The 57227-nt window shown below is 67.9% G+C and carries 52 protein-coding genes (1 of these 52 running past the window's edge); 29 read left to right on the forward strand and 23 right to left on the reverse strand.

All coding sequences use genetic code 11. The features are described 5' to 3' along the window. Positions 1-220: 220 nt before the first annotated feature. Entirely contained in the window at positions 221-1420 is a 1200-nt protein-coding gene (locus tag M9914_04165) for a citrate synthase family protein (GenBank protein ID MCO5173364.1), read from the reverse strand. A 146-nt stretch (positions 1421-1566) separates the two neighbouring features. Here M9914_04165 and M9914_04170 point away from each other — a divergent pair, with 146 nt between their 5' ends. Continuing rightward, on the forward strand, positions 1567-2490 hold the full coding sequence (locus M9914_04170) for a hypothetical protein (protein MCO5173365.1): 924 nt from the start codon (positions 1567-1569) through the stop codon (positions 2488-2490). Here M9914_04170 and M9914_04175 read toward each other — a convergent pair. Then, positions 2476-2616, reverse strand: a complete 141-nt coding sequence (locus M9914_04175; GenBank protein MCO5173366.1) for a hypothetical protein — start codon at positions 2614-2616, stop codon at positions 2476-2478. The genes M9914_04170 and M9914_04175 overlap by 15 nt on opposite strands. Here M9914_04175 and M9914_04180 point away from each other — a divergent pair. The 4 genes from M9914_04180 (at position 2615) to M9914_04195 (ending at position 7445) form a co-directional block, all read left to right on the forward strand. Then, the gene (locus M9914_04180) at positions 2615-3418 is read left to right on the forward strand and encodes an ABC transporter permease (protein ID MCO5173367.1); all 804 of its coding nucleotides are present in this window, start codon (positions 2615-2617) and stop codon (positions 3416-3418) included. The two genes, M9914_04175 and M9914_04180, sit on opposite strands and share 2 nt — an antisense overlap. Before the next feature lie 143 nt (positions 3419-3561). Continuing rightward, on the forward strand, positions 3562-5232 hold the full coding sequence (locus tag M9914_04185; protein MCO5173368.1) for an ABC transporter substrate-binding protein: 1671 nt from the start codon (positions 3562-3564) through the stop codon (positions 5230-5232). A gap of 88 nt (positions 5233-5320) precedes the next feature. After that, positions 5321-6265, forward strand: a complete 945-nt coding sequence (locus M9914_04190) for an ABC transporter permease (protein ID MCO5173369.1) — start codon at positions 5321-5323, stop codon at positions 6263-6265. 46 nt (positions 6266-6311) lie between these two features. Then, positions 6312-7445, forward strand: coding sequence for a M20 family metallopeptidase (locus M9914_04195; protein MCO5173370.1), 1134 nt, complete (start codon positions 6312-6314; stop codon positions 7443-7445). Between the two features lie 41 nt (positions 7446-7486). Here the strand turns inward: M9914_04195 and M9914_04200 are convergent, their stop codons facing one another. Continuing rightward, positions 7487-9913, reverse strand: a complete 2427-nt coding sequence (locus M9914_04200) for a prolyl oligopeptidase family serine peptidase (protein ID MCO5173371.1) — start codon at positions 9911-9913, stop codon at positions 7487-7489. A 303-nt stretch (positions 9914-10216) separates the two neighbouring features. On the opposite strand from M9914_04200, the gene M9914_04205 reads away from it, so the two are divergent. Next, positions 10217-11803 (forward strand): amidase, encoded by a 1587-nt coding sequence (locus M9914_04205; GenBank protein ID MCO5173372.1) that lies wholly within the window; start codon positions 10217-10219, stop codon positions 11801-11803. A gap of 52 nt (positions 11804-11855) precedes the next feature. Here the strand turns inward: M9914_04205 and M9914_04210 are convergent, their stop codons facing one another. Together M9914_04210 and M9914_04215 are read right to left on the reverse strand one after the other, a co-directional pair. Then, positions 11856-12905, reverse strand: a complete 1050-nt coding sequence (locus tag M9914_04210; protein ID MCO5173373.1) for a dipeptidase — start codon at positions 12903-12905, stop codon at positions 11856-11858. Positions 12906-12931: 26 nt separating this feature from the next. Continuing rightward, entirely contained in the window at positions 12932-13918 is a 987-nt protein-coding gene (locus tag M9914_04215) for a dipeptidase (GenBank protein ID MCO5173374.1), read from the reverse strand. Positions 13919-14069: 151 nt separating this feature from the next. Between M9914_04215 and M9914_04220 the strand changes: the two genes are divergently transcribed. The 5 genes from M9914_04220 to M9914_04240 all read left to right on the forward strand — a co-directional run bounded on the left by M9914_04220 (position 14070) and on the right by M9914_04240 (position 19818). Next, a complete protein-coding gene (locus M9914_04220; GenBank protein MCO5173375.1) occupies positions 14070-15083 on the forward strand; it encodes a GntR family transcriptional regulator in 1014 nt (337 codons plus the stop codon). Further along, positions 15083-16576 carry an ABC transporter substrate-binding protein gene (locus M9914_04225; protein ID MCO5173376.1) on the forward strand — a complete coding sequence of 498 codons (1494 nt, stop codon included), beginning with the start codon at positions 15083-15085 and terminating at the stop codon, positions 16574-16576. Before M9914_04220 ends, M9914_04225 begins: the two co-directional genes overlap by 1 nt. Positions 16577-16673: 97 nt before the next feature. Then, positions 16674-17591, forward strand: a complete 918-nt coding sequence (locus M9914_04230; protein MCO5173377.1) for an ABC transporter permease — start codon at positions 16674-16676, stop codon at positions 17589-17591. 88 nt (positions 17592-17679) lie between these two features. Continuing rightward, entirely contained in the window at positions 17680-18471 is a 792-nt protein-coding gene (locus M9914_04235; protein ID MCO5173378.1) for an ABC transporter permease, read from the forward strand. 120 nt (positions 18472-18591) lie between these two features. Next, positions 18592-19818 carry a hypothetical protein gene (locus M9914_04240; protein MCO5173379.1) on the forward strand — a complete coding sequence of 409 codons (1227 nt, stop codon included), beginning with the start codon at positions 18592-18594 and terminating at the stop codon, positions 19816-19818. 40 nt (positions 19819-19858) lie between these two features. On the opposite strand, the gene M9914_04245 is transcribed toward M9914_04240, so the two are convergent. The 3 genes from M9914_04245 to M9914_04255 form a co-directional block, all read right to left on the reverse strand. Next, positions 19859-20986 carry an ATP-binding protein gene (locus M9914_04245; GenBank protein MCO5173380.1) on the reverse strand — a complete coding sequence of 376 codons (1128 nt, stop codon included), beginning with the start codon at positions 20984-20986 and terminating at the stop codon, positions 19859-19861. Between the two features lie 128 nt (positions 20987-21114). Continuing rightward, entirely contained in the window at positions 21115-21795 is a 681-nt protein-coding gene (locus M9914_04250; GenBank protein MCO5173381.1) for a response regulator transcription factor, read from the reverse strand. Positions 21796-21911: 116 nt separating this feature from the next. After that, the gene (locus tag M9914_04255; protein ID MCO5173382.1) at positions 21912-22367 is read right to left on the reverse strand and encodes an SHOCT domain-containing protein; all 456 of its coding nucleotides are present in this window, start codon (positions 22365-22367) and stop codon (positions 21912-21914) included. A gap of 244 nt (positions 22368-22611) precedes the next feature. Between M9914_04255 and M9914_04260 the strand changes: the two genes are divergently transcribed. Together M9914_04260 and M9914_04265 are read left to right on the forward strand one after the other, a co-directional pair. Then, entirely contained in the window at positions 22612-22953 is a 342-nt protein-coding gene (locus M9914_04260) for a metalloregulator ArsR/SmtB family transcription factor (protein ID MCO5173383.1), read from the forward strand. Continuing rightward, the gene (locus M9914_04265) at positions 22950-23438 is read left to right on the forward strand and encodes an SRPBCC domain-containing protein (GenBank protein MCO5173384.1); all 489 of its coding nucleotides are present in this window, start codon (positions 22950-22952) and stop codon (positions 23436-23438) included. Before M9914_04260 ends, M9914_04265 begins: the two co-directional genes overlap by 4 nt. A gap of 138 nt (positions 23439-23576) precedes the next feature. On the opposite strand, the gene M9914_04270 is transcribed toward M9914_04265, so the two are convergent. Then, positions 23577-24572 (reverse strand): DPP IV N-terminal domain-containing protein, encoded by a 996-nt coding sequence (locus M9914_04270; protein MCO5173385.1) that lies wholly within the window; start codon positions 24570-24572, stop codon positions 23577-23579. Positions 24573-24772: 200 nt separating this feature from the next. Between M9914_04270 and M9914_04275 the strand changes: the two genes are divergently transcribed. Continuing rightward, positions 24773-25387: a hypothetical protein gene (locus M9914_04275; GenBank protein MCO5173386.1), complete on the forward strand. Its 615-nt coding sequence runs from the start codon at positions 24773-24775 to the stop codon at positions 25385-25387. A gap of 68 nt (positions 25388-25455) precedes the next feature. On the opposite strand, the gene M9914_04280 is transcribed toward M9914_04275, so the two are convergent. Continuing rightward, on the reverse strand, positions 25456-28605 hold the full coding sequence (locus M9914_04280) for an HAD-IA family hydrolase (protein MCO5173387.1): 3150 nt from the start codon (positions 28603-28605) through the stop codon (positions 25456-25458). A 98-nt stretch (positions 28606-28703) separates the two neighbouring features. Here M9914_04280 and M9914_04285 point away from each other — a divergent pair, with 98 nt between their 5' ends. After that, positions 28704-29720 carry a hypothetical protein gene (locus tag M9914_04285; GenBank protein ID MCO5173388.1) on the forward strand — a complete coding sequence of 339 codons (1017 nt, stop codon included), beginning with the start codon at positions 28704-28706 and terminating at the stop codon, positions 29718-29720. A gap of 59 nt (positions 29721-29779) precedes the next feature. Here the strand turns inward: M9914_04285 and M9914_04290 are convergent, their stop codons facing one another. From M9914_04290 to M9914_04320, 7 genes are all read right to left on the reverse strand, one after another. Further along, complete coding sequence (locus tag M9914_04290; GenBank protein ID MCO5173389.1) at positions 29780-31249, reverse strand: ATP-binding protein; 1470 nt, start codon at positions 31247-31249, stop codon at positions 29780-29782. Between the two features lie 80 nt (positions 31250-31329). After that, on the reverse strand, positions 31330-31731 hold the full coding sequence (locus M9914_04295; protein ID MCO5173390.1) for a group III truncated hemoglobin: 402 nt from the start codon (positions 31729-31731) through the stop codon (positions 31330-31332). A gap of 76 nt (positions 31732-31807) precedes the next feature. Next, on the reverse strand, positions 31808-32083 hold the full coding sequence (locus M9914_04300) for a metal-sensitive transcriptional regulator (protein MCO5173391.1): 276 nt from the start codon (positions 32081-32083) through the stop codon (positions 31808-31810). Continuing rightward, a complete protein-coding gene (gene trxA, locus M9914_04305) occupies positions 32080-32472 on the reverse strand; it encodes a thioredoxin (protein ID MCO5173392.1) in 393 nt (130 codons plus the stop codon). Before trxA ends, M9914_04300 begins: the two co-directional genes overlap by 4 nt. Before the next feature lie 110 nt (positions 32473-32582). Then, positions 32583-33296: a hypothetical protein gene (locus tag M9914_04310; GenBank protein MCO5173393.1), complete on the reverse strand. Its 714-nt coding sequence runs from the start codon at positions 33294-33296 to the stop codon at positions 32583-32585. Between the two features lie 116 nt (positions 33297-33412). After that, positions 33413-34738, reverse strand: a complete 1326-nt coding sequence (locus tag M9914_04315) for a DUF1501 domain-containing protein (GenBank protein ID MCO5173394.1) — start codon at positions 34736-34738, stop codon at positions 33413-33415. Between the two features lie 23 nt (positions 34739-34761). Continuing rightward, complete coding sequence (locus tag M9914_04320; protein ID MCO5173395.1) at positions 34762-36165, reverse strand: DUF1800 domain-containing protein; 1404 nt, start codon at positions 36163-36165, stop codon at positions 34762-34764. A gap of 76 nt (positions 36166-36241) precedes the next feature. On the opposite strand from M9914_04320, the gene M9914_04325 reads away from it, so the two are divergent. Then, a complete protein-coding gene (locus tag M9914_04325) occupies positions 36242-36436 on the forward strand; it encodes a hypothetical protein (protein MCO5173396.1) in 195 nt (64 codons plus the stop codon). A gap of 163 nt (positions 36437-36599) precedes the next feature. On the opposite strand, the gene M9914_04330 is transcribed toward M9914_04325, so the two are convergent. After that, positions 36600-38381: a putative DNA binding domain-containing protein gene (locus M9914_04330; GenBank protein ID MCO5173397.1), complete on the reverse strand. Its 1782-nt coding sequence runs from the start codon at positions 38379-38381 to the stop codon at positions 36600-36602. A 215-nt stretch (positions 38382-38596) separates the two neighbouring features. Between M9914_04330 and M9914_04335 the strand changes: the two genes are divergently transcribed. From M9914_04335 to M9914_04355, 5 genes are all read left to right on the forward strand, one after another. Next, positions 38597-39319: a response regulator transcription factor gene (locus tag M9914_04335; protein MCO5173398.1), complete on the forward strand. Its 723-nt coding sequence runs from the start codon at positions 38597-38599 to the stop codon at positions 39317-39319. Between the two features lie 166 nt (positions 39320-39485). After that, complete coding sequence (locus M9914_04340; protein ID MCO5173399.1) at positions 39486-40541, forward strand: sensor histidine kinase; 1056 nt, start codon at positions 39486-39488, stop codon at positions 40539-40541. A gap of 144 nt (positions 40542-40685) precedes the next feature. Continuing rightward, complete coding sequence (locus M9914_04345; protein MCO5173400.1) at positions 40686-41495, forward strand: ABC transporter ATP-binding protein; 810 nt, start codon at positions 40686-40688, stop codon at positions 41493-41495. Further along, entirely contained in the window at positions 41470-43422 is a 1953-nt protein-coding gene (locus M9914_04350; protein ID MCO5173401.1) for an FtsX-like permease family protein, read from the forward strand. Before M9914_04345 ends, M9914_04350 begins: the two co-directional genes overlap by 26 nt. Before the next feature lie 197 nt (positions 43423-43619). Further along, on the forward strand, positions 43620-44174 hold the full coding sequence (locus M9914_04355; GenBank protein ID MCO5173402.1) for a DNA-3-methyladenine glycosylase I: 555 nt from the start codon (positions 43620-43622) through the stop codon (positions 44172-44174). Between the two features lie 18 nt (positions 44175-44192). Here the strand turns inward: M9914_04355 and M9914_04360 are convergent, their stop codons facing one another. Beyond that, a complete protein-coding gene (locus M9914_04360) occupies positions 44193-45260 on the reverse strand; it encodes a GntR family transcriptional regulator (protein MCO5173403.1) in 1068 nt (355 codons plus the stop codon). A 328-nt stretch (positions 45261-45588) separates the two neighbouring features. On the opposite strand from M9914_04360, the gene M9914_04365 reads away from it, so the two are divergent. The 8 genes from M9914_04365 to M9914_04400 all read left to right on the forward strand — a co-directional run bounded on the left by M9914_04365 (position 45589) and on the right by M9914_04400 (position 53995). Then, complete coding sequence (locus M9914_04365; GenBank protein MCO5173404.1) at positions 45589-47193, forward strand: ABC transporter substrate-binding protein; 1605 nt, start codon at positions 45589-45591, stop codon at positions 47191-47193. A 100-nt stretch (positions 47194-47293) separates the two neighbouring features. Then, a complete protein-coding gene (locus M9914_04370) occupies positions 47294-48235 on the forward strand; it encodes an ABC transporter permease (GenBank protein ID MCO5173405.1) in 942 nt (313 codons plus the stop codon). Then, entirely contained in the window at positions 48232-49107 is an 876-nt protein-coding gene (locus M9914_04375) for an ABC transporter permease (protein ID MCO5173406.1), read from the forward strand. The genes M9914_04370 and M9914_04375 overlap by 4 nt, the downstream gene beginning before the upstream one ends. A gap of 68 nt (positions 49108-49175) precedes the next feature. Further along, the gene (locus tag M9914_04380) at positions 49176-50243 is read left to right on the forward strand and encodes a dipeptidase (protein ID MCO5173407.1); all 1068 of its coding nucleotides are present in this window, start codon (positions 49176-49178) and stop codon (positions 50241-50243) included. After that, a complete protein-coding gene (locus M9914_04385) occupies positions 50240-51211 on the forward strand; it encodes a D-2-hydroxyacid dehydrogenase (protein ID MCO5173408.1) in 972 nt (323 codons plus the stop codon). The genes M9914_04380 and M9914_04385 overlap by 4 nt, the downstream gene beginning before the upstream one ends. Positions 51212-51246: 35 nt before the next feature. Beyond that, positions 51247-52290, forward strand: a complete 1044-nt coding sequence (locus tag M9914_04390) for a succinylglutamate desuccinylase/aspartoacylase family protein (GenBank protein ID MCO5173409.1) — start codon at positions 51247-51249, stop codon at positions 52288-52290. A 42-nt stretch (positions 52291-52332) separates the two neighbouring features. Further along, positions 52333-52554, forward strand: coding sequence for a hypothetical protein (locus M9914_04395; protein MCO5173410.1), 222 nt, complete (start codon positions 52333-52335; stop codon positions 52552-52554). Beyond that, a complete protein-coding gene (locus M9914_04400; protein ID MCO5173411.1) occupies positions 52541-53995 on the forward strand; it encodes an amidase family protein in 1455 nt (484 codons plus the stop codon). Before M9914_04395 ends, M9914_04400 begins: the two co-directional genes overlap by 14 nt. Here M9914_04400 and M9914_04405 read toward each other — a convergent pair. The 4 genes in view from M9914_04405 to M9914_04420 are tightly spaced (at most 44 nt apart) and all read right to left on the reverse strand, a layout consistent with a single transcriptional unit that may run on beyond the window. Then, the gene (locus M9914_04405) at positions 53961-54797 is read right to left on the reverse strand and encodes an ABC transporter permease (GenBank protein MCO5173412.1); all 837 of its coding nucleotides are present in this window, start codon (positions 54795-54797) and stop codon (positions 53961-53963) included. The two genes, M9914_04400 and M9914_04405, sit on opposite strands and share 35 nt — an antisense overlap. 6 nt (positions 54798-54803) lie before the next feature. Then, on the reverse strand, positions 54804-55721 hold the full coding sequence (locus M9914_04410) for an ABC transporter permease (GenBank protein ID MCO5173413.1): 918 nt from the start codon (positions 55719-55721) through the stop codon (positions 54804-54806). A gap of 8 nt (positions 55722-55729) precedes the next feature. Beyond that, the gene (locus M9914_04415) at positions 55730-56506 is read right to left on the reverse strand and encodes a creatininase family protein (protein ID MCO5173414.1); all 777 of its coding nucleotides are present in this window, start codon (positions 56504-56506) and stop codon (positions 55730-55732) included. Between the two features lie 44 nt (positions 56507-56550). Next, on the reverse strand, positions 56551-57227 hold the 3' portion of the coding sequence (locus tag M9914_04420) for an ABC transporter substrate-binding protein (protein MCO5173415.1). It continues 838 nt past the right edge of the window; 677 of the gene's 1515 nt are visible here — the last part of the coding sequence; its start codon lies beyond the right edge, outside the window — the gene reads right to left on this strand; the stop codon is at positions 56551-56553.

Consider the following 57227-nt stretch of genomic DNA (forward strand, 5'->3'; position numbering starts at 1 on the left):
TCGTCGGCGTGCAGGCGCCTGTACTCGTCGACGGCTTCGTCGCGCAGGCCGATCACCATGCCTACGCGCTGGACCTTACGCTCACCGGGTTCGGGCATGCTGGTCCTCCTGTGGTCGGGCGTCGAGCCTGATCGAACCATGCCGAGCGCGACCCCGCCGCTCGCGCCGAGCTCCCCCTCTCTACCGGCGCCGCTCTTCGCGTTCCCGGGCGCAGGGTGGTCTACTCCGTCGCTCCGACGTACCTGGCCCTCGGCCGTATCACCCGGTCAGACGTGTACTGCTCCATCACATGCGCGATGATGCCGGCGGTTCGACCTATCGCGACCAACCCGTGGATCGCGTCTTGGGGTAGACCTAGTATCGGCTCCGACACCGCTAGCGCGAAGTCCACGCGCGGGTGCTCGTGCGAGGCTAGCTCTATCAGCCTGGACGTTTCCTGGAGAAGAGGGTAGTGCTTCGTCCCGGAGAGGTTGTCCATCAGCGTCAGCACCCGCGGATCTGGCCCGGCGTAAAGGCGGCGGTACGGGTTGTGTACGCCGGGGATGTTGCCGCTGCGGCGCAGGTAGCGCCGGATCACGGTCTCCGGGTCACCCGTGGCTATCACCTCGTTGAAGAAGGCCTTGGCCTCCGACACCTGGCCGAAGAGGTGGCGGTACCCCTGTAAGGAAGCCAGACCGGCCATCAACGATTGATAGAGGGTCGCGCCCGCGCTGGCGGCACAGCGCGCGGTGAACGTGGCGATGTTCAGTTCATGGTCGGCGACCACGATCAGCAGGGTCTCCAGTCGTTTCCGATCGGCTTCCCATGCGCTAGCGAGGGTCGAGCTGACGCTACCGTGGTACGTGCGCCCAGTGCTCAGATAGACGAGGTAGAGCATCAACTCGATGGCACTCGGTGTCAACAGTGCTGCCGTCGTACCGTAGGCCCGTAGGTTCCGGTGCTCGAGGACGGGGAGGATGGTCTGCATGCGCTCGATCGGTGTCATGCTCTCGTCCAACCGATCGACGAGCGTGAGGTCGATGTCTCCCAGCCACTGCTCCCGGGGTGGGGGCAGCTGGTCGCCTTGCCGGTCGCCTGTCCACAGGAACTGAGCGACCTGCTCGAAGCAGAAGTTGCGCGACAGCTCGCGTGAGCTGATCCCCCGGTACGAATGCTCCGTCTCGGTGATCTGGGATATCGCCGTGGTCAGGATCGGCGTGCCGAACTCGATGACCTCGGTCGCGGCCCGATCGGGGTCTTTGCGAAAGCTGGTCCTATGCTTGAACGCCAACAACTCCCCCTTGTGGTACACGCGCGCGCGGCTGCGTGGCGAGACCGCTCTGGAGTGCAGCATGCCGCGGCTGACGTACGAGTAGAGCGTGGCCTTGCTGACACCGAGGAGCTCGGCCGCCTCGTCTGCGCTCAGGCTGTCGTCGTTCATGGCACAGGGTACCAGAAAACGCATGGATCACTTGATCATCAATCAAGATTGACAGCACTTCTGGGCCGGTGCAATCCTCTCGCAACATGCAAGCCAACATGCACGCGACAAACTTGATGTTCGGTGCTCGTCGCCTGGCTAACGAGGTGGCAGGCGTAGAAGCGGGCGAGAGGGCGTTGGTGATCATCGATTCGGCGACGGACGAGAGCATCGCTGCGGCCCTTGAAGCAGCCCTTCAGGAGGTCGGTGCCGAGGTCACGGTGTTGGGCACCGAGCGCGCCAAGACCGACTCCGGCGAACCGCCCCCGGAGGTCGCACGGGCGATGGTTACGGCTGACGTCGTGTTCCTCGCCGTGCAAGTGTCCCTCACCCACACCGAGGCGGTGAAGGCGGTCTGCGCCTCGGGCGGGCGTGTGGCAGCCCTGACGCAGTGGGTGCCGGAGATGCTCGTAGGCGGTGGCATCGAGGCCGACTTCCGCGCCATCGAACCGACCGTCCTGCGCATGGCGGCGATCTGGGACGAGGGCTCCAGCGTGCGGGTGACGAGTGAGGCGGGCACCGACATCACGTTGAACATCGAGGGCCGGTTCGGTACCCCCCATGCCAAGACCGGCGTGGTCCGGCCGGGGACGTTCCACCCGATACCCGACATCGAGTCGCCCGTATCACCCGTCACGGGCGACGGCATCATCGTCTGTGACGCGAGCATCCCCTACCTTGGCATCGGGGTGTTGACGGAGCCCGTGACCTTGATCGTGCGAGGCGGCAAGGTGGTCGACATCTCCGGCGGCTGGGCGGCCGACCGCGTACGGGGTTCCTGGCAGGCGCTGGAAGATCCGAACGTCTACAACCTCGCCGAGATCGGCATCGGCATGAACCCGCACTGCCGTCTTACGGGTCGCATGCTGGAGGACGAGGGGGTCGCCACCACCTGCCACTTCGGCATAGGGACCAGCAACACCTTGGGTGGGACCATCAAGGCCAAGTGCCACTACGACTTCATCGTCCAGCACCCCACCATCTCCGTCGACGGCCGCGTGGTGATGGACGCCGGCTCACTTCACGTGTGAGTAGGTAGGAGGAGAGATGGCCATGCCCCCAGCCGAGTTGGGCGTTCCCCAAGCGAGGACGGCGCGCTCCCGTTCCGCCGTCAGCGCCTTGCTGAGGCAGTTCGCCAGGAGCAGAACGGCTGTCATGGGGCTGGTCATCTTCTCTGTGATCGTGCTTGTCTCGGTCTTCGCACCCTTCATCGCTACACATCCACCGCAGCAGATCGTGCCGGCCGAGAGGCTGCAGGCTCCCTCCAGAAGCCATCTGCTAGGCACCGACAACCTAGGCAGGGACGTCTTCAGCCGCGTCGTGTACGGGGGGCGCACGTCGTTGTCCATAGCCGCCGTCGTAGTGGTGATCACCGGTGTTATCGGCACGGCGCTGGGCCTCATCTCGGGTTTCTATCGGCGCATCGACGGCGTCCTGATGCGGTTCATGGATGGCCTGATGGCGATCCCAACGCTGCTCCTGGCGATCGCCCTCATCGGCGTGCTCGGCCCCAACTCGGTCAACCTCGTCATCGCGCTCAGCGTCGTGTACGTCCCACGGGTCGCCCGCATCGCCAGAGCCACGACCTTGCAGGTCCGAGGTCTCAGCTACGTCGAGGCGGCCCGTGCCTTGGGCGGCCTCGACCGCCGCCTCGTGTTTCGCCACATCGCCCCGAACGCACTGGGTTCGATCAACGTGCAGCTGACGTTCGTCTTCGCGTACGCGGTCTTATCCGAGGCCGCGTTGAGCTTCCTGGGAGTGGGCGCGCCACCGGAGGTCCCGACGTGGGGCAACATCCTCAGCGAGGGCCGGGCTTACATGATCCTGTCCCCATGGATCGCGTTCTACCCCGGCGTGGCGATCATGCTCACCGTGCTGGGCCTGAACCTGATGGGAGACGGCTTGCGTGACCTCCTCGACCCGCGACTGGTCCGCGGCACGGGAGGAGGTGGGGGCTGATGTGAGGCGTGAGACGGCGGTTCCGGGCGGCCGAGCCGATATGCGGGAACCAGAAGAAGCGCCGATGGCCTCAACCACGACGGATCGACACCACGCGGTAACGACCACCCCAGCTAGCGATTCGCGGGAACGAAGGGAAAGCGATGAAAGCAGCATCTAGCCCACCCACACTACGCACGACGGCCAGCGGGTTGCCGGGCCGGGCCGTCCTCTTCCGCCTCAGGCTCCTGATCGCGGTCTGCGCGCTGGCCTGTACTTGGGCTCTCGCGCAGCCGCCGCAGCGACTCATCGACTACGCCGCTGCCGTCGGCGTTCATCCGGAAGACCCACGCATCCCGAACGTCGGAACGCCGCGCTTCGGCGGGGTCTTCACCTACGCGCATAATGAGACCTTGGCGTCGCTCGACGCTCACAAGAGCGCGGCGGCTACCACCGTGACGCTGAACATCCATTTCGCCGAGGGCCTGTTCGCGCTCGACGCCACCGGGACCAGCCGACCCGATCTGGTGGACAGCTACACCGTCAGCGATGACGGCACCGTCTACACCTTCTCCTTGCGTCAGGGGGTTCCGTTCCACAACGGTGAGATCCTCGGTGCCGCCGACGTGGTCGCGTCGCTGCAGCGCTGGTTCGGCGGAACGTTGGGCAGCCAGGCCGCGCGCTACATCAGCGAGCTCAACGTCGTGGACCAGTACACCGTGGAGATGGTGCTCACCGAGCCATACCCCTTCATCATCTACCAGCTCACCGTGCCCCAGACCAGCGGGGCGTACATCTACCCTCGCTCACAGATCGAGGCGGTGGGCGACGGGACCATCGACACGCCGATCGCCACCGGACCCTACTACGTGGCCGACGTCCGAGAAGGCGACTACGTGCGCTTGGTGCGCTTCGACGACTACGTAGGACGCGTCGAGCCCCCCTCCGGTTTCGCGGGTGGCAGAGTCGCGTACCTAGACGAGATCATCATCCAGACGGTCCCCGACGCCATCGTTCGCATGGCCGGTGTCGAGACGGGGCAGTTCGACAAGGCGCACAACGCCACCAACGACATGTACTCGCTGTACGCCAACCGTCCTGACATCAGGCCCCGTATCGCGATGGGCAGCTTCGCCACCGCGCAGTTCAACAAACGCCAAGGTCCGATGACTGACCAGCGGCTACGCCTGGCGTTCAACTACGCGATCGACGTGCGCCAGATCGTGGCGGCTGCCGGACCGCCCGAGTTCACCGAGGCCAACTCCTCGTTGGCGCCGCGGGACGATCCTTGGTACACCCCCGTGGGCGAGGAGGTATACCTCGGCTACGACCCCGAGTACGCGAGGGCCCTGCTGGCCGAGGCCGGATACAACGGCGAGCCGATCAGATGGTTGGTCGACCCGTCCGTGGCGTCCTACTACACCTCGGCCCAGGTAGCCGTGCCGATGCTCGAAGCGGTCGGCTTCAACATCCAGTTGGTGCCGATGGATGCGGCCACGCTCCGCACCATGCGCAACGACGAGACGGCGTACGAGGTCTACGCCCAGGGGCTCGGGTGGCGTGCCGACCCTGCGGCGCTGACCAACCTCTCAGACAGCAATCCGGGCTGGTGGGTCACCGAAGAGAAGACCCGCATCCTGGAGGCGATGAGGCTCGAGCAGGACTTCGATAAGCGCTACGCCCTCTGGGAGGAGTTGCACGCGCACATGTATGACTACATGCCTGCAGTGAAGTTCGAGACCTTCGGATCGCTGAGCCTGGAGCGCGCTGCCTACAGTGGGGCCTTCCAGGCCTGGGCCTACGTCGACTTCATCAACACCTGGCTGAACGACTGACACGCCGAGCGTGCCCGCTCCCCCGCACGGGGAGCGGGCACGTCTTCCGCCGCTACCGGGGTTCCACGTGGAGAGCTGCTGAGATCAGATGAGCGTGTACTTGCTACGTCGCCTCGTGGCGCTGCTACCGGTCCTTGCCGTGGTCGGCCTCGTCGGGTTCAGCCTCGTGCATCTCGCGCCGGGCGACCCAGCTGCGACTCTTGTCGGCGACGACGCGTCCGAAGAGGTCCTGCAGCAGATGCGCGAGCGTCTCGGCCTCGACCGGCCGCTGGGAACCCAGTTCTTCACGTGGGTGGGTAACGCCATCACGGGCAACCTGGGAACCTCGCTATACACCGGACGTCAGGTCCTGCCGAGCATCGTCTCGCGGCTCGAGCCTACGCTGATGCTCACCGCCATGAGCCTCGTGGTCGCCCTCCTCAATGGTGTGGTCGCGGGCGCCGCCAGCGCCATCTATCGCAACACCGTGCTCGACCAGGCCGTTCTCGTGGTCTCGCTGTTCGCGGCCGCGATGCCTAGCTTCTGGCTCGGCATCAACCTGATCCTGCTCTTCTCGGTGACCCTGAGGCTCTTCCCTGTCGCGGGGTACGTCCCACTCTCACAAGGACTGCTCGGAACCGTCCACTCCCTGATGCTGCCGGCCCTCGCGCTCGGCTTGAGCCAGGCCGCGATCATCACTCGCATGACCCGCACGACCATGCTCGAGGTGCTCGGGCTCGACTTCGTGCGCACCGCCAAGGCCAAAGGGCTCAGACAGCGGTCGGTGATCTTCCGCCACGCTCTGCGCAACGCCCTGGTCTCGATCGTCACCGTCGTCGGCGTGGCGGTCACCGTACTGCTCAGCGGCTCCATCGTGGTCGAGAGCGTGTTCGGCCTTCCCGGCCTCGGACGCATGATGATCGAGGCCGTGCAGAGGCGCGACTACCCCGTCATCCAAGGGATGCTCGTCTTCGTGGCCGGGGTCAACGTGATCGTGAACCTGGTCGTCGACATCCTCTACGTGTTCATCGATCCACGTATCGAGTACGTGTAGGCCGTACGGACCTCCCGTTCGGCGTGCCCCGAAGGAGAGTCACCAGATGAGCAGGATCCTGAGCTACTTCCAGGAGCGCAAGGGCGCTCTCATCGACGGTCTGCGGCAGATGGTCGAGATCGAGTCGCCGACCCTCGAGCCGCAGCGCGTGAACGCCATGGGAGAGCATGTCAAGGAGAGGCTGCGCTCACTGGGGGCCAGCGTGGAGGTCGACACGCAGACCGAACGCGGTCACAACGTGATAGGCAGGTTCGGGGACCCGGCCATGGGCGATCCGGTCCTGATGATCGGGCATACGGACACGGTATGGAAGGTGGGGACCCTCGAGGAGCGCCCGTTCCGTGTGGACGGCAACCGCGCCTTCGGGCCCGGAGCCGCAGACATGAAGTCGGGCTTGATCATCATGCTCGCCGTCCTGGAGGCCATCAACGACCTCCAGCTTCCGCTGCCCAAGCCCCTGACCCTGATCTTCAACTCCGACGAGGAGATGCAGAGCCTCTACTCGCGCGAGCTGATCGAGAAGGAGGCCCGCAAGAGCTTCTGCTCGCTGGCCTTCGAAGGTACCCGCGACCTTAACGCCTTCACCACCAGCCGTAAGGCGTCGGGCCGCTTCACGGTGCGGGCGAAGGGTAAGTCTGCGCATGCGGCCAGCGGTCTGAGGGAGGGTGTCAACGCCATAGAGGAGCTGGCCCACCAGGTCACCAAGGTTCAGGGATTGACGGATTTCGGCACCGGAACCACCATCAACGTCGGCACTATCGCGGGGGGTGACAGGCCGAACATCATCCCGGACTGGGCCGAGATGGTGCTCAGTGTGCGTGCGGTCACCACCGGGGAGATGGGACGCATCGAGCAGGTTCTCAGGAGCCTCGAACCGCACTTGGCAGGTGCCGAGATCTCGGTCTCGGGCGGCTTCCATCGCCCACCTCTCGAGGAGACGGAGGCCAGTAAGCGGTTGCTCGGGCGGCTGCGCGAGGTGGCCTCCGAGTTTGGCATCGATGCTAGAGGTGAGCTAGGTGGAGGCGCCGGCGATGCGAACCTCACGTCTGCAGTCGGTTGCCCTTCGATCGACAGCATGGGCGCGGTCGGGTTCGGCGCGCACAGCGTGGACGAGCACATCCTCATCGACGAGCTACCGGCTCGAGCGGCGGTCGCAACGCGGTTCATCACGTCCTTGTGAGCTGACTGCGAGGTTCGTTCCGCCTGGCCGGCCGATCTCCGCTACTCCCGACCCTTCACGTACCGATCGAACCACTCGAGTTCCTCCGCAGCGACGTGCAGGACCGACTCGTATGCGTGGAGGTAGTGGTTCTCATACGGCAGCAGGATCAGCTTGGACGTCTTCCCAAGGCCGCGCAGCGCGTGGAACATGGCGAGCGATTGGGTCGGCTTGCTAGTCTGGCTGTCGTCCGATTGGCCGTGGACCATGAGCAGCGGAGCGGTGATCTTGTCGGCGTGGAAGAGCGGGGACACCCCAACGTACGTGTCGGGTGCCTCCCAGAGGCTGCGACGCTCACGCTGGAAACCCCATGGGCTCAAGGTCCTGTTGTATGCGCAACTATGCGCGATCCCGGCAGCGAACAGGTCGCAATGGGCCAGCAGGTTGGCGGTCGAGAACCCACCGTAGCTATGGCCGATCATCCCGACGCGCCCTGGATCTACGATCCCCCGTTCATCTAGGTGCCCGATCGCGGCCGCCGCGGAAGCGACGAGCTGCTCGAGGTACGTGTCGTTGCGCGTCCTACTGTTGCCCACGACCGGCATCTCGGCCATGTCGAGGACGGCGTAGCCCTGAGTCGCGAACAGCTGTGGCGCCGCCGCGCGGCGCGGCAGGCTCGGGAAGAAGTTGAAGCTGCGCGGGGCGATGCGCACCTGAGAGGCGATCTCTGCCTGCACGTAATCGGTCGGATAGGCCCAGATCACCAGGGGCAGTCGCGCGCCGGGCTGGAACCCCTCGGGCAGGTAGAGGATGCCAGAGAGCCGGACCCCGTCACCGCGGAGGTATCGGACCATCTGCCTGCTGATCGTCCGGAGCCGCGGTGCTGGAGCCGGTGACTGGGTCAACCGGCGGGGCAGCGGGCCTGCCCCGCCGACCACGTAATAGTCTGGCGGCTCGTCGGGGCTCTCGCGGCTGATGACGAGCTCGTGAGCGTGCGGTGACGGCATGCCGATGGGCTGGTCGTGATGGTCGGGGCTCGATTGGAACAGCCTCTCGCGCTCGAGCGTGTCCGGGTTGAAACGGTCCAGGAAGGGGCGGTCGCCTTCGTCAGAACCTCCGGGGCCGGTGAGGTAAAGCCAACCTTCGTCTTGACGAACGACGAGCTCACCCCTGCTGGTCAGGGTGGTGACCGGCGTTCCGGGATGACCGTAACGGTCGACCTGGCTGTAGCTGAAGACCTTGGACGGGGCCCCTCGGGGGAGGTCGACGAGTAGGACGTCTATCCACTCGTTCTCGCTGTCGAACTCGTACACGAGTGCGAAGCGAGGATCGGCGAGCCACCTGATCTCCTGGGCAGTCTGCCCCAGGCGCATCAGCACTGTGGGCGGCCCATCGAACGGTGCGGTCAGCGAGAGGACCCTGTCACGGTACTGCGTACCTTCAGCCGTCATGGCGGCGCCCTTCTCGGCAGCCTCGGCCCAGACCAAGGTCGCGTCTTCGTGAGCCTGCCACTGAACCAGGCGCGGCCGGGGCGCGTTCTTCAGGCTGTCGGGCGCTGTGTCCGTTGGCAGGCGATCGGCGACCACGTGCGCTAGCGAGCCGTCCCTGTGCCAGACCTCGATCGAAGTGCCGAACCCCCTGTAAGGCACCCAGTAGGAGTAGGGGCGTGTCACGCGGTGGACGAGGACGTAGCGGCCATCCGGGGAGACGGCGGGCGGTTCGCAGTAAAGGCCCGGTGGGCCCAGGGGGCGCCGCTCACCGGAGAGGACGTCTATCTCGACGAGCTGCGAACTACAGTAGTGCTCGAATAGCTGCTCGTCGTACGGCGAGGTGTTGAGGTCCTCCCACCGATGCTCCCTGGAGAAGCGGCCAACGGTGACCATCTCGATCGGACCGGTCGGGACGGTAGCCCGCTGGGGTGCTGGCCCCCGGCCCTCGGGGATGACGTGCACAAGCACCCCCTTCGAGTCAGGCGTCCAAGAGGCGTTCAGCACATGCTCCGTCTGGCGGTAGCCGGGGCTCAAGGTCGCGTTGACGACCGGGCCGGTCAGGTCGCGCACCTCCCCTGTGCCGGTGTCGGCCACCCAAAGCTCGACTCCGCTCGCGGCATAGCGCGGGAAGGCGACCTTGCTGCCGTCGTGCGCCCAGATCGGCAGCCCGAGCCGCGCGCGCTCGTCGAGGCGCAGCGTGACGGTCTTCCCGGTGAGCACGTCCACGACCTGAGGCCGGCGGTAAAAGCGGGTCTTCACCTGACTGTTGTCGTGAGCGAAGATCCGCATACCTGCTACCGAGACGGTCGGCTGAGCCAGGTACGCGAGGTCGAACAGGTCTTCGAGTTCGGCGGTGAGCACGAGCCTGCCGTCCGGGCTGGCGAACCCGGCCCGCGGCTGCGGCGCGGTGACGAGTTGGGCGACGGCGGCAGGAGGAAGGCGGTAGCTTCGGCCCTCTTCTGGAATCGCCGCGGCCGGGATGGCGTCATGCGAGGTCATACGAAGGCTCCCTGGGGAAGGCGGCAACACCCTCGGAGGCACGATACCTGACCGCCGCCCTGCACGTGACCGTCGCGACCGGCGCCACCGAGGACGTCGCACGGAGGGGCGGGGCGGCAAGCCCTGCCGGACCCGTGGCGGGATCGGTAGCGAAACGCAGGCGCCAGAACTGAGGATCGACACCGCGCTTCCCCGGGTTCTCAGCCTTACTACCAGGCACGGGAGTGCGGGCCGAACGGCCTGAACCACTGTCATGGTTAGCCAGCCTGTATTACGCAGGCTGCGAACGTAGACTAGGTCCTCATGGACAGCTCCTCGAACCGCAGTGGCGCATCAGGCAGCGAGGGCGCTGCCCCCGAGCTCGGCACCGAAGTCTTCGAGCGCTCGATCGCCGACCTCGGCGCAGCGCTGACCGCCGGCAGCCTCACCTCCGAGGCGGCGGTTCGAGCCTATGTAGAGCGCATCCGAGCCCTCGACCAGAGCGGCCCCCGCCTCGGCTCGGTCATCGAGATCAACCCGGACGCCGCGAGCATCGCTCGCGAGCTCGATGCCGAGCGGCGCGCCAAAGGGCCGCGCGGGCCGCTGCACGGCGTGCCCATCCTGCTCAAGGACAACATCGACACCGCCGATCGCACTCGCACGGCCGCCGGCTCCCTCGCCCTCGCGGACTCGACCCCACAGCAGGACAGCGGCGTGGCCGCGCGGCTGCGTGCGGCGGGCGCCGTGCTGCTCGGCAAGGCGAACATGTCGGAGTGGGCCAACTTCCGGTCCAGCCGCTCCACCTCCGGTTGGAGCGGCCGTGGTGGTCAGTGCCGCAACCCGTACGCCTTGGACCGCAACCCGAGCGGCTCATCGAGCGGTTCGGGCGCCGCCGCGGCCGCCAGCCTCTGCGCCGCCGCGGTCGGCACGGAGACGGACGGCTCCATCGTCAGCCCCGCCTCGGCGAACGGGGTGGTGGGCTTCAAGCCCACCGTCGGGCTGGTCTCCCGTGCGGGCATCATCCCCATCGCCCACAGCCAGGACACCGCCGGCCCCATGACGCGCACGGTCGCGGACGCCGTGCTGCTGCTGGCCGCCATGCAGGGGCCGGACCCGCGGGATCCCGCCACCGCCGAGATCCCGCCGGGCGCACTGATCGATCCGACCGAGGTGCTTGGGCGCGACGGTCTGCGGGGCGCGCGGCTGGGGGTGGTGAGGAACCTCGTCGTCGGCCACCCCGAGGTGGAGCGCCAGTTCGAGGCGTTGCTCGACGTGCTGCGGGAGCAGGGCGCCGAGGTCGTGGACGGCCTCGCCATGCCGCGGGCCGGGGAGTGGCGGACTGCCGAGAACGAGGTGCTCCTCTACGAGTTCAAGCACGACCTGAACGCCTACCTCGGCGGCTTGCCCGACCGCGGGCAGCCGCGCGACCTGGCCGAGCTCATCGAGTTCAACCTGGCCAACGCCGAACGTTCGATGCCCATCTTCGGCCAGGAGCTACTGCTGGCCGCAGAGGCCAAGGGGCCGCTCAGCGAGGCCGCCTACCTGGAGGCGCTCGCAAGTAGCCGGCGCATGTGCCGCGAGGAGGGCATAGACGCCCTGCTGGACGAGCACGGGCTCGACGCGCTCGTCTGCCCGACGACCGGCCCGGCGACGCTCATCGATCATGTGCACGGCGACGCCAGGTGGCCCGGCAGCTCTTCGGCCGGCCCGGCCGCCGTGGCCGGTTACCCGCACGCGACCGTGCCTGCCGGGATGGTGCACGGGCTGCCCTGGGGGCTGTCCATATTCAGCACGGCGTGGCGAGATGCGCGGGTGCTGCGCTACGCGTACGCGTTCGAGCAGGCGAGCAGGGCGCGCCGGGCGCCCAGGTTGTTGCCCTCCGCGGAGGTGTGGTCAGGGACGGCGGTCTGAACCACGGAAGGCTGCCGCCGGATGGCGGTCCGCAAGCGCGCCCGCGCCGAGCTCAGCCGCCCCAGACGGTACTGAAGACGCGCAGCCAGTTCCCGCCGAGGATCTTCCCGACCGCCTCGCCGTCGTAGCCGCGGCCGCCCAACGCGGCGACGAGCGCCGGCAGGTCGCCGTAGTCGTCGAACCCCTTGACCTGCCGCAGCTTCGAGCGGGGAGAGCTCTCGATCGCGTCGCCGTACTCGGTGCCGCCTAGCGCCTTCCCGCGCACGTGCTCGCCGTCGGGGTAAGTGCCGATGCTCATGTCCGTGCCGATGCCGACGTGATCGATCCCGATCAGGTCGACCAGGTAGTCGATGGCGTCCAGGTACCGCTCCACCGTCGGGCGAGTTCGTGAGCCCGGCTCGTAGTTGAGTGGCCCCCAGTTGGTCGGGGCGACGAGGCCGCCCGTCCTGGCGGCGCCCTTGATCTGCTCGTCCGTGATGTTGCGGGGGTTTTCTACGAGCGAGCGCGGGTTGGAATGGGAGAAGACCACGGGCTTCTCGCTCGCCTCGATGATGTCCAGCGAGCTCCGCTCCCCTACGTGCGTGAGGTCGATGACGATCCCTAGACGGTTGCACTCCCTGACCCAGTCGCGGCCGAACCTGGTCAGCCCGGAGTTGGCCGGCTCCAGGCAACCGTCCGCGATGGCGTTGCGGTTGTTGTAGGTCGGCAGCATCATCCGCAGCCCGAGCGTATGGAACAGGGGCAGGCGGTCGAGGTTGGCCGCCAGGAAGTCGCCCCCTTGGGCTGTGAGCACCAGGGTCGTCCGCCCGTCCGCCTTGGCGTCCACGATGTCCTGCGCCTGGAGCGCCAGGGCGATGGTGTTGTGCCGCCTCGCCGCGCTTTGCCACGTGGCCATGGCGTCGAACGCGCGGCCGGCGTCATCGCGCGGATCGAACGCCGTGACGCACCAGGCCGCCACCCCGTACTCGTGCAGCGAACCCAGGTCGGCGTCTTCCCAGATCTGTACGCAGGAGTCGATGAAGAGCTGGTCTAGCTGGACCTTGCGGTGTACGCCCTTGGCGAGCGGGTTGGGTGGGTAGCTGTCGTAGCGGGTTCCCTGCATCGTTGACCTCCTGATGACGGTGGGGTTTACTTCCAGGTTCGCGTATACAGGTCCAGCATGTTCCCGCCCAGGGCCCCGGCCACATCCGGCTCGCTCCAGCCTCGCCGGCGCAGCGCTTCCGCCAGCTTCGGGAAAGCGCTGATCGGCATGGGATAGCGGTGCTTGATGTTCGGCCCGAACTTGTCGACGAAGGCGCCCGTCACGCTGCCGTAGGCGGCGTTGATCTCCTGGAAGTGGGCGAGGATGTTGGCCATGTTGTGGCTGATCGGCCCGTCGGTGGCGATTCCGACGTGCTTGGGTCCGACGAGGTCGGCGATGTAGCTCACGTGATCCGCGACGGTCTCGATGGACGGCGGCTCGTCGGAGCCGGTCCAACTGATGGGCCCCCAGCCGCAGGCGCCTATCACGCCCCCGAGCGCGGCGCAGGCCTCGATCTGTTCGTCGCTGATGTTGCGAGGGTTGTCGGCCAGCGCCCGCGCGTTGGAATGGGAGAACGTGACGGGGGCACGACTCGCTTCCATAGCCTCCATGCTCGTCCTAGCGCCGACGTGCGTGAGGTCTACGAGGATGCCCGTGCGGTTCAGCTCCGCGATCAGCTCCCGGCCGAAGGCCGTCAGACCCGTGTCGTCGGCGACCAGGCACCCGCAGCCGACGTCGTTCACCTCGTTGTACGTGATCTGGACCACCCGCACGCCGAGCTCGTGGAAGCGGCCGACGAGCGATAGATCTCGCCCGATGGGTAGCGCGTTCTGGAAGTGGAAGACGATCCCTACCCGCCCTTCCTCGTGGGCGGTGCGGATCTCATCGACTGTGCCGACGACGCAGAGCTTCTTCGGATCGGCGGCCACGATCTCCTTCGCCGCCTGGATCTGCCGGCTGGCGGCGGCCGCGTCCTCGGTGGCCGAGGCGACGGTGAGCTGCAGGACCGTCAGGCCGGACGCTTCGAGCTTGTCGTTGTAGCCATCGAACTCCCAAGCGCAGTTGTCGATGGCGATGAAGGGTAGCTGAGACATGGGAACCTCCGACTGCTTCCGAGGGTCGGCCCTCGACAAAGTTGACACCGTCTCACCTGCTTAGTACACTCTAGCGCATCGGTAGGCATTGGAGCAATGAGGTGCGTTGAACGAGTTCTGGACGCAGTTATTCGTGGATCGCGAGAGCCAGGTGCCGCCCGTCCGTCAGATATCCGATGCCATTCGGCACGCTATCGCGACGAACCGTCTACAGGGGGGTGAGGCGCTTCTATCGGTTCGGCAGTTGGCGGCGCTCCTCGAGGTGACCCCCGCCACGGTCGGTCGAGCCTTCTCGCTGCTCCGCGCCGAGGGGTTGCTGCGCTCTAAGACCGGATCGGCCACGGTCGTCGCCGACATCACGAACGTGGACGGCGCGGCCCAAGAGAGAGCCAAGGCCGTGGCGCGCGGCATCGTCGACAGGGCCATCGACACCGTCGTCGGCATGGGTCTGAGCATCCGTCAGATCCGGGCCATAGCCGACAGGAAGCTCACGCAGTTGGAGGCGTCGCGTAACGTGATCTTCGTCGCCGGTGCTCGACCGGTCGTAGACAAGTACCACGGCATCGTCGAGGCCGCCGTCGGACCGGCCGGCTACAGCGTTCACTCCTACACCGTCGCGGAGCTGTCCCACCCGGCCCCCGAGCAGTTGGCGATCCTGAACTCGGCGGTGCGGCTCATCTGCCTTCTGAGCTTCAAGCAGACCGTCGAGGCGACCCTGCGCTCCGCTGGGTTCAGCGTGCCGGTCTCCGTCCTGCTCACGGAGATCACGATCGGGACTTCCGCGAAGCTCGCGAGCCTCTCGTCGGACGAGACGGTCCTAGTGGTCGCCGAACCGGAGTACCGCAACTCTGCCGTGGGGTTGGTGCGTTACTACGTGCCCGACGAGCGGATCGTAATCGCGACAGAGCTCGACAGGGAGTCCTTGTTGGCGTGCTTCGAGCGCGTCGACATCGTCGTCCACACCCTCGGCTGCAGCATGCTCATCGGGCCGGCGGGTGAGGTTGGCAAGAAGGTCGTCCAACTGGAGTACTACCCGCGCGCCGACGCCATCGAGCGCATCGTCGCGACCCTCGGTGAGCCCGATCTTCGTCAAGGCCTGACCGACCTTGCTCCCGGCAGTGCGGCCAAGGAAACGTCATCGATTCGGAATGTGGAGGTAAGTTGATGTTGAACCGAATGAAGCTCGTCATCCTCGCGCTTGCCGCGGCCGTGGTGCTCATCGGCACCGCGGGTGCTCAGCGGCTCGTCATAGCCCAGGGCCAGGACATCGTCTGGCTCAACCCCATGAAGACGACGGCGCAAGTCAACCTCAACGCTTCCACGCAGATCGTCGAGACCCTCATGGACTACAGCTACGAGGCCGGGGCCGTCGTCCCGCTCCTGGCCACGAGCTGGGAGCGACTCGACGATCTGACCATGCGGGTCAGTCTCCGCCAAGGCGTCACCTTCACGAACGGCGAGCCTTTCAACGCCGAGGCTGCGGCGTTCAGCCTCACCCTCGCCGCCTCCGAGCCTGCGATGTCCGGCTCCCTGTCGTTGGTGGAGAGGGTCGATGTTGTCGACGAGTACACCATCGACGTAGTCACTTCGAAGCCCGACCCGCTCCTCGACATCTCCCTTTCCAGGGCGTCGTACATGGTGCCGCCCGCCTACTTCCAGGAAGTAGGGGCGGAGCAGTTCAACGTAGCGCCCATCGGCACCGGCCCGTACGTGCTTCAAGAGCGCGTCCCGGGCGAGCGCGTCGTCCTCGGCAGCAACGCGGACTACTGGGGAGGGGCTCCGGAGATCGCGGAGGTCGAGTTCCGGCCGATCCAGGAGGACGGCGCTCGGCTCGCCGCCCTGCAGGCCGGTGAGGTGCAGATCGCCACGAACATGCCTCACGGGCTTTACGACCGGCTCGCCGCCTCGAACGGCGTGGCCGCCGTCACCGTTCACGGCGCCAGGACGATGTACCTGATCCTCGATTCGCGAGAAGGCAGCGTGCTCAAGGACGTCCGTTTGCGGCAGGCCATCAACTACGCGATCGACAAGGAAGCCTTGCTCGACGTCCTGTTCGCGGGGCGGGGCACGGTGCTGCAGGGGCAGATGGTTACCCCCGACTACAACGGCTTCAACGACGCCCTGTCCGCCTACCCGTACGACCCGGAGCGCGCGCGTGAACTCCTGGCCGCCGCGGGCTACCCGAACGGCCTCACGCTCGACTTCAAGTACCCGTTCGGGCGTTACGCCGGCGACCGGGAGACGTCCGAGGCCGTGGCGGGGATGCTCGAGGAAGTCGGTATCAAGACCAACCAGATCGTCCTGGAGGGCGGCGAGTTCCTGAGCCAGCTCACGACACTGCAGCTGACGCCGATGGCCTTCGTCGGGTACGCCACCGCTCCGGACGCGATCTACCAGTACAACATCAACATCACTGGCGAGCGCTACGCCTACTACAGCAACCCGGACTACGATGCCCTCGTGAACGCAGCGGCCACCGAGATGGATCCCGCCAAGCGTCTTGACCTCCTCAAGCAGATCGGTCAGCTCGGCTACGACGACCCGCCGTACGCCTACCTGTTCGCGCCCGACGACCTCTACGGGGTGTCCGACCGCGTCGGCGGTTGGGTCCCGAGACCCGACCAGGGCATCGACCTAGCCGGCGTGACCCTCGACTGAACGAACGCCGTTCGCCGGGGGCCTGACCGCAGGTCGGTCAGGCCCCCGGCGTTCAATTAGTTGACCAGTTCCCGAAGCGTCATCAGAAAATGATCGAGTGAGCGTCTACCTCATCCGCAGGGCAGTGAACACCTTGGTGGTGCTGGTCGGCGTGGCGACCTTGGCGTTCTTCCTGGTGCGCCTCACGGGTGACCCGGTGACCCTGCTGCTGCCCCTCAACGCAACGCCCGAGGCCATCGCCAAGCTGCGTTCGACGCTCGGCCTCGACCAGCCACTATGGGTACAGTACCTGCGTTACTTGGAGTCGATCGTCAAGGGCGACTTCGGGAACTCGATGCGCTTCAGCCTCCCGGCATTCGACCTGTTCAAGGCCCGCTTCCCGGCGACCCTGGAGCTCGTCGGCATCGCGACCGCGGTCGCGGTCCTGCTCGGCATCCCGTTCGGCGTGGTCGCCGCGGCGTCGAGGGGGAGCGTGCTCGACGCGCTCCTGATGGGCCTGGCTGCGCTCGCCCAAGCCGTCCCAGGGTTCTACCTCGGCCTCATGCTCATGCTCCTGTTCTCGGTCGAGCTGGGATGGCTGCCGACGGGCGGGCGGGGGAGCTGGCAGCAGCTCGTCATGCCGGTGGCCGTGCTGAGCAGCTTCCTGATAGCGCTGCTGGCGCGCATGACCCGGTCGGCCTGCTTGGAGGTGGCGGGCCAGGACTTCATACGGACCGGCCGTGCGAAGGGGATCGGCGAAGCACGGCTGCTCCTCAAGCACGTGCTCAAGAACGCGTTGATCCCGATCATCACGCTGATCGGCCTGCAGGTGGGGACCCTCTTCAGCGGGGCCGTGGTCACGGAGACCATCTTCAGCTGGCCCGGGATCGCTCGCCTGGCTCTCGACGGCATCTACAGCCGCGACTACCCCATCGTGCAGGTCGTGGTGGTGATGAGCGCCTCCATCTTCGTGTTCATCAACTTGCTAGTTGACATCATCTACATCGCGGTCGACCCGAGGATCAAGTATGGGTAGCCCGCCTTCGAGCCCCTCGCTAACGAGGCGACGCAGAAGCAAGCTCGCGAAGCTCCTGCGCAATCCCAAAGGGGTGATATCGGCCGGCGTGGTCGTGCTGTTCCTCGTCATGGCGTGCCTGCCGAACTTCATGCTCCCCGGCGACCCCTACAAACAGACGCTCAGGAACAGGTTCCAACCACCCGCTTGGGTGGAGGGCGGGAGCTGGGCGAACCCGATCGGCGCGGACAACCTGGGTCGGGACCTGCTCTCGCGCACGCTTCGTGGCGCTCGGATCTCGCTGTTGACGACGGCGGCCAGCGTGGCTCTCGGCGCCCTCCTCGGTGTGACGCTCGGCCTGCTCGCAGGCTTCTACGGGGGTTGGTTCGACGAGGTCATCTCGCGACTGATGGACATCCAGCTGGCCTTCCCCCTGATGCTCTTGATGATCGCGATCGTAGGCGTGCTTGGCGCCAGCCTGCCGGTCCTGGTGTCCGCGCTCGCGGTATCGGCCTGGCCGAGGTACGCGAGGCTGATACGAGGTTCTGCCCTGGCGCTTCGTGGCAGGGAGTTCGTCGAGGCGTCGTACGCGCTGGGTTCCAGGAGCCTCGCCACGCTCTTCAAACATGTGGGTCCGAACGCCATCTCTCCCATCATCGTCTTCACGACGTTCGAGCTCTCGAGGATCATACTCATCGAGTCCTCGCTCTCGTTCCTGGGCCTTGGTGTGCCGCCGCCGACACCTTCCTGGGGTTCCATCGTCGCCGACGGGCGCACCTACTTGCTCGATGCCTGGTGGATTTCGGCGTTCCCGGGGCTGATGATCGTCGTCCTCGTGTTGGCCTTCAACTCGCTCGGTGACGTCCTGCGGGACCTGCTCGATCCGCAGGTCCGGGGCTGAGGTAGCCGCCGGGCAACAGTCGATCCGCTGGCTGGTGTACCGGTTCGCCTGCTGGTCCGTGAGGTGGTGGTGCCGCGCCAGAGGCCTTACGCACGCCCCTACCGCGCGGTACCGTCCGCCATGTCACCGAGCCCGCTGGGCGACCGACCCGTCACGAACGCCACCCTCATGCAGCCCATCAGGCCGGACCTGTGGCTACTCGATCCGGAAGTGGCCCACCTCAACCACGGCTCGTACGGCGCCGTGCCAAGACCCGTGCTGGAGGCCCAACGCCGCGCTGCCGAGGCCATAGAGCGCAGCCCGGAGCGGTTCTACCGAGCCGAGCTGGCGCCGGCCATCGACGGGGTGCGACGGCGCGTGGCCGAGTTCCTCGCCACCGACCCGGACGGCCTCGTGCTCCTGCAGAACGCTACGGAGGCGGTGCAGGTCGTGCTGAGCAGCTTGCCGCTCGAGCCGCTCGCCGAGATCGTCTACACGGACCACACCTACCCGTGGGTGAAGGCCGCCATCGAGCGCGCGCGCGCCGAGCGTGGCGTGGTGCCCCGCTGCGTCGCGCTGCCGAACCGTAGCTGGCTGGCGGACGTGTTGGGGCCAGGCCTTTCGGACGGCCTGAGCGAGGCCGAGTTCGCCGCCGCGCTCGTCACCACGCTCAAGGGTGCGCTGAACGAGCGCACGGCGCTAGTGGTCCTGGACCAGATCACTTCGGCCTCCGCCCTGAGGTTGCCGGTGGAGGCGGTATGTGCCGAGCTGGGTGACCAGGTTCCCGTCCTCATCGACGGCGCGCACGCCCCCGGCCTGATCGACGCGCCGGTGCCTAAGGGCGCCGCCTTCTGGCTCGGCAACCTGCACAAATGGGCGTTCGCCGCGCGCACCGCTGCCGCGCTCGTCGTGGCGCCGGCCTGGCGCGAGCGCGTGCGGCCGCTCGTGGCCAGCGCCGGAGCGGCGCGCGGTTTCCCGGGCTCGTTCAGCTACTTGGGGACGCAGGACCCAACGGCCTACCTGGCGCTCCCCGCGGCGCTCGCCTTCCCCGCCGACCACCTCGGCATGACGTTCAGGCAGCTCCGGGAGCGCAACACGGCAGTGCTAGAGCTCGGCCTGGCGCGGCTGCACGACGCCCTCGGATGGCGGCTGCCGCCCGGCAACGGCCTGCCCATGCGAGCGGTGCCGCTCGGCCGGGCCGGGGGAGACGCGGAGGCGGGGGAGCTGGGCGGCCGTCTGCGCGAGAAGGGGGTCGAGGTGGCGATGACCTCGCCCGACGGACAGTTGCACTTGCGCCTATCCGTGCAGGCTTACGTCGGGGTGGAGGAGTTCGCTAGGCTGGCCACGGCGTTGGCAGAGGTCGTGTAGCTGGGTCGTCGGTCGTATGACCAAGGTCGGTCGGGCCCCGCTATGCCGCCCCTGCCCCCGCGCCCAGCGGCAGGACGACGGTGAACACGGCCCCGCCTTGAGGGTGGTTGGCGGCCTCGAGGCGGCCGCCGTGGCTCTCGGCGATGGCTTTGGCGATGGCGAGGCCGAGCCCGGAACCCGCTTCGTGGCGGGTACGCGAGGGGTCGCCGCGGTAGAAGCGCTCCAGTACGCGCTCCTCGTCGCCGGGAGGCAGTCCTGGACCGTGGTCGCGCACGGCGATGCGCAAGCGGTCGCCTTCCCGCTCGGCGCTCACGGTGACGGTCCCGGGCGTCGCGTAGCGGAGCGCGTTCTCGAGCAGGTTGCCCAGCACGCGAGCGATGCGGTCCGGGTCGAAGGTGGCGCTCAGGCCCTCCGGTATGGGGTCCAAGTCTAGGGTGGCGCCGGCTTCGGCGGCGCGACCGGCGAGGCTGTCCAGCAGCGTGCGCAGGTAGTCCGCCACCTTTACCGTTCGCGGCGTCAGCTCCAGGTGGCCGCTCTCCGCGGTCGAGAGGGTCCGGAGGTCGTCGACGAGGCGGGAGAGCAGCATGACCTCACGGTGTAGGCGCGCGAGCCCCGCGTCGTCGAGGGGGCGCACGCGATCCTGCATGGCCTCGAGCTCGCTGCGGAGCACGGCGAGCGGGGTGCGAAGGTCGTGGGCTATGTCCGCGACCATGCCGCGCCGCCACTCCTCCTGCCGCTCCAGCCCGCCGACGAGGGCGTTGAACGCTCCGGTGAGGCTGCGGAGCTCGTCTCGGTCGGGAGGGAGGTCGAGCCTCAGCCCGCGCTCGCCGGCGGCGAGGCGCCGCGCGCCCCGTTCGAGCGCTACCAACGGTCGGGTGAGGCGGCGCGTGACGAGCCCCGCCACGGTCGTGGCCAGCAGGAAGGCCAGGAAGCCGGCCAGCATGGCGGTGCGGGTCACCGTGCGGAAAGCGTTGCGGGCCGTACCAGGAGAGCCGCCACCGACGGTGTGGTCGGTGGCGGACCAGTCTTGGAGAGCCGGCTCGCTTGCCGGTGTCTGCGCGAACAGGTCGCGTTGCGCGTTGAGCACGGCCCCGAGGGTGAGCCAGGCGGTGAGCGCCACCGCGGCGAGCGCCACGAACGCGAACGTCACGGTGAGGCGGCGGCGCAAGCCCCAGTGACGTCGGTGCGCTCGCCAGCCTGGGTGGTGCCTCGGCCACCGCTGCCCGGGGTGGCGTCGGCCCCAGCCGGTTCCGGCGTGCCACTCGTCCCACGGGGGGCCGGGTGGGCGATGACGTCTCACCGCCGATCTCGCAGGCGGTAGCCGACGCCCCTGACGGTCTCGACCATCTCGCCGCACGCTCCGAGCTTGCGACGGAGGTTCTTCACGTGCGCGTCGACGGCGCGCTCGTCGGCGAAGCTCTCCCCGGCTCCCATGCTCGCGAGCAGCTCCGTCCTGCGCTTCACGCGGCCCGGCTCGCGCGCGAGCTCGGCCAGCAGGCGGAGCTCGCTGGTCGTGAGGTCGATCCGCTCGCCGTCGCACTCGACCGCGTAGGCACCGAGGTCGACACTCAGCTCGCCTACCGTGAACCGGTCAGGGGCGGCCATGGTGCCGGCCGCTCGACGCAGCACGGCCTTGACGCGCGCCACGACCTCGCGCGGGCTGTACGGCTTGACCACGTAGTCGTCCGCGCCGATGCCGAGGCCGACGAGCTTGTCGACCTCCGCGTCGCGAGCGGTCAGCATGATGATGGGCACGGACGACTCGCCGCGGATGCGCCGGGCGACCTCGAGCCCGTCCACGCCGGGGAGCATCAGGTCGAGGAGGACCAGGTCGGGGCGCGCGGCTCGCCACAGCTCGAGCCCGCGCGCGCCGTCGAACGCGCTCTCGACCCGGTAGCCCTCGCCCTTGAGGTAATCGGTGAGGATGCCCACCAGGTTGCGCTCGTCTTCGATGATGAGCACCGTGCCCGTTGCCATCGTCTCCACTCTAGCCGCACCCGACGGGGCTCCCAAGGGTGTGTCGGGCCGCGCGGCGCGGCGGGTCGAGCATCCCAGCTGCCAACGCCGAGATGCTCGACCCGGTCCCGTGCCGGCTAGGCCTGTGCCAGTGCCCGCTTGATCGCCTCGAGGTCTTCGAGGCCGATCTCGCCCTTCGCGAAGCGCATGCGCGCCACGTTCAGCGCCTTGTCGAACCGGGGCTGGCCCTCGCCGTAGTGCGCGAGGCCGCGCTTCAGGGTCTCGAACTCCTGCGGGGTCACCTCGCCGTTGGCCAGGCGCTCGCGAGCCGTCTGCCAAGCCTGGTCATGCCCGGGTCCGTGCGCGTCGGACGCTCGGAACCGTGCGTCCGACGGTCCCCACCTGAACCCAGAGGCCTCGTCTTCGGCGCGTTCCCAGCGCCTGCCGGGCCACCCACCGCGCCAGCCACCGCGCACCACTGCCTTGATGAGGAACACGATGAAGAGGAAGAACAGCAGGGTGCCGACGAGGTTCAAGAACCCCAGCCCGAACCCCAAGCCGGCTCCGTGGCCGAATCCGAATGCGTACGCCATCGACGATCAACTCCTTCCGCCAGTCGGGCCGCTCGGCCCCTGGTCTGGAGCGAGGTTAGGGCGGGGGCCATGAAGGCCGGGGGTTCGCCGTGTGAACGTCGTGTGAAGGACGAGCCGGTCTGGGAGAAGTGGTATCGGTCGACGCAGTGACGTCAGTGCGGAGCGCTCCCCCACGGTTCTGGGCTAAGGCCGGGCCGGCCGCGACCCCTTGACAAGCCCTGCCACCCTCCGGATACTGAACCAGATGGTTCAGTATCAACCCCAAGCCCCCATCCACGAGACGTTCGCCGCCCTGGCGGACCCGACCCGTATCGCGTTCCTCGAGAGGCTGGGTCGTGCCGACGCGACCATCACCCAACTCGCCGACCGGGCCGGCATCTCGCTCCCGGGAGCGAGGAAGCACGTCAGGGTGCTGGAAGACGTCGGGCTCGTCAGCACCCGCAAGCAGGGCAGGGCGCGCGTCTGCACTCTCGGACCGCGCCGGCTGGAGCGCGAGGCTGCGTGGCTCGAGGGCTACCGGCGAACGCTCGAGGAGCGCTTCGACCATCTCGCCAAGTTGCTGGACCGCCTGAAGGAGGAGTCATGACCGCGCAAGGAACGAACTACAAGCACACGGCCACGACCATCGACGAGCGCACCATCCGCGTGGAGCGCGTCTTCGATGCCCCACGCGACCTCGTGTGGCGCGCCTACTCCGAGCCCGAGCTGGTGGCGCAGTGGTGGGGCCGCGGCAATCAGGTAGACATCGAGAAGTTCGAGTTCAGGAAGGGTGGCCACTGGCGCTTCGTCGAGCATCACGAGGGCGGCTCGGACGGCTTCGAGGGCCGCTTCCGCGAGATCGAGCCGAAGACGCTCATCTCGCAGACGTTCGAGTGGGACGGGATGCCTGGTCACCCCAGCATCGACACCGTGGAGCTCAGCGACGAGAACGGCGGGCGCGCCACGAAGATCTTGGCCACCTCCTACTTCTTCAACCAGGAGGAGCGCGACGGCATGGCCGCGGCCGGAGCCGAGGCGGGGATGGCCCAGAGCTACGCGGCGTTGGATGCGTTGCTCGAGACCCTCAAGTAGGGGCCTCGAGAGGACGGGGCCCCGGCCTCCACCGGTTGGAAGTCGGGGCACCGCTGATAGGGTCGGGTCGGACCCCTGTTGGGCATCGTCGCGGCGGCTCGCGCTACGGCGCCGCGTCCACCTATCGCGGCCCAACGCTCAAGGCAGCCAGGCCATCACGGCATCCACGAGGTTGGCCCTGTCCAACACGTACGCCTGGGTCATGGAGTGGTCGTTGATGTTCACGACGTACGGACCGGTCCCGTCGTTGGGCAAGACCATGGTGTCGCTCAAGCCGTAGCGCCGCACGCCGGCGAACGCGATGAGGGAGCCGTCAGGCGAGAAGGCCGGGCCCGCGTTGCCCGTCGGGCCGGTGGTCAGCTGGACCGCTGGGGCGGTGGTGGTGAGGTCCTTGACCCAGATATCGCCGTTGCGGACGTACGCCAACTGGGTCTCATCGGCGGAGAGCGCTAGGTCGTACGTGCCGGTCAGCCCCCACTCCGCCTGGTTGAAGGCCTCGACCACCTTGATCTGGAGCGTGTCCCCGCTCGCCTGAAACTCCGCGACGGGCACTGCGACCACGCCCGCGTACACGTCCTCAGTGGCCTGGTCTCCGAACTCCATGGTGAAGAGCAGCTCCGACTCCTCGGTCCAGAGCAGGTTGCTGGAGACGGCGTCTGCGAGCCCCGAGAACACGAACTCCTCCGTCTGCGTATCGAGGACCTCGAGGAACGTGCCACCGAAGCCCTCCAGCACGCTGGCCAAGTACCTGCCGCCTGGAGCGACCGCGAGCCCATGGACGCGCAGGAGGTCCTCGGTCAGCGGCCAAGTGAAGCTGTGCTTGGTTTCGAACGTGGCCAGGTCGTAGACGGTCACGAACATGGGGTCAGCCATGTTCAGGTCTGCCACGTACAGCTCGTTCCCGGCCAGGTGCAGGGCGGGAACGTCGTAACCGGTCGCGAGCGTGATCTGTTGCTTCCACTCGCCGTTGGTGCTCAGGTTCATGGTGTGCATGTAGCCGGTGCCTCGCGCGATCAGGCGCCCCGCGAACGGGTTACCGCTCGGAGGAGGCCCGTCGGGTCCGCCGCCGCTGCCGCAAGCACTCAGGAACAGTAGGGCGCTCAGGACGAGCGCGATCGACTTGTAGGGCTTCATGCGAGGCTCCGATCCGCGACCGGCGCTGGGCCGGTCGGCTACCGTGGACGATGATCGGCGGACGAAGGGGGTGCCGACGGTCGCGGTTCTACCGAAGTGGAGCGCCCCAACGCGGGCGTGTTACCCACCGGCAACGGTCGGCATGCTAACAGGCCGACGCCAAAAATCGCACCCATGAGATTGAATGGTAAGGTCGGGGCGTGGCCCTCGTGCTGCGCATCGTAGACCCCCAGGTGGCTGCCTTCATCGGTGATCGTAAGCGGGGCAGGCACCTCGACCCTTTCCTAGCCAACGACTCGAGCGTCGCCGAGGCGGCCACGGCCCTTGGGATCGGCCCGCAACGCATGCACTACTGGGTCAGGCGGATGGAAGGGCTCGGGCTGGTCGAGAAGGTCGGCACCGAGCTCAGGGGACGTAACCACACGGCCGTCTACCGGTCGAGCGCCGACGCGTACAGCCTGCCGCTCGAGCTCCTGCCAACAGGGGACATGGAGACCCTCGAGCTTCACTTCCAGCCGGTCTGGCGCCGGTTCCTGCGGTCGCTCGTGGCGGCGGGGCGGAAGTACGCGGACGGTTGGGTCATCAGTTACCGCCGGACGAGCGGACTGCCGGCTTTCCATATCGAACCCGCCACGGCACCCGTCACCGACGCCCCCATCGCCAACGCGTGGGTTCGCCTGGAGCTGACACACGGCGCCGCCATGGAGTTGAAGCGCGAGCTGGAGAGCCTGGTCGGCCGGTACCGCGCCCAGCCCACGGATCCGAACGCCAAGCCGTTCCTGGCGCACGTCGGGTTGGTGGAGGCCGTGGAGTAGGCCGCCGCACCACTTACCCTAGACGTCGAGGGGAGGCCGCTCGGACCCAAGAGCGAACCGACCCGATGTCAGTCGAGCACCGGTCCCTGGTCCGCGAGCGTCACCTTCACCTCGCCGTCCACGACGAACGCCTCGCCACGCACCCGCACGGGCACGGGCGCGCCATCCAGGAGCCGGAACCCTATGGAGGCACGCGAGAGCTTCACGCGTAGCGCCGAGCCGCGCCAACCCAGCCTGAACTCGAGCGCGCTCCACCCCGCCGGCAGGCGCGGGTCGAAGCGCAGCTCGCCCGCGTCGTCGCGCAGGCCGCCGAAGCCGCACACGAGCGCCAGCCAGGTCCCGCCCATCGCGGCCACGTGGACGCCGTCCGCCGTGTTCGCGTGCAAGTTCGCCAGGTCCGTCCACAGCATCCGCCTGAAGTGGCGGTAGGCGCGCCGCTGGTAGCCGACCTCGGCGGCCATGATGGACTGCACGGCGGCCGATAGGGTCGAGTCGCCCGTCGTCAACGGGTCGTAGTACTCGAAGTCCCGGCGCTTCTGCTCTGCCGAGAAGCGGCTGCCCAGCAGGAACTCGGCGAGCACGAGGTCCGTCTGCTTGAGCACCTGGTGCCGGTAGATGACCAACGGGTGGTAGTGGAGCAGGAGCGGGCGCTTCTCGCGCGGCGTGGCCGCGAGGTCCCAGCGCTGCCGGCTCAAGAACTCGGCGTCCTGGGCGTTGACGCCGAGCCGCTCGTCGAACGGCAGGGCCATCGCGGCGGCGGCGCGGCGCCACTCCGCGACCTCGGCCGGCGTCGTGTCGAGCAGGCCGGGCCTTCGCTCGGCCACGTCCGCAGCACGCTCCAGGTTGAGCCGCGCCATGGCGTTCGTGTAGAAGTTGTCGTTCACTACGGCGCTGTACTCGTCCGGGCCGGTCACGGAGTGGAGGTGGAAGCGTCCGTCGCGTTCGGAGAAGAAGCCGAGCGAGCGCCACATGCGGGCCGTCTCGACGAGGATCTCCGCGCCGGGCCCAAGCAGGAACTCCTCGTCGCCGGTGACGCCGGCGTAACGGAGCACGGCGTAAGCGACGTCCGCGTCGATGTGGTACTGCGCCGTCCCGGCCGGGTAGTAGGCGGAAGCTTCCTCGCCGGCGATGGTGCGCCAGGCGAAGAGGGCGCCGGCCAGGCTCATGACCGCGGCGCGCCGGCGGGCGGCGGGGAGCAGCGCGTGGCGCAGTTCCAGCGTCGAGCGCGCGGCCGCGGGCATGGCGTACGCCAGGAACGGGAGGACGAAGACCTCCGTGTCCCAGAAGTAGTGCCCCGAGTAGCCGCTGCCGCTCACGCCCTTCGCGCTCACGCCCCGCCCGTCCGCGCGCGCCGCGGCCTGGGCGAGCTGGAAGACGTTCCAACGGATGGCCTGCTGAAGTGCCCGCTGCATGGCGGAGACCGGCATCGGCCTGGGGGCCGGTTCGGTCGCGGTAGCCGGTGTAGCTGCCGTGTCATCCGCGGCCCCCGCCCCGTAGCCGTCGTCGCCTCGCTCGCCCTGAGGCCCTGCATGCACCCGGACGTCGGCGCGCTCCCAGAACCCGGCGCACCAGGCACGCTGTTCCTCGATGACGACCGCCACGCCGGGCACCCCGTCCATGAGCTCGCCGGCGGCCGCGAGCAGCTCGTCACCGCCGAGCCCCACGCCGTCCAGGTAGACGGCCTTCTTCACGACGGTCACGCTCTCGCCCGCCGGTAGGTCGAAAGCGAACCGGGTCACGCTCCGGTCGGGGTGAACGGTCGTCTCGCCCGCCGGCGTGTGCTCGACCAACGCCGCTACCCCCAACCGCGACCGGCGCGTCTCGAACGCGAGGCCGACGCGGTCCTCTCCTAGCGTCTGGGCCGTCGGCACGAGCACGCGGCCCGCGAGCTCGTCGCTCCTACGGGGGTCGAGGCCCGCGGCCCGGCGGCGCGCGGCGAACTCCCCCTCGCCGTCCTGCCGGTTCACGAGGAGCGACTCGAGCTCCACGTGCGCGGGCGCGTCAAGCGCCGTGACCCGGTACGTGATGAGCGCCAGGTTGCGGCGCTCGAACGACGCGAGCCTGGTGGAGGCGACCTCCAGGCGCTTGCCGGCGGCGGTCCGCCAGACGAGGCGCCGGAGCAGCGTCCCGGAACGTAGGTCGAGGCTGCGCTCGTACTCCTCCAGGTCGGCGGTAGCGAGATCTAGGCGCTCGCCGTCGGCGCTCAGGCGGATCGTCTTGGCGTCCGGCACGTTGACGATCGTCTGACCGGCCGTCGCGAAGCCGTACGCCGCCTCCGGATACTCGATCTCCCAGGCTTCGAAGAAGCCGTTGATGAAGGTGCCGTGCTCGTGCGCCGGTCCGCCCTCCTCCGAGTTCCCGCGCAGGCCGAGGTAGCCGTTGCCGAGGGCGAACAGCGTCTCGCCGACGCCGTCGACTCCGGTGGGCGGCCGCTTCTCGACGAGGCGCCACTCGTGCGCCGGCCAGCGTTCACGGTCGACGCCCCCACCGGTCACGCGCTCGGCGAGGGGAGCGAGGTCTGCCACCACGATGTCGGCGCCGGCCTCGCGGAGCGCGGGAGCGGAAGCGTCGGTGCCCACGCCGACGATGAGGCCGAAGCCGCCGGCCCTGCCCGCCGCCACGCCGGCGATCGCGTCCTCGATCACGACGGCGTGTGCCGGCTCTACTCCGAGGACGGCGGCGGCGTGCAGGAAAGCGTCGGGCGCCGGCTTCGAGGCGAGCGAGAGCTCCGCCGCCTCGATCCCGCCCACCACGAGCGGGAAGCGTGCGGTGAGCCCGGCCGCCGCGAGCACCGTGCGCGCGTTACGCGATCCGGACACCACCGCCACCGTCACGCCGGCGGCGATCAGGGCATCGACGAGCGCGACCGCCCCGGCGAAAGGCGCCACGCCTTCCTCGTCGAGCACCTGCTGGAACACCGCGTTCTTGCGGTTCCCGAGGCCGCACACGGTCTCGGCCTCGGGCGGGTCGTCCGGCGCCCCCCTCGGCAAGCTCAACCCCCTGGAGGCGAGGAGCGCCGCGACGCCGTCGTAGCGCTGGCGGCCGTCAAGGTGCTCGAAGTAGTCGCTCTCCTGGTAGGGTGCCGCGCCGCGGCTCGCGAGGTAGGGAGCGAACAGCTCGCGCCACGCCGCCCGATGCACCTCGGCCGTCGGCGTGAGCACGCCGTCGAGGTCGAACAGGACCGCGTCGTGAAGACCCAGGTCCGGGATGTCGTTCACGGCTCGCAGGATACCCGCGGCGCGGGGCTCAGGGCCAGCAGGCGCAAGCCGCATCCCGCGCACACCAGGCCGGGCCGGAAGGGCAGTAGTCTCAAGCGATGCGGCGCTTCCTCAGGAGACTGCTCGGCGCGGTGCTGGTGGCCGCCGCCGCCGCGCTCGTGGTCGGCAAGCTCTGGCTCGTCAGCGGAGGCCCGTACCTCGAGGCCCTCCCCCTGTACCCGTACTGCGCCGAGGCCGGCGCCGCGCTCCAAGACGGGCGCCCCCAGGACGCGCTGGAGCTTGCGGAGGCCGGCGGTTGCGACGAGGAGACGGCGGCGGCGCGGGCGGAGTGGAACCGGTTCGGCGCCGTGGTCGGGCGGTGCGCGCAAGGCATCTGGACGGGGCGCGGCGAGGACGGCTACGGCATCGGTTGCGCCATGGCCAGCGACCTCGTCGTCCTGGGCGACGTTCGCGACCTGGTCAGGCAGGGCGTCACGTGGATCCAGGGCGGGCAGACCGACCCGGTGCTCGTGGCGTTGTCGGCTGCCGGCGTGGCGCTCACCTTCACGCCGCAGATCGGGGCGGGTGCCTCGCTGTTCAAGTCGGCGAGGCGAGCCGGCTCGATCGGCGAGCCCCTCGCCAGGAGCGTAGTGAAGTTGGCGGGCGAGCGGGCATGGAAGCCGCTCGCCGGCATGCTCGGCGACGCCGGCCGCATCGGGCGGAAGCTGCCCATCGGCCGGGCCACCAAGGCCCTGGCTTACGCGGACGATGCCGACGACCTCGCCGCGATCGCCCGCTTCGTCGAGGTCGCCCCGAACCCGCTCCTCGGGCTCAAGTGGGGCGGCAAGGGCGTTACGCGCTTATCGGACGAGGGGCTCTACGCCCAGGCGGCGCTGAGGGGCCCGGCCGGCATCCAACTCGCGCTGGAACGCGGCGGCAAGGCGCTTCTGGTCAGGCAGCCGCTCATGGTGTTCGCGGCCAAGACGCTCTACGTCAACGGCGACCGCCTACTGCCGCTCGTCCTCGGCGTGCTCGCGTGGCCCTGGGCGTGGGGCATCGCCGCCGCCCTAGCGCTCGTGGGGTCGGTGCTCGTGGCTTCCGGTCGCAGGCGGGGGCGCAGGGAGGCGGTTGCCTAGGTGCATACTCGCTTGGCGATCGCTGCGGTAACGGAGGGTCGACAGCTACGCTCCCCGGGTCAAGCGGGTGCGTAGAGGTCTTCGAGGGTCCAGAGGATGACGCGCTTGCCACTGCCCTTGGCATACTTGGCGAAGCTTGGATCGAACCCGCCTGCCGCCGCGTACAGCAGCGGGGAGCCTTCCTCCAGCGCTGAGTGGGCCCACGCCTGACCGGCGTGCGCCGCTCGCGTAAGCATGTCCAGATGGGCGTAATGGACGTCGGCGCCGATCGGCGTCTCGTTCCACTTGATGCTGCCGGTCAGCGTTCCAGAGCTTAGGAGGGGGGCGACGACATCGATCTCGAGCCCGCGACCAGCGCGGTCCATCCCTTGCCAAGTCCCCCACTCCTTCACGATGGGCAACTCGTGCACCAGGCCGAGGCGACCGTACGCCTGCCTGACGATGGACTCGAACTCGAAGCCCATGTAGCTCGGGAGCGAGTTACGGATGGCTTCCGCCCAGACGAGCGCCGGATCCTCGCGTTCGAGCGCGGAACCGTTAGGTTGCACGAAGCGTTGATAGAAGCGCAGGGCAGGGTCGTTGACGCCGTATCGGACAGGGCTATTGACCTTGGCTCCGATGTTCCTGCTGGACCTCAAGTAGCCGAGCCCCACCAGCCTGTCGAGCTTGTCGCGTAGCCCCGTGTCGTTCGTCAACCCGGCTTGCTGCGCGATCTCGTTGCGCAAGGTGGCGCCGCGGGCTACGGCGCGCAGGATGGCGTTGTAAGTAGATACGTCCCTCAGGCCCTCTTCCTGATCCAACGCCGTTTCGACCAACAGCCGGACCTCACCTCGCGGTGATAGCAGCTGCCTGATGATGTTGCTCTCCAACGGCTCGGAGGTCGCTAGGGTGGAGAGGTAGCGCGGCGTGCCGCCGAACACGCCGTACACGGTCGCTCGGTCGCGAAGGGATTCATATGGGGCTAGCTCGCCTGCATACCAGTAATCGAGTGGGGCTAGTTGGTGCTGCCAGTTGAAGCGCCCATAGAGCGGTGCGCCTCCCGCCGCTAGGCCACGCATCGTCCCGACGGCCGATCCTGCAAGGACCATCAGGAACGGTTTCGGCGGTCGCGGTCGCTCCCAGGCGGCGTTCAGCTCGGAGGCCACCCTAGCGAGCCCGGCGTCATCTTCGGCGAGGTACTGGAACTCGTCCAGCACGACCGCGAGCGGCTCGCTCGTCTTCAGGTCCAGCAGCAGATTGAACACGGTCCGCCAAGTGGGGAAGTCCTCGGCGGGGAGGTCCTGACCCGTGAAGCGCTCCAGGTCCGCGAGCAACTGCCGGCGGTTGAGCTCGGGGGAAGTTCGTGACGCGGTGAACAAGAAGTACTGGTTCGGTGGCCAGATGTGGGTCAGTAACCAGGTCTTCCCAACGCGCCTGCGCCCCGTGAGCAGAGCCAACTTCGGCGCGCCGGCGCTTAGCAACGCTCGCAGTTCCGCGGTTTCCAGCTCGCGGTCTACCAGCGCTTCCGGGTCTAGGTAGCGTCCGACCATGCCTGCAACCATACTTGCATACAAGTATGGTTGCAGGCAAGTACGATCGCGGGGAGCTGGAGATGGTTTGACTCCACGCGCTACCGCTCCTGCCCGAAGAGCGCCCCGGTGAACCGTTGCGCGAACTGCTGCGCCATGGCGTAGATGGCGTCGGCGTACGGCGGCTCGTAGAGTCCGTCGAGCGTCTGCCTGAAGAGCACGAGCCAATCATCGAAACGCTCGGGCGCCATGCCGGGAACGCCGATGTGCGCGCCTAGCGGGTAACCGCTGTAGCGCCCGCTCCTGAGCAACACGCTCGACCAGAAGTCCTTCATCTGGGACATGTGCCGGTCCCAGCGCCCTTCCAGACGCGGGTTGAAGACGGGTCCGAGTGTCGGGTGCTCCTGCACCGCGGCGTAGAAGCGCTCGACGAGGATGGCGATGTTCTCGTCGGTGACGTTGCTATGCAGTTCGTTGGCCGTGACGACGGCGGCATCGCTCATGGTGGGAGCGTAGCACCGGGCCGTCGCCGGCCAGGGGCCACGGTGGACCGGAAGCGGGCGACCCGCCGCCGCTACGTCAAGCCAACATCAAGAACAGCTTCTCGAACTCGTCGAGCGTGAGCTTGCCGCCCCGATCCGGAGCGTCCGGCTCGGCCAGGCACTCCTGCATGGTGTTGCTGATCAGCACGACCCCGGCGCGGTCGAGGGCCTTGGACACGGCGGCGAGCTGGGTGATGACGTCGCGGCACGGCTTGCCTTCGTCTACCGCCGCTATGACGGCGGCCAACTGCCCCTGCGCGCGCCGGAGCCGGTGGACGATCCTGAGCCGCGCTTCGGGGTCCCTCGTGCTCACGCGGTCGCCCCTTCGGCCGCCTCCGACTTCTCGGCCTGGGCGGCCACTTCCGCGTGGACCTCCGCCATGTTCAGGTCGCGCACGGCCGTGATGACCTGCTCGAGCTGCGCGCCGTTCAGCGCTCCCGGCTGGGCGAACACGAGCACGTTCTCCCTGAAGGCCATCAAGGTCGGGATGGACATGATGCGGAAGGCGGCGGCGAGCTCCTGCTGTGCCTCGGTGTCGACCTTGCCGAACACCACGTCCTGATGGGTCTCGGAAGCCTTCTCGAACACGGGCGCGAACGCGCGGCACGGGCCGCACCACGACGCCCAGAAGTCGAGGAAGACGATGTCGTTGCCGGCGATGGTCTCGTTGAAGTTTGTTGCGGTGATCTCTCTGGAAGCCATGGGCGCAGCATACCCCTAGGGGTTTGATGGTCGCGTGTCCTATGTGGCGCGGCGGCGTCCACGGCCTGTCACCTGCCGACGCCGCGACTCCGCGAGCCGACAGCGCGGGGCTACCTGAGCGCCACGGACGCCAGCGCCAGATCGACTTCGGCTTCGGCCAGGGTCTGCCCTTCCCAACGGAAGCGCACGAGCCAGACGGACTCCCCGATCTGCTCCGCCTCGGAGACCCAGCCGTCGAGCCCGCGCACGGCCGCCGCCACGCGCGCGTCCGTGAAGGCGAGGGCCGCGGCGGCCGAGCCCCGCATGGACCGCCATTCGTCCACCGAGACGAGCGCCGGGACCTCGATCTCGACGACGCGCAGGTCCTCGAGCGAGCGTGCCCACTCGTTGGCCGAGCGCAGGGTGACGACGAGTGACTCAGGGCCCCGCTCCACGTACACGGTCCACGTGTCACGCGAGTCGTCGTAGCCGACCCAGGTCCAGTCGTTGTCGTCCACATCGCCCGCGAAAGCGAGGAACTCGCTGTCGTAGCGCAAGAAGCCGAGTAGCGCTTCCTGGATCGCCTCGTAGGACTCGTCGGCTATGCCGAAACTCGAGTCCCAGGCGAACACTCGCTCGTCGCTTAGCCGAACCTGTGCCCAGCCGAGGGCAGCGCCGTCCGCGGCGAAGAAGTCGACACGCCAGAGCCCGTAGCGGTCCTGGGAGCCGTACGCGCTCGCCGTCCAGCCGGCGTGCTCGGCCAGGCCGGTGGCGAACATCGGCTGGCCGGCCGCGATGGCGATGGCGCGCTGCGCGTCTGCGCTGCCGTCCTGTGCGACCGTCACGGCACCGAGCCATAGCGCGACCAGCGCATAGAGGGTCGTGGCGAGCCGCGCGACGGTCGCACGCGAAAGGGCGCCCGTTCGTCCGGCACCGGGTCCGTCACGCCGAGCCTTGCCCATCACGCCCCCGGCCGCACGATGCCGCGGTAGTTCGCCCGGTAGCCGGGGAAGACGCTCTTTACCGAAGGGTTCTGCAGGCGCTGCACGAGGATCTCCGAGAGCACGTCGCGGAAGTCGGTCGTGATGGCCAGGTCGCCGTCGTCGAGGGCCCCGGGCGCCAACGACGGCCATACCGTGTGGACCCCGCCGCGCACGCCCCCGCCCATGACGAGCATGGAGCCGCCCCGCCCGTGATCGGTCCCGCCGCTGGCGTTCTCCTCCAGCTTGCGACCGAACTCGCTCATGGTCACGACCGTCAGGCGGTTGGAGCGATCCGCCACGTCCTCGTAGAAGGCTGCGAGCCCGGCGCCCAGCTCCGCGAGCAGGTCGGCGAACTGGCCCTCTACGCCGCCCTGCTCCTCGTGGGTGTCCCAGCCGCCGAGGTCGACGCATGCGACCTCGAGGCCGACGTCGGCGCGGATGAGCTGGGCCACTTGCCTGAGCGCCTCCCCGAAGCTCGTCTCCGGGTACCCGAGCGAGCCCGAGTTGCCCCGCTCCAAGCCGCCGTCCGCCGCGACGCGCCTGAGGTCACGCATAGTGCTGAACACGCTCTCGGCCTCGCGCTCGAACGCCGAGCCCGCTCCGACGCTCCGGTAGAGCTCGCGTAGCCCGACCTCGAGCTCGGGCCTGAGGTGATCGGGGACGTTCAGCTCGAAGCCGTCGAGCGACTCGAGCGCGAGCGCCGCCTCAGGCCCCTGCAGCGAGGAGGGGAGCAGGGTGCCCATCGCCACCGCCCGGAAGGGCGAGTCGTTCGTCCACGGGACGGACTGCAGGTGGCGCGTGAGCCACCCCGTCTCCGTGACGCGCACCCCCGGCGTGCCGCGCTCCATGTACTCCATGGCGTCGAAGTGCGAGCGCGACGGGTCGGGCGAACCGGCGGCGTGGACGACGGCCAGGTGACCGGCGCGGTAGACGTCCTGCAGACGCCCCAAGGCAGGGTGGAAGCCGAAGAAACCGTCGAGGTCCAGCACCCGCCCCTCGGGCACGGCGGTCTGCGACCGCCGGTCGTAGAAGGCGGCGCCCTCGCCGACGGGGACGATGGCGGCCAGGCTGTCCATGCCGCCCCGCAGGAAGACGACGACCAGCGTGTCGACCTCGCGCGGCGTCTGGGCGAACGCCACGAACGGCAGGTTCGGGAAGAGCGGTCTGGAGAGGAGCAGCGCGCCGGCCCCGACCATGCCTCTCAGGAAGGTGCGGCGGCTGGCGCCGCGCTGGTCGAGGGTGCGGTACTCGTTGCAGCCCGAGGCGGTGGTGGCTGGCGGCGGCGTGATGATGCGGCGGGACATGGGATCTCCTCGAGCTCGAAGGCTCAGGTGAGTTGGAACGCAGGCGAGGCCAGGACCAGGCCGACGAGAGAGGGCAGGCGCTCCTCGCGGAACTCTTGCGTCACGCGCTGGGTGGGGCGCGGGTCGCCCAACGCGGCCAGGAGCGTCGAGCGCGTGCCGCGGTCGAGCTCCTGACCGACCAACCGGCGCCAGGTCGTCTCCACGAGCTCGCCGATCGTCGGGGCGGCGGGGATGACGGCGCTCAAGTCCAGGGTGATGGCCCCGTCCGTCCACCCTTGACTGGCGTACGCCAGCACCATCGCGGCGTTCCAGCGCTGGAGGAGGCCGTTGACGTTGAACCACGGGTCCGCGCTGTCGGGGTAGCCGTTCGGCGGGAACCAGTTGTACGGGAGGTGGCCCATCTGCTCCAGCGTCCAGGTGGCGGCCCACTGGTCGTGCACTTCTACACCGGGGCTCAGCGCCCGCAGCATCGCGACGACGGCCTCCATGGGGCGGCGGAACTTGGTGCCGCGGGCAGCACGGAAGCCCTCCGACATGAAGAGCGTGCGCAGCACGGCCCGGATGTCGCCATCGGTCGCCAGGAAGGTGGCCGTTACGGCGGCGACGAGCTCCTCGGGGGGATCGTCCGAGACGAAACGTCGGCATAGCTTCCTACTCACGAACCGCGCCGTCGACGGATGGGTGGCGAGGATGTCGATGACCTGCAGCCCGTCCTCGATGCCGCGCCCGGCGGCGATCCTATGGCCGAGGACGACTTTCTCGCCGTCGTCGTGGCGGTTGCGGTCGAACACGAAGGCGCCGCGCCACTCCTGGTCCAACGTCCAACCGGTGAAGCAGCGCGCCACCTCGACCACGTCCTGCTGCGTGTAGCCGCCGTCGACGCCGAGGGTATGCAGCTCCATCACCTCGCGCGAGTAGTTCTCGTTCGGGTGATCGCGGTTGCTGAACGTGTTGTCGAGGTAGATGAGCATGCCGGGGCTGCGCGCGGAGGCCATGAGCAGGTCGCGGAAGCGCCCGAGCGCGTGCGCACGCGCCACCTCCCGGTCGTCGATCACCTTCTCGGGGATCATGTCCGGCAGCGGCACGTTGAAGTGGTCGGTCCAGAACTCGACCATCTTCTCGTAGAGCTGACGCTCGCTGTAAGCGGCCCGGAACAGGCGCCCCCAGACGACCTGCTGGTAGACGGCCCCGTAGTCCTCGTCCAGGGCCCGGCGCAGCCCGCGCACGTCCTCGAGGAGCACGGGATGCTCGGTCAGGAAACGGTCGACTACGGGGTCGTCTATGGCCTCGTGGTCGAGCTGCCACTCCAAGTAGCCGGCCTCGCCGAGCTCGCGCACGCGCTCCAGGTCGTGAGGCCTTGCCCCCCAAGTGAGGCGGTTGACGAGGTGCAGGTCGGCGTCGACCGAGAGCGACGGTTCAAGATGCATGGGCAATCATTAGCTCTACGTGGGAGAGGTATGTGAGAGGTTGTAAGGTATGGGCCCGAGCGAAGGCGGCAGCGCCATGCACCGTATCTACCTTGTCGAGGACGAACCCAAGCTGGCCACCATGCTGGCCGCGCACCTGGAGCGCTACGGCTATGAGGTCGTCATCGCGCGGCGCTTCGACGACCTCAAGTTGCCGCGATGCCAAGGTCGTGCAGGCGCGTTGAGAGTGCGAAGGCGACGTTCCGGTTCCCCCTATCGATGTGGTGAATGAGCGCGTCGGCGGAGAGTCCGGTTGCTTTGCTGGACGCAGTGGTGAGGATGCGCTTACTACTCCGTGCTCAACGAAGGCGGTGCAGACCATGCCGCTGCTAGTTCCTGTTCGGCGCACATGTGCCCGGCGCCACCCATAAGTAAGACGCTCATTCGTAACAGGATTACTCCACGGGTCCTTCTTCGACGTTTGTGGAATCGAACAGGGGAGCCACTGCCGACGTAGTAGCGAGGGCCGATTTCCGGGGCGTTGAGGGGAACCGTGCGCCAGGGCCGTACTTCACAGCGATGCCGCGACGCTGCTCCGATGTCCTGACGAGAATCTTCCGATTCACTAGTTTCCTAAGGACATCTCGAGCCGCATACACATCGACGTCCAACATCCGTTGTACGGCCGCACTGTTAATAGTGCCGTACTCGCGTACGTGGTCTCTTACCTTGCGGTCGATGTCAGCCTGGGGTCTCGATTGATAGGCCAACGCCGGCCCAAGCGCCGCCACGGCTTCGCTCCTCAGGCGGTAGTCCGGATGCTTGCGCCCATGGGTTCTCGGCGTTGGTTCGAGGAGTTGTGCCGATCCTTGCGCGAGTCGCATCAGCACGGCTTGGGCCGCTTCAGGACCGCGTTGAATCGTGCCGGCAAGCTGTTTCGCGTTGACGGTCCGCCGGCTGGCAAGGGTAGCAACCACGAGCAGAGTATCGGTGTCATCTTGCTCGTTTACCGGCAGAGTTGAAATGAACTTCGTGATGCGTGAGTTTGGAGGCCCGCCCAGGAAGCGGACCGTTGTCTCGGGCTGATCTCCCGCGGCGACTTCAACTATTGGTACGCTTCGGCCACTTCGAATCATCTCCTTGTACATTCGGTCTATGCCCTGACCCCAGCGTTCCGCGAGCCCGCACGCACGCATGGCTTCTGCGAGCTTCGGGAACCTCGGCTTGGGCGGGTGCGTGAGGATGTTCGCAGGGGATATCCCTGAAACAAGTGGCCCCGGCGACCTCACGTCCAGGAGTTGGGGGGAGTGTTCCACGTACACCGGTTGTCGGTCCCTATGGTCACCATGAGTCAGCGCGTTAGCTATTGCCTCCCTCACCGCAGCCACTGGGTAGTCTTGAATCTGCAACTGCTGACCATTTGGAAGACTAACCGGGGTCGTGCCGATCCTTGCTTCGATGGTCGAGAGGGTTTCGGTGAACGCAACGAGTAGTGGAGTTTGCCAGCGACGCCCCGCCTTGACCTCGCCGCCGGCCGTTTCCCTGTACTGATACACCAAGAGCTCGGTTTGGTCGCCGGTCTTGGGTCGACACAAGAGAAGCTCTCCAGCGCGCGTCAGAGTGCCCGACGAGGTTGAAAGCGCTAGCAACGTTAGCAGGTCGGACAGGGCTGTACCGCTAACGTCTCTAGGGTTTGAGGGGGAGGTACGGAGCATCGATCTGAGGAGCAACTCTGCGGCGTCGTCGACATCCTCAATGGGCCTTCCGCTTTCGCCATCACTCCAGTCCGTTCCTCTGCGCTCTTCGTGCAGGCGAGCTAGCTCGCCTGTTGACATGGGAACACATGTGTCTTCGAGTCGGCGCTTTGGGGCCTGGCCGTCGGCCAAGTACACGTCTAGGCCCTCCTGAACAGTGATCTCCAGAAGACGCGTGCCTCTGTATATGAACTCTTTGACGATGACGTCGAGGCCAGGTTTCGTCTTCTGATATATGCGCTGCCTTACCCAAGCTGGCTCCAAATCAGTTCCCACGAGGGCTCCGATGCCGGGCTCGTCGTCTTTAACTCCTACGACTATCTTGCCTCCTGCGGCGTTAGCGAAGCATGCGGCAGTGGCCGCTAGTATTGAGATGGTCTCCTCGCGAGAGCGGCCCTGACGCTTGAAATCAAGGCCTTGGTGCTCCTGTTTGTCGGCGCGTGTACCTGCTACGATTTTGTCGAGTGCGTCGTTTGAGTCCACCACCGCATCCTTTGGGGCGCGCGCCAACTTGCGCTTCCCCCAAAGTAAGCCAAAGCCGTCCGCAATGCAAGCCAGGGTTCACGGCTAGTAACCGTTGTGAGAAGCGGCCCTAGCCTCTATGCACCTCTGGTCGACACCAAGTGGACGCGGTGTTTCGAAGTCGATGGTAGTACGTCGACCCCAAGAGGCCACGGCGCACGCCACGCTGTAACCTCATGACCCAGAGCGAGCCCGCAGACGCCATGCACCGTATCTACCTTGTCGAGGACGAACCCAAGCTGGCCACCATGCTGGCCGCGCACCTGGAGCGCTACGGCTACGAGGTCGTCATCGCGCGGCGCTTCGACGACCTCAAGAACGAGTTCCTCGCCTCCGGCGCCGGCCTGGTGCTCCTCGACGTGAACCTGCCCTGGTACGACGGCTTCTACTGGTGCCGCCAGATCCGGACGGCCTCCAACGCGCCCGTGATCTTCATCTCGGCGCGCTCCAGCGGGATGGACCAGGTGCTGGCCATCGACAACGGCGGCGACGACTACATCGTCAAACCGTTCAACCTCGAGGTCGTCACGGCCAAGGTGCGTGGCGCCCTGCGGCGCGCGTACGGCGAGTACTCGAACGCCAGCGAGCAGACCGTGACGTCCGCCGGCCTAGCCTTCGACCCCCTGCGGTTGGTAGTCGCCTTCGACGGCCGCCAGGTGGAGCTGAGCCGCAACGAGGGGCAGCTCCTCGAGGTCCTGCTGAGGGCCGACGGCAAGGTCGTCGGGCGGGAGGCGCTCCTCGAGGCCTTGTGGGACGACGCGGCGTTCGTCGACGACAACACGCTCACCGTGAACGTGAACCGCCTGCGCAAGAAGTTGGCGGAGCTGGGCCTCGGCGACGCGGTCCGGACCGTGCGGGGCGCCGGTTACGCGCTGCAGCCCCCAGGGGGCCCAGGATGACGCGCCGGGTGACATGCGGGGTGAGGCACCGGCTTACGTGCAGAGTTACGCGGAGAGTTACGCGTCGGGTGACGCTCGGTGTGCCGTGCAGTGCGAAGCGCAGTGCGACGCACAGTGCGATGTACCGCTGCGTTCGTGCATGGGTCCGAAGCGGGCCCCGCCGGCTATGAGGCCTCGCGACTATCTGCTCGATCGCCTGCCCCTCATCCTCGGCTTCGCGGTCGCGCTCCTCTTCCTCCTGCTGGTCGTGCACCTGGCCGTCGCGCGGTTGCGCGCGGTCGATGCCGGCTACCTCCTCCTGCTCGGTGCGGTGAGCGGCGCCGTCTGCCTGCTCGTCGACCACCAGCGGCAGCGTCCGTTCCGCAAGGCGGTAGCGCGTGCGCTGGGGGCCGACCGTGAGGCGGACGCGAAGAACGGTTTCGCGCTCCTCCAGCTCCCTCCCGCCAAATCGCGCGAGCAGCGCGCGCTCGCCGAACTCCTGACGCACTCGCAGCGTTCGGCGCTGGAGGCGTTGCAGCGCCACCGGCGCAGCGCGGAGGAGCATAGGGCGTTCGTAGACCTCTGGGTGCATCACATGAAGACGCCCCTTGCCGTGCTGGAGGTGACGGTCCAGCAACAGGACGGCCAGGGTCAGGACGCCGACAGCGAGTGGCGGAGCGTCCGGGAGGAGGTCGACGAGCTCGGGCGCGGCTTGGAGCTGATGCTCGCCGCCTCCCGACTCGAGCGGTTCGAGCTCGACTTGAGGCTGGTCACCGTGGACTTGGTCGGGGTAGTCCGGGCGAGCGTGAACGAGCTCAGGCGGGCCTGGATCCGCAGCGGCGTCTTCCCGAGCGTCGATGCACCAAGCGGGCCAGTCGAGGTCGAGACCGACCCGAAGTGGCTCCAGGTCGTACTGCGCCAGCTCCTCACCAACGCGATGAAGTACAGCGAGGCCGGGCAGAAGGTCACGGTCGGCATCCGACCGCTTGGCGGCGGCGGGGCGACGGTCAGTGTGTCGGACGACGGCATCGGTATCCCACCGGAGGACGTGCCGCGCGTGTTCGATCGGTTCTTCACGGGTGCCAACGGCAGGCGCACGAAGGCGTCGACGGGCATGGGGCTCTTCCTGGCCGCGGAGGTCTGCAGGCGCCTGGGGCACGAGCTGTCGGTCGAGTCGCGCGTCGGGCAGGGTTCGACCTTCACGGTCGAGCTGAGGCCGGAGGGGATCCACAGGTTGCTGTGAAGCCCGGGTGACAGCCTCGTAAGGTTCGCCCGGCGCATGTAAGGTCCGGCGCTGGCAGGCCTCGGCGGTGCGCGGCTACGCTCCTTCCATCACGAGCGGGCCCCGCCGGAACGGCGGACCGCGTCACCGGAGGTAAGCATCCTGATGTCTCAGACTGCAAGCGCCACTACGCACGGCCACCGGGCCGTCCTTGAAGCGGCCGGTCTCACGAAGGTCTACGGCTCGGCGAACGGCACCGCCCATACCGCGCTGGACGGCTTCGACCTGCGCATCCTCCCCGGCGAGTTCCTAGGCGTGATGGGTCCGTCCGGCAGCGGCAAGACGACCCTGCTGAACATGCTAGCCACCATCGATTCGCCGACCGCAGGTAGCCTGCGCATAGCCGGCGCGGACCCGAGCGGCATGCGACCGACCGACCTCGCGCTTTTCCGCCGCCGCCGGCTCGGCTTCGTGTTCCAGGAGTTCAACCTCCTCGACACCCTCACCGTGCGGGAGAACATCCTGCTGCCACTCGTCCTCGACAACGTCAAGGTCGACGAGATGGAGCGCCGCCTCGCCAGCGTGACGGAGCGCCTCGGCATCGGCGCGCTGCTGGAGCGACGTCCTTACGAGATCTCGGGTGGTCAGCAGCAGCGCGTGGCCATCGCCCGCGCCATCATCCCGGGGCCCGACCTGGTGTTGGCCGACGAGTTGACCGGCAACCTCGACTCCAAGAGCGCCCTCGACGTCATGCGGACGTTGCAGGGCCTCAACGACGACGGCGTAACCGTCGTGATGGTCACCCACGACCCGTTCGCCGCGAGCTTCTGCAAGCGCATCGTCTTCATCAAGGACGGCAACCGCTTCGGGGAACTGGTGCGGGGCGTGAACCGGCAGGCGTTCTTCCAGCAGGTCCTGGACGCGCTCAGCGTGATGGGAGGGGGCGTCGATGACGTTCAGGCAGCTCGCACTTAGCAACATCAGGGGCAGCGCCCTCCGCTACGCGGCCTTCTTCCTGAGCAGCACCTTCTCCGTCGTCCTGTTCTTCGTCTACGCGCAGTTCATCATGCACCCGGACGTGGCCGGCGGCTACATCTACGGCGGCGACGCGACGCGGGTCGTGCTCACCGTGTGCGAGGTGCTCGTAGCCGTCTTCGCGTTCTTCTTCGTGCTCTACTCCAGCGGCGCCTTCCTGCGTGCCCGCAACCAAGAGTTCGGTCTCCTCTCACTGATGGGAACGACCCGCGGTCAGCTCAGGCGGCTCATCTGGCTCGAGAACTCCATCCTGTCGGTGGGCGCCATCGCTGTCGGCATCGGCCTGGGGCTCCTGCTCTCGCGCCTGTTCCTGCTTGGCATCAGTCGGATCCTCGGCCTGGACGAGCCCATCCGGTTCCTCTTCGTGCCGAACGCCATCCTCCTCACCGCCGTCAGCTTCCTCGCGCTGTTCCAGCTCGTCACCTTGGTTGGCGGCCTCAGGATCGGCCGGCAGGAGGTCGTCGAACTCATGCGGGCCGCCCGGAAGCCGCGCACCGTGCCGCGCGCCTCGCCGCTGCTAGCGGTTTTGGGAGCCGCGCTGGTCGTGGCCGGCTACGTCGTCGCCATGCGGGTGGAAGGAGCCGGGGTCGTGCTCGCTTTCGTACCCGTCGTGACCATCGTAGTGCTGGGCACGTTCCTCCTCTTCACGCACGGCAGCGTCCTCGTGCTGCGCCTGCTGCGTGGGGCCAAGGCCAGTTACTTGAGGGGCACGCGCATGCTGGTCGTGTCGCAGCTCATCTTCCGGGTGCGCGACAACGCCCGCCTCCTGGCCACCATCGCGACCCTGAGCGCCGTGGTCCTGGCTGCTGCCGGGTCGTTCTACGTCTTCAACCGCGGTTTCGAGCAGGGCCTCGAAGGCATGTACCAACAGGAGCTGGCGTTCGTGGAGAGGTCGGATGGCAGGCCGAGCCTCGCGTCGTCCGAGGTCGACAGCGTCCTGGCTCGCAACGAGGTCATTCCGACAGTGAAGGCTTCAGCAGTCATCCACGAGCTGCGGTTCAGCGACCTGGACGACGGTGCGGACGACGGTTGGCTCGTGCTCGTAGGTGCGAGCGACTACGCGGCTCTCGCCCGGGCGGCGGGGTTCCCCGCTGAGGCCGTGGCTGAGACCGCTGCTGACGTCGCGTCCGAGACCGGTGCCGAGACCGCTGCTGGGGCCACAGCCGGGACCTCTGCTCCTTCTTGCACTGCTCTGCGCTTGTCGGACGGCGTTGCTGTCCTGGGTGACGGCGGGGTCGAGGCTGCTCGCGTAGCCCCGCCGATCACCATGCCCCCCGGCCTGCAAGGCCGGTGGTACGTGGTCGACGACTCGGCACTCGCCGGCCTGCCTACCGGGGGTCGCGAGTACGCCCCGGCCACGCTCTGGTTGTACGACTGGCCGGAGGGCGCTGCAACGCGGCGCCTGGAGTCGGAGCTGCAGCAGGCGGTCATGGCGGCTGCGCCCCGCCAGGACGTCGATGCCCGCTTCATGGGGGTGCGCCAGATCAGGCAGACGCTCGGGCTGTCGATGTTCGCCGGCGTGTTCGTGTCCCTACTCTTCTTCATCGGAGCGGGCAGCCTGATCTACTTCAAGCTGTTCACCGAACTGGGCGAGGATCGCCGGCTGCATGGGCGCCTGCGCAGGATAGGCGTGACGCCCGGCGAGTCGGCGAAGGTCGTCACCGCACAGATCGCCGTCATCTACCTGCTGCCCTTCGCGCTGGGAGCGCTCCATGCGGGCTTCGCGCTCGACGCGCTAGGCAGCCTCCTCATGCAGGACGTGACGCGTTACACCCTCGTGGTGATCGGCCTCTTCGCCGCCGTCCAGGGCGCGTTCTTCCTGCTCACGCGCTGGACTTACCTGCGCGCCCTCAGGCCGGCGGGGTGAACTGCCTGTGGTTAGGGTGCGGGTCTTCCGTACGGCACGTGCCGGGGGTGGTCACGGTTCGGGTACGCGGCCGCGCCTTCGCACGGGTCGTCCACCGGGTCCGTGCCGGGGATGGCGGTCAAGTTACTCGACTCCGGCCGCCACCGCGTAGGCTCCCGACCATGGCCTCGCGCCGCCGCCGCGTATAGCCTTAGCGCATGACGACCGAACCGGATGGCTCCGCAACCAGGCCCGCTTGGGCCGAGCAGGACGACATCATGCGCGCCTACTACGACCACGAGTGGGGCGTGCCCGTCACCGACGAGCGCGGGCTGTTCGAGGCGCTGAGCCTGGAGGTGTTCCAGACCGGGCTCTCGTGGTCGACGGTCTTGCGCAAGCGTCCGGCGTTTCGCGAGGCGTTCGCGGACTTCCGCCCGGAGGTGGTGGCGAGGTTCGAGCAGTCGGACGTGGCGAGGCTGATGACGGACGCCGGCATCGTCAGGAACGAGCAGAAGATCCGCGCCACCGTCCGCAACGCCGCCGCCACGGTGGCGCTGCGCGACCACGGCGGGTTGGTGGACCTCGTCTGGTCGTTCAGGGCCGAGCCGGGGGCGGATGCCGCGGCGGTGTCGCCAACGCGCTCGCCAGAATCGGAGGCCCTCGCCAAGGCGCTCCGCGCTCGCGACTTCACCTTCGTGGGTCCGACGACCATGTACGCGCTCATGCAGGCGATCGGGGTCGTTGACGTGAGGGGCGAGAGGACGACTGGTTGAAACCTAGCGGAGCGGTGGTTAGGAGACTATGTCCAAAACCCCACCGGTCGCTTGTCGTTTGGCCGCTACGGATGAGGGCTCCGCAGCAGCCCCCATGCCCCCGAAGACCGTCCTCAGCTTCGCCACCGAGTCTTGGGCGATGTCGAACCCCAGCTCGAAGCATGTCGCTTCGATCCCCTTGGCCGCCAGGTCCAGCTCTGCCAGAGCGGATCCCGCCCCGAACGTATAGAGGATCACGTCCGCTTCGCGTGCGGCACCGATGAACCTGTCCAGTGCGTCGAGCGTGAACGCTTCCGCGTCGTTGGGGTCGATGCTGCTATAGAGGGAGAGCAGGTTCAGAGAGCTGTACAGGTAATGCTCTTCGGCCAGCACGACCGTCGACTTGCTCGGGTCCAGAGCGGCCAGCATGCGGACCGTGCTCGGAAGCGGCTCGGCGACGATGGTCAGGACCTCGTGAGCGGGGGCGAAGCGCGGCAGCTGCTGCTCGAGCCACGGCACGTTCCTCGCTACCGTCACTACGTAGAACGCCTCGGCGAGAGCGGCCTTGGTTTCCTCGGTCTCCGCAGCGATATCGTCGAACGTCAGAGGGGTGACTCTCACGGCCCGGCCCATATGATGCTCCAGGCGCCTCGCGTACTTCCTGGCTATGTGCGGCACGCGGTCCACGTACACCACGTGACACGGCACGTCGTCGCGCTGCGTTATCGAGGTGAGGCGTTGGATGGTCTCTTGATCCGAGAAGCCGAGGGCGCGTGCCCGGTGGCGCGCCTGCTCCAACGCGTCGTTCAGCAACTCGTGGCGAGTGGCGTTCACGCGGTCGAGGTCGCTGAAGCGCCTGACGAACGAGCCCCTGCCCACGGTCGAGTCGATGAGGCCGTCGTTCTGTAGGGCTCGGTAAGCCTGGGCGACGGTGTGGTGATTGACCCCTAGGTGTTGGGCCAGGTTCCTCACCGCCGGCAGTCTGGACGCCGGCAGCAGCTTCTCGGTGGTGATCAGATAGCTCAACTGGTACTTGAGCTGGAGATAGATCGGAAGGTCGCCGGAAGGGTCGATCCTCAACTGGTGTAACGCGTCGGCGTCGTTCACTAGATTAGTGTCACCCACCTACTGGCTGCGAAGCAGACCCTTCTTGACGATACGAAATCGGTTCGAGCGTGTTTGCCCCAGGATAAGGTTTCGCGATCGCTCTCGCCAACAAGCCGATCGGTGATCGCGGCTTGGCATGCGAGGCCGCCTCATGGCGACGCCCCTCCACTTCCCCCGGGCCATCCAGGACCATTCGTGCTGGTTGACAATGCTATCACAATGCCCTAGTCTACTACCACAATCTTATAGAAGGGTCGAAGCGCAGAGGGTCACGACAAGACCGCAAGGCCAACCGTAACGTTGCTCGCAATGCACTCTGGAGGAGCATGTGCCGCGTTTGAACACCCCCTACCGCTGGTTAGTGATGCTCGCCCTTGCCGTTCTAGGCGGCGCCGTTCCCCTGGCCATGGCCCAGCCCGGCGGGTCCGGAAGCGTCCGGATCGCGCTCCAAGCGATGCCCGAGACCTTCAACCCGGTGCTGCCGGCGGAGTTGAACGCCAACATCGTCACGGGCGCCATGTTCGCTCCGTTGGCCGCCGTCAACCCGACGACGTTCGCTACGGAGCCCTACCTGGCCGAGAGCTGGGAAGTCTCGGACGACCTGCTCACGTGGACGTTCCACCTCCGCCAGAACGCGAAGTGGCACGACGGCGTGCCCATCACGGCCGACGACGTGAAGTTCACGTTCGACAAGATAAAGGACCCGGCCGAGTCGGCGAGCGCCTACGTGGCCGCCGGCAACTTCGCGTCGATAGACGTCATCGACGAGCACACCGTTCGGATCGTCCTGACCGCCCCGAACGCCCTCCTGCCCGACACGCTGAGCTCCGGCGGGTTCGAGCCGTTGCCCAAGCACGTCTACGAAGGCTTCGCTCACTTGGCCGACGCCGTCGACGCCAACACCCGCAACCCGGTCGGCAGCGGCGCGTTCCGCATGGCCAGCGTGCAGCCGGGTGCGCAGATAGAGCTCGTGGCCTTCGACGACTTCTTCCTCGGGCAGCCGAAGGTTCCGGGGCTCACGTTCAAGATCGTGCGCGACCAGAACGCTGCCGTCGCCCAGATCCGCGCCGGTGAGCTCGACTACGTTCCCATCGAGGCCGTGCACAGGCAGGCCGTGGCCGCCGATCCGCGCATGGAGATCTTCTCGGTCAACGGCACCAGGTACGTGATGATGGCCATCAACATGTCCGACTACGAGCCGTGGCACACCATGTTCAGCGACGTGCGCGTCCGCAAGGCCATGATGTACGCGGTAGACCGCGTCGAGATCGCCGAGCACATCGGCCAAGGCCTCATGCCCGTGCTGGACGGCCTGATGCCGACCACCCTCACGTGGATCCCCGCGCCGGACATCGTTCCCTACCGCTACGACCCGGAGCTCGCGATGCAGCTGCTCGACGAGGCGGGTTGGGTCGACACCAACGGTAACGGCATCCGCGACAAGGACGGCATGGAGCTGAGCTTCTACATCCTCGTCGACAGGGGCAACGCGGTCCGCGAGCAGATCACCCCCGTCCTGCAGGCCGCATGGCAGGCGATCGGCATGGAGGTCGAGTACTTCGCCACCGAGCGCACGGGCAGGTGGCTGGAGGAGACGAGGGACGGGACGTTCCCAACGCGCGTCTCGACGTTCCCCATCCCCAACGCCGACTGGGCGTACCGCCTCTTCCACAGCAAGGGTCTGAACAACAGCCAGCATTACGTCAACCCTGAGGTGGACGAGATCCTTGACACGATGCTGGCGAGCCCCGACCTCGAGGTGCGCGGCCAACTCCTCAAGCAGCTGCAGGAAGTGCTGAACGAGGACCCGTACATCATGCCGTTCTTCCTCGAGCCCACGCTGCACGCCATCGACAAGCGTCTGGTCGACGTTCCGCGCAGCGAGCTCCAGCGCGCCATGCCGTACGCCTACCTCATCAGCTGGGCGCAGTGACGAGAGCCTCCTGAGCCCTAGGCGCCATGCATCGACGTCGAGCTTGTGGGGTCGCAGACCGCGGCCCCACAAGCTTCGGCTAAGGTGCCGCTAAGCTTCCATGTTCTCCTACGTTCTCAAGAGGTCCGTGTCGGCCGTGGTCGTCGTCGTGCTCGTCGCGACGCTCACGTTCCTGCTCATCCAGGCCGCGCCGGGTGGGCTCTCGATCCTCATGGACCCGAACATGTCGTCCGCCGAGGCGGCGCGGCTGAAACACAACCTCGGGCTGGACAGGCCCATCCATATCCAGTACCTCAACTGGCTGAGCAACGCCGTGCAAGGCGACCTGGGCGCGTCGCTCAGCTACGGGGGCCGCTCCGTCACGTCCATGATCATGGAGCGCGTCCCGGCGACGGTGAAGCTGGGCGTGGCCTCCCTGCTCCTGACGCTCGTAATAGGCATCCCGGCCGGGGTCGTGGCCGGGCGCCGACCGAACGGCCTGGTGGACCAGGTCATCGGCTTCCTGTCGTTCGTAGCGCTGGCCGTGCCGAGCTTCTGGCTGGGCATCATCCTGATGATCGTGTTCGGCGCCGAGCTCCGCTGGCTCCCGACCTCCGGGATGGGGCCGAAGGGCGACCTCGTCCTCGGTCTCAAGCATCTGATCATGCCCGCCCTCGTGCTCGCCTCTTCCAGCGCTGCGGCGGTCATCCGCTACACCCGGTCCAGCTGGCTGGAGGTCGCCAGGTTGGACTACGTCCGTACGGGCCGCAGCAAAGGCCTGACAGAAGGTCAACTCGGCCGGAGGCACATCCTGAGGAACGCGCTCATCCCGGTCGTGACCATCATCGGGGTGCAGCTGCCGAGGCTCGTGGGCGGGGCCGCGGTCATCGAGACGTTGTTCAGCTGGCCCGGCCTCGGCCAACTGGGCGTGGACGCAGCCCTCAGGCGTGACACCCCGCTCATCCTCGGCGTCACCCTGCTCGTATCGGCAGCCGTCGTCGCCAGCAACCTGCTCGTCGACATCCTGTACCCCGTCATAGATCCGAGGATCCGTTACTCATGACGACGAGCGCTGCGCAGAAGGGCTCGACCAGGCGGGGTGCGCTCAAGGGGATCGTCCGAGCGCTCAGGCGCAACCCACTCGCGGCCTGCGGCTGTGTCTGGCTGGTCGTCCTCGTCGCCCTGGTCCTTGGCCAGCCCTACCTAGGGCTACCCTCGCCGACCAAGCTGTCCCTCTCCAACCAGTTCCAACCCCCGTCCAAGCAGCACGTCCTCGGGACCGACGAGAGCGGGCGCGACGTCTTCTCCCGCCTCCTCTCCGGCGGCCGGGTGTCGCTGGCGGTGGGTTTCGCCGGTGCGCTGCTGACCGTCCTGATCGCCTCGGTCCTCGGCCTCGCCGCCGGCTACTTCGGCGGCACCGTCGACGAGGTCCTGATGCGGCTCACGGACACCCTCATGGCCATACCCACGTTCTTCCTCATCATGGTGATCGTCGCCATCTGGGGTTCGGGCCTGGTCGTCCTGATACTGGCGCTGGCCTTGACCAGGTGGATGGACGTCGCTCGGCTCGTCAGGGCGGAGGTCCTACGCACCAAGGACCTGGAGTACGTATCGGCCGCCACCGCCCTCGGCGGCTCCCACTGGCGCGTGATGTTCAAACATCTGCTGCCGCAAGCCTTGCCGTCGTTGATCGTGGCCACCTCCCTGAACGTCGGCTACGTGATGCTCGTCGAGGCGGCGCTCTCGTTCCTCGGCCTCGGCGTCCTCCCGCCTACACCGAGCTGGGGCAACATGCTGAGCGACAGCCAGTACTACGTATGGTCGGCGCCCCAGTTGGCGGTGTACCCGGGCGTGATGATCACCCTCACCGTCCTGGCGTTCAACTCGCTTGGGGACGTCGTGCGTGACCTGGTCGACCCGAGGATGTCCTCCTAGAGGGCCGCGCGGCGCGACCGCCGACTTCCCCGATCCCCCTAACCGTCACAAGAAGTAAGGAGCTAACCATGGCCGGCTACCCCCACACCACCCTCGACGACGTTCTGCCGCACCCCCTGCAGAAGGGTCACCACACGCCGGGCACGACCCCGTACATCTTCATCGACAGCTGCGTCCAGATCTGGGAGGACACGGAGTACGGCAAGCTGAGCGACTACTCGGCCGACGCGTACTGCATCACGACTTTCAGGCCGCACGACGACGCCGGCAACGCGCTCGACGCGATAGCCGACTGGTACAAGGTCGAGCGCAGCTACCCCAACATCCGCATCGCTCGCACCGCCCAGGACATCGTCGACGCGAAGGCCAACGGCCAGACGGCGATCGTCATCAACTCTCAGGGCGGCGACTTCCTGGGCAGCTACATAGAGCGGCTCGACGTCTTCCACGCCATGGGCTTGCGGATGATGCTGCCCGCGTACAACAACCGCAACGCCCTGTGCGACGGTTGCCTGGAGCCGAACGACGCCGGGCTCTCGACGATGGGGCGCGAGTGGGTGGACGGTTGCAACCGCCTGGGCATCGTCATGGACCTCACGCACGTCGGTGAGCGCGCCACGTTCGAGGTGATGGAGCGCACCACCCAGCCCGTCGTGTTCTCGCACTCCAACCCGAAGGGCGTCGTCGCCAACGCGCGCAACGTCACCGACGAGCAGATCAAGGCGTGCGCGGCCACGGGCGGCGTCGTCGCGCCTACCAACTGGGGCCCTCTCAACCTCAAAGCCGGCTCCATCACGCGCCCGACCGTGAACGACTACCTCGACGCCATCGACTACGTCGTCGATCTCGTCGGCATCGACCACGTCGGCATCGGCACGGACATGTCGCACGGTACCTACCCCGACGGCGACAAGATCCGCGGCCTGCCCTCCAAGCGCTCGGTGGGCGGCGCCTACGCCGATCACATCGAGCGCGCGCCGCGCTCGCGCCTGCGCTACGTGGAGGGGTTCGACGACTACGGCCAGCTCCCGTCCGTCATCGAGCTCATGAAGCGACGCGGCTACAGCGAGGAGCAGGTGGGTAAGGTGCTCGGAGGGAACTACCTGCGCGTCTTCCGCGCGGTATGGGGCGCGTGACGCGTCGCTCGCATACCCTCCTGCTGTCCCACCGCATCGGAACCGAGACCGAGGGCGTCCTGACGGCGCGGTTCCCCGAGCTGAGGGTCGTGAGGCTCCCCGCGAGCGGGGACGTCCCGGAGGACGCTCGCGACGCCACGGTGCTCTACCGTGCCGGCATGTCGCACGACGCGTTGCGGACGGCGTTGGCCCAGCTCCCCGATCTCGACTGGATCCATACGGCGTCCGCCGGGTTCAACTGGGTGCTGATCCCGGAGGTGGTCGCGCGGCCCATCCGGCTGACGCGTACGGCCCGCGTGCTCGACGTTCCCATCGCGGAGTACGTCGTCGGCACCACCCTGGCACTGCTGAAAGGGCTACCGGCGTTGCTCGAGGCGCAGCGCGCGCGGCGCTGGGAGCGCGAGGTGAGCGCCCGGGGGCTGCTAGGCGCGACCGTTGGCATCATCGGCGCCGGCGCCATCGGCTCGGCCGTGGCCGCCAGGTTCCGGCCGTTCGGCGTCAGGGTCCTTGGGATGAAGCGCGATCCGAAGCCGCTGGCCGACTTCGACGAGATCCTCGCCCCCACCGAACTGGACCGCCTACTGATCGAGTCCGACGTCGTGGTCGTGGCGTGCCCCCTGACGCCCGAGACCCGCCACCTGCTCGGCGCGCGGGAGTTCGCGCTCCTGCGGACGCACGCGGTCCTGGTCAACATCGCCAGGGGTGAGGTGCTGGTGGAGTCCGACCTGGTCGAGGCGCTGCGCCAGCGGCGCTTCGCCGCCGCCGCACTGGACGTCTTCAGCGAGGAGCCGCTACCGGCCACGAGCCCCCTGTGGGATCTCGACAACGTCATCCTCACGCCGCACATCTCCTACGTCGACCCGAACAACTCGCTTCGCGGGGTCGTCGAGTTCGCCGACAACCTCGAGCGTTACGTCGCCGGAGCCCCGCTGCTCAACGAGATCAAGTCGCGCGAGCTGGGGTACTGACCCCGCACCCCTCGCCACGACGCCAAGGAGTACACATGCCGCCTTACGAGAACCTAGACGACCTGCCAACGGCTCCAGGCCGCTACCACGCGCATCTGCCCGTCGCTCGCGACCTGTCCGGTCGCGGCGTCGGCATCGACGTCATCGTCCACCAGGGGGCCGAGCCCGGCCCCACCTTGACGGTCCTGTCCGGCATGCACGGCGACGAATGGCTACACCTCGAGTTCTTCCGGCGTCTCGACTCCGAGCTCGCCCCGGACGCGCTGCGGGGACGCCTCCTGTTGGTGCCCATGGCCAACGCGGCCGCGTTCGCCAACCAGATGCGCAACGTCTTGCACGAGGCGGACGCGCCCGACATGAACCGTGTCTTCCCCGTGACGGCTCGGCCGCAGAACGGTCTGCCGGAGCAGCTCGCGGCGAAGCTGGCGCACGAGGTGTTGGCGCGCAGCGACGCGCTCCTCGACTTCCACTTGGGCATCTGGGGTTCGACGCTCGCCTCCAGCATCGTCGGTACCGACTTCACCGACCCGAGCGTGAGCGCCCGTAGCCAGGAGCTGGCGCTCGTGTTCGGCCTCCCCCTCGTGTACCAGGCGAAGATGATGAGCGTGTTCCCGGGGCCGCGCGCCGCGCAGGCCTACGTGGGCGAGGTCCTCAAGATCCCCAGTTGCGGCAGCTTCCACGGCGGCGCCGGCTTCGACTCCGACCTCGAGGACGACTGGATGAACGCCAACTACCGGGGGATCCGCAACGTCATGCGTCACCTCGGCATGGAGGACGGCGCCATCGAGCGCCCCGAGCGCTACCTCGTCTACGAGACGGTCCAGCGCGTCAACCCGAGGAACGGCGGTTACTTGAGGCCGGAGAGGCGTCGCGACACCTTCGGCCGCGAGGTGCGTGCGGGGGAGTTGCTCGGGAAGGTCATCAGCCCCTTCACCTTCGAGACCGTAGAGGAGCTGCGCGCGCCTGTCGACGGCTACCTCGGCTACTGGGCGAGGAACTACCCGGTGCATCCGGGCGACTGGGCCTTCGCGGTCGTGCCGCGCGACCACGCCGGAACGCGTTGGATCGAGGCGGGATGAAGCCGGTCGCGCGCCGGCACGATACGAGACGGGCGGTGGGCGATGGTCGGGGAGACTGAGCCGAGGCCCGTCGAGTTCACCACCGCCGAGGTCGCCGCGATGCTCGCGGCGCAAGGCTACCGGGTCCCCGAGAGCGACCTGGAGGAGATCACGGAACGTCTTCGGGGGCTCGTCGCGGGCCTCATGGCGTACGACGCCTACCGACCGTTCGACGTGGAGCCGTGGAGCGAGTGGCCGAGGGTGGTGGCGGATGAGCGCGAGTGAGTGGGTCTACCGGGGCGTGACGGAGCAGTCCGACGGCTTCGTGACCGGCGAGCTCGATCCGGTCGAGCTGACGGAGGCCTACCTCGCGAGGATAAGGGCGGTGGACGGCCAACTGCGCAGCTTCATAACAGTGCTCGAGGACGAGGCGCGCGAGGCCGCTGGGCGCTCCGCCGAGCGCCTGCGCGCCGGCGAGCGCCGATCCCGGCTCGACGGCATCCCCTTCGCGGTGAAGGACCAGATGTTGATCGAGGGCGTGCGCGTGACCGGCGGGTCGCGCGTGCTAGCCGACTTCGTCGGGTCGCGAGACGCCACCGTCGTCAGGCGCCTGCGCGAGGCCGGCGCCGTCTTGCTCGGCACCTTGAACACCCACGAGTTCCACTCCGGGATGACCCGCGACCCGCTCTTCGGCAAGGTCAGGAACCCGTGGAACCTCGAGCGCTCGCCCGGCGCGTCGTCGAGCGGCTCGGCGGCGGCGGTCGCCGCGGGCTTGTGCTCCTTCTCGCTGGGCGGGGACACCGGCGGGTCCATCCGCGCCCCGGCGTCCTACTGCGGCGTCGTCGGCCTGAAGGCGACCTGGTCGCGCGTCAGCCGCGACGGTGTCATACCGCTGGCCTACTCGATGGATTGCGTCGGACCGCTCGCCCGCCGGGTGGAAGATACCGCCCTCGTACTGGAGCACTTGGCGGGCGCAGACCCAGCGGACCCGACCTGCAGCCGCCTGCCCGTCCCGCGCTACTCGGAAGCCCTGTCGGGCGAGCTCTCCGGGCTCCGCGTCGGCGTGATCGCCGAGATGCTCGATCCGTCCGTCGTCCAGCCCGCCGCCATCGCGACGACGGAGGCGGCCGTGGCCGTGCTTCGTGAGTTGGGCGCCACCGTGACCACCGTGTCGGTCCCGTTGCTGCACCAGACCCGCTTCATCTCGGTGGCGCTCGTCATGGCCGAAGCGGCCAGCCATCACCGTAAGTGGTTGCTGGAGCGTTACGAGGACTACGACGTGAACACGCGCACCAACTTCCTGACGGGCGCCCTGCTGCCCGCAGGCGCGCTTGGCCAAGCGCAGCGCATGCGCGCCCTGGTGGCGCGGCAGGTCGTGAGCAGCCTCGAGGAGGTGGACGTGCTCGTCGGCCCGACGGCGGACGCGGCGTTCCCGCTGCGACCTCGCGACCCCCTGCCTCTACGCGAGGAGGTGCGCGCCTCCCTGAGGATGCCGGCCATGGCGAGCGGCCCGCAGACGAGGGTGTTCAGCCTCTCCGGGCACCCGTCCCTGTCGGTCCCGTGCGGCTTCGACCCCGACGGGTTGCCGCTAGGCCTGCAGTTGGCAACGAGGCATTTCGACGAGGCCACCCTGCTGCGCGTCGCGCACGCTTACGAGGCGCGCACGCCGTGGCACACGCGCCGGCCCGCCTTCACTGCCTCAACGTGGGGTCCAGGAGGTCCCTGAGCCAGTCGCCTAGGAAGTTGACTCCCATGACCGTCAGGAAGATCGCGAGGCCTGGCAGGGTGGTGACCCACCACGCCGTCGTCATGTAGGCCCGGCCGTCCGCCGCGATGCTGCCCCAGGTCGGGATGCTGGGCGGCACGCCGAGGCCGAGGAACGACAGCGAGGCTTCGGTGAGGATCATCGTGCCGACCTGCACGGTCGAGATGACCGTGAGCGGCGGGATGGCGGCCGGCAGCACGTGCTTGAGGAGGACGCGGAGGTGCGGTACGCCGAGCGCCCTCGCCGCCGCCACGTACTCGCGGCTCTTCACCGCCATGACCTGCGCTCGCATGACCCTCGCGTAGACGACCCAGCCCGTTATGACCAACACGAGCAGCAGGTTCGTCAGGCCCGGCCCGAGCGCCGCCAGGACGGCGAGCGCAAGTACGAGGAACGGGATGGCCATCTGGAGGTCGACGAGGCGCATGATCACGGCGTCGACCTTGCCGCCGACGTAGCCCGCCACGGCCCCGAGGATCAGACCGATCGTGCCGGCGCCCAGGACGGAGGCCAGACCGAGGAGGATGGAGATCCTGCTGCCGTAGATGATGCGGCTGAGCAGGTCGCGGCCCAAGGGGTCGGTGCCGAGCGGGTGCTCGAGTGTGCCGCCCAGGAGCACGGGCGGCAGCAGACGGGCCTTGGTCGATTGCGCCGCGGGGTCGTGAGGGGCGATCCACGGGGCGAGGAGCGCCATGACGGCGACGATGGCGACGAGCCCGAAGCCGATCACGAAGGTGCGTTGGGTGAGGTGGCGTCTACGCATGTGGCCCTAACCGAGGGTGATCCGCGGGTCGATCGCGGCGTAGACGACGTCCACGACGAGGTTGACCACCAGGACCCCGATGGCGGTGACGAACACGAACGCCTGCACCACCGGGTAGTCGCGGTTGAGGACGGCTTGCGTGGCGAGGCGGGCCATCCCAGGGAAGGAGAAGACGAACTCGGTGACTATCGCGCCACCGAGGAGGGCGCCGACCTGGAGCCCGAGGATGGTGACGGTGGGGATGAGCGCGTTGCGCAGGGCGTGCTTGCCGAACACGCGCAGGTCGCCCAGCCCCTTGGCGCGGGCCGTGCGCACGAAGTCCTGCCTGATGACCTCGAGCATGGACGAGCGTACGGTGCGGGCCACGATGCCTACGGAGTAGGCGCCGAGGGTCACGCCGGGGAGGATCAGGGCGGCCGGGGACGTGTACCCGAACACCGGCAACCAGCCGAGGGCGACGCCGAACACGAGGATCAGGATCACGCCGAGCCAGAAGGTGGGCATGGACTGCCCGACCATGGCGAGCGCCATGACGAGGCTGTCCACCGCCGTGTTGCGCTTCACGGCGGCCAGGATCCCGAGGGGGATGCCGACGAGCACAACGATCCCCATGGCGACGGCGGTCAGGTGCAGCGTGGCGGGCAGGCGCTCGAGCACGAGCCCGAAGGCGGGCTCGGAGAAGCGCACCGACGTCCCCAGGTCCCCCTGTAGGACGTCGCGCCAGAACGTCGCCAGCTGCACCAGCAGGGGCCTGTCGAAGCCGAGCTCGTGGCGGATCCGCTCGACGTCGGCGGCGCTCGCCCCCACCGGCACGAACAGGGCGAGGGGCTCGCCGGACAGCCGCGTGAGGAAGAACACGACGGTCAGCACCCCGGCGAGCACCAGCACGCCTTGCGCCAGCCGCCTGACCACGAACTGCAGCATCGCCGGGCCTACTCCGTGGTGCGGGTCAGGTGCGCCAGCAGCGTGCCGTGGTGTTCGAGGAGCTGAGTGATCGTGCTGCGCAGGTTCTTGGTGGCCTCGGAGACCATGGTCTCGCCCTTGGCCCTGGTCGCCAGCTTCGCGAGGCCGATGGTCCCGCTCGCGCTGAGCGCGTCGGTCTTGGGGAGCCCCAGGTCCACCTTGGTGGCGAGGAGCGCCTCCTCGGTGAACTTGAAGAACGGCAGGTCCCTCGGCCGCTCGTCTACCGCCTTGCCCTCGCGAACGAGCTCGGGCGCGAACGCCAGCATCAGCGACGTCTCCGACTCGTCGGCGTGCCAGGAGATGTCGCCCTCCAACACGTTCCACGAGTCGTGGATCGTGGCCGTCCACATGAGCTGCGCCACGACCTTGCCGCTGCGCTGCCGCAGCTCGTGGGCCGCCGCCGCCACGGCCTGGGTGTTGCCGCCGTGGCCGTTGACGATCAGCAGTATGTCGACGCCCTGGCGGAACAGGTCGAGGCCGATGTCGACGATGAGCCTGACGAGCGTGTCCAGGCCGACGCTGACGGTGCCGGGGAAGGCGTCGTGGTTCGCTGAGGTGCCGTAGTGCAGCCCCGGCGCCACGACGACTTGCTCCAGGCCGGCGGCGGCTAGGCCGCAGAGCGCGTCCACCATGATGGAGTCGGTCCCGAGCGGGAGGTGGTGCCCGTGCTGCTCGAGCGCGCCGACGGGCAGTATGACCAGGTTGGGGCGCCGCTTGAACACGGCGCCCACTTCCGGCCACGTCATCCTTGCCATCTCGGCGGGGGGATGATCGTGCGAGTCGACCATGGTTACTTGACCGTCACGCCCCAGAGGTAGATGGCCTCGTCAGGGCTGGGTGTCCAGCCGGAGACGCGGGCCGTCACCCCGTAGACGTCGACCTGCTGGTAGAGGAAGATGAACGGCGCCTGCTCGTGGACGAGCTCCTCGGCCTGTTGGTAGATGGCCAGGCGGGCGGCCCGGTCGACCGTCTTGGCGCCCTGGGCGACGAGCGCGTCGAACTCCGGGTTCGTGTAGACGGAGTAGGCGGCGCCGGTGCCGAGCATGGCACCGAGCCAGGCGTCGGCGTCGGGAACCGTCGAGGCACCCCAGAAGGCCGCGGTCTCGAACTCCTTGGCGAGGAGCCGGTTGATGAACAGGCCCCACTCGAGGACCTCGACCTCGGCGTCGATACCGGCCTCGCGGAGCTGGCCGCCGATGGCTTGGAGGATCTCGCTGTCCCTCAAGTAACGACCTTGTGGGCCGTAGATCGTGATGCTGAGCGGGTTCGCGTCCGTGTAGCCGGCTTCGGCGAGGAGCTCGCGCGCCTTCGCCGGGTCGTACGGGTACGCCTCGACGTCGGGGTTGAAGCCGAAGTACTCGCTCGAGAGGGCCTGCCCCTCGAGGACCTTGCCGTAACCGCCGAGGATGTCGTCGACGAGGGCCTGCTTGTCGACCGCGTAGTTGAGGGCCTGGCGCACGCGCACGT

The sequence above is a fragment of the Trueperaceae bacterium genome (assembly GCA_023954415.1).
GTDB lineage: Bacteria > Deinococcota > Deinococci > Deinococcales > Trueperaceae > JAAYYF01.

Excerpts from the sequence above, each read along its gene's own strand:
- M9914_04315 (MCO5173394.1), bottom strand. The coding sequence starts at position 34,738 with ATGTCCCGCCGCATCATCACGCCGCCGCCAGCCACCACCGCCTCGGGC.
- M9914_04210 (MCO5173373.1), bottom strand. The coding sequence starts at position 12,905 with ATGCAGGGAACCCGCTACGACAGCTACCCACCCAACCCGCTCGCCAAG.
- M9914_04260 (MCO5173383.1), top strand. The coding sequence starts at position 22,612 with ATGGTTCAGTATCAACCCCAAGCCCCCATCCACGAGACGTTCGCCGCC.
- M9914_04265 (MCO5173384.1), top strand. The coding sequence starts at position 22,950 with ATGACCGCGCAAGGAACGAACTACAAGCACACGGCCACGACCATCGAC.
- M9914_04390 (MCO5173409.1), top strand. The coding sequence starts at position 51,247 with ATGCCGCCTTACGAGAACCTAGACGACCTGCCAACGGCTCCAGGCCGC.
- M9914_04335 (MCO5173398.1), top strand. The coding sequence starts at position 38,597 with ATGACCCAGAGCGAGCCCGCAGACGCCATGCACCGTATCTACCTTGTC.
- M9914_04290 (MCO5173389.1), bottom strand. The coding sequence starts at position 31,249 with ATGGTCGGACGCTACCTAGACCCGGAAGCGCTGGTAGACCGCGAGCTG.
- M9914_04190 (MCO5173369.1), top strand. The coding sequence starts at position 5,321 with ATGAGCGTGTACTTGCTACGTCGCCTCGTGGCGCTGCTACCGGTCCTT.
- M9914_04325 (MCO5173396.1), top strand. The coding sequence starts at position 36,242 with ATGCACCGTATCTACCTTGTCGAGGACGAACCCAAGCTGGCCACCATG.
- M9914_04295 (MCO5173390.1), bottom strand. The coding sequence starts at position 31,731 with ATGAGCGATGCCGCCGTCGTCACGGCCAACGAACTGCATAGCAACGTC.
- M9914_04380 (MCO5173407.1), top strand. The coding sequence starts at position 49,176 with ATGGCCGGCTACCCCCACACCACCCTCGACGACGTTCTGCCGCACCCC.
- M9914_04345 (MCO5173400.1), top strand. The coding sequence starts at position 40,686 with ATGTCTCAGACTGCAAGCGCCACTACGCACGGCCACCGGGCCGTCCTT.
- M9914_04405 (MCO5173412.1), bottom strand. The coding sequence starts at position 54,797 with ATGCGTAGACGCCACCTCACCCAACGCACCTTCGTGATCGGCTTCGGG.
- M9914_04395 (MCO5173410.1), top strand. The coding sequence starts at position 52,333 with ATGGTCGGGGAGACTGAGCCGAGGCCCGTCGAGTTCACCACCGCCGAG.
- M9914_04205 (MCO5173372.1), top strand. The coding sequence starts at position 10,217 with ATGGACAGCTCCTCGAACCGCAGTGGCGCATCAGGCAGCGAGGGCGCT.
- M9914_04250 (MCO5173381.1), bottom strand. The coding sequence starts at position 21,795 with ATGGCAACGGGCACGGTGCTCATCATCGAAGACGAGCGCAACCTGGTG.
- M9914_04375 (MCO5173406.1), top strand. The coding sequence starts at position 48,232 with ATGACGACGAGCGCTGCGCAGAAGGGCTCGACCAGGCGGGGTGCGCTC.
- M9914_04175 (MCO5173366.1), bottom strand. The coding sequence starts at position 2,616 with ATGACAGCCGTTCTGCTCCTGGCGAACTGCCTCAGCAAGGCGCTGACG.
- M9914_04320 (MCO5173395.1), bottom strand. The coding sequence starts at position 36,165 with ATGCATCTTGAACCGTCGCTCTCGGTCGACGCCGACCTGCACCTCGTC.
- M9914_04340 (MCO5173399.1), top strand. The coding sequence starts at position 39,486 with ATGAGGCCTCGCGACTATCTGCTCGATCGCCTGCCCCTCATCCTCGGC.
- M9914_04350 (MCO5173401.1), top strand. The coding sequence starts at position 41,470 with ATGACGTTCAGGCAGCTCGCACTTAGCAACATCAGGGGCAGCGCCCTC.
- M9914_04410 (MCO5173413.1), bottom strand. The coding sequence starts at position 55,721 with ATGCTGCAGTTCGTGGTCAGGCGGCTGGCGCAAGGCGTGCTGGTGCTC.
- M9914_04415 (MCO5173414.1), bottom strand. The coding sequence starts at position 56,506 with ATGACGTGGCCGGAAGTGGGCGCCGTGTTCAAGCGGCGCCCCAACCTG.
- M9914_04400 (MCO5173411.1), top strand. The coding sequence starts at position 52,541 with ATGAGCGCGAGTGAGTGGGTCTACCGGGGCGTGACGGAGCAGTCCGAC.
- M9914_04185 (MCO5173368.1), top strand. The coding sequence starts at position 3,562 with ATGAAAGCAGCATCTAGCCCACCCACACTACGCACGACGGCCAGCGGG.
- M9914_04165 (MCO5173364.1), bottom strand. The coding sequence starts at position 1,420 with ATGAACGACGACAGCCTGAGCGCAGACGAGGCGGCCGAGCTCCTCGGT.
- M9914_04215 (MCO5173374.1), bottom strand. The coding sequence starts at position 13,918 with ATGTCTCAGCTACCCTTCATCGCCATCGACAACTGCGCTTGGGAGTTC.
- M9914_04180 (MCO5173367.1), top strand. The coding sequence starts at position 2,615 with ATGGGGCTGGTCATCTTCTCTGTGATCGTGCTTGTCTCGGTCTTCGCA.
- M9914_04240 (MCO5173379.1), top strand. The coding sequence starts at position 18,592 with ATGTCACCGAGCCCGCTGGGCGACCGACCCGTCACGAACGCCACCCTC.
- M9914_04255 (MCO5173382.1), bottom strand. The coding sequence starts at position 22,367 with ATGGCGTACGCATTCGGATTCGGCCACGGAGCCGGCTTGGGGTTCGGG.
- M9914_04285 (MCO5173388.1), top strand. The coding sequence starts at position 28,704 with ATGCGGCGCTTCCTCAGGAGACTGCTCGGCGCGGTGCTGGTGGCCGCC.
- M9914_04370 (MCO5173405.1), top strand. The coding sequence starts at position 47,294 with ATGTTCTCCTACGTTCTCAAGAGGTCCGTGTCGGCCGTGGTCGTCGTC.
- M9914_04355 (MCO5173402.1), top strand. The coding sequence starts at position 43,620 with ATGACGACCGAACCGGATGGCTCCGCAACCAGGCCCGCTTGGGCCGAG.
- M9914_04270 (MCO5173385.1), bottom strand. The coding sequence starts at position 24,572 with ATGAAGCCCTACAAGTCGATCGCGCTCGTCCTGAGCGCCCTACTGTTC.
- M9914_04200 (MCO5173371.1), bottom strand. The coding sequence starts at position 9,913 with ATGACCTCGCATGACGCCATCCCGGCCGCGGCGATTCCAGAAGAGGGC.
- M9914_04225 (MCO5173376.1), top strand. The coding sequence starts at position 15,083 with ATGTTGAACCGAATGAAGCTCGTCATCCTCGCGCTTGCCGCGGCCGTG.
- trxA (MCO5173392.1), bottom strand. The coding sequence starts at position 32,472 with ATGGCTTCCAGAGAGATCACCGCAACAAACTTCAACGAGACCATCGCC.
- M9914_04195 (MCO5173370.1), top strand. The coding sequence starts at position 6,312 with ATGAGCAGGATCCTGAGCTACTTCCAGGAGCGCAAGGGCGCTCTCATC.